The sequence below is a fragment of the Sphingomonas sp. genome, assembly GCF_036387595.1.
Classification (GTDB): Bacteria; Pseudomonadota; Alphaproteobacteria; order Sphingomonadales; family Sphingomonadaceae; genus Sphingomonas.
This window is the reverse complement of the sequence record NZ_DASVTL010000072.1, coordinates 1-56,844: the sequence shown is the minus strand read 5'-3', so window position 1 is coordinate 56,844 and position 56,844 is coordinate 1. Positions and strand designations below refer to the sequence as shown.

At 66.3% G+C, this 56,844-nt stretch carries 53 protein-coding genes, 2 tRNA genes and 1 pseudogene (1 of these 56 only partly in view); 24 read left to right on the top strand and 32 right to left on the bottom strand.

Annotated elements, in window-relative coordinates; translation table 11 throughout:
* Positions 1 to 387, bottom strand: partial view of a hypothetical protein gene (locus tag VF643_RS06210; protein ID WP_331042504.1) — the 5' portion only. 54 nt of this gene lie to the left of the window's left edge; 387 of the gene's 441 nt are visible here — the first part of the coding sequence; it begins with the start codon at positions 385 to 387; its stop codon lies off the left edge, out of view.
* Between the two features lie 38 nt (positions 388 to 425).
* Positions 426 to 2,042, bottom strand: a complete 1,617-nt coding sequence (locus VF643_RS06205) for a phosphoenolpyruvate carboxykinase (RefSeq protein WP_331042503.1) — start codon at positions 2,040 to 2,042, stop codon at positions 426 to 428.
* A gap of 127 nt (positions 2,043 to 2,169) precedes the next feature.
* Here VF643_RS06205 and VF643_RS06200 point away from each other — a divergent pair, with 127 nt between their 5' ends.
* The 7 genes from VF643_RS06200 (at position 2,170) to VF643_RS06170 (ending at position 7,352) form a co-directional block, all read left to right on the top strand.
* Positions 2,170 to 2,877, top strand: a complete 708-nt coding sequence (locus VF643_RS06200) for a response regulator transcription factor (protein ID WP_331042502.1) — start codon at positions 2,170 to 2,172, stop codon at positions 2,875 to 2,877.
* Positions 2,846 to 4,411, top strand: a complete 1,566-nt coding sequence (locus tag VF643_RS06195) for a sensor histidine kinase (protein ID WP_331042501.1) — start codon at positions 2,846 to 2,848, stop codon at positions 4,409 to 4,411. The genes VF643_RS06200 and VF643_RS06195 overlap by 32 nt, the downstream gene beginning before the upstream one ends.
* 13 nt (positions 4,412 to 4,424) lie before the next feature.
* On the top strand, positions 4,425 to 4,859 hold the full coding sequence (locus tag VF643_RS06190) for an aldolase (protein ID WP_331042500.1): 435 nt from the start codon (positions 4,425 to 4,427) through the stop codon (positions 4,857 to 4,859).
* On the top strand, positions 4,856 to 5,779 hold the full coding sequence (gene rapZ, locus VF643_RS06185) for an RNase adapter RapZ (RefSeq protein ID WP_331042499.1): 924 nt from the start codon (positions 4,856 to 4,858) through the stop codon (positions 5,777 to 5,779). The genes VF643_RS06190 and rapZ overlap by 4 nt, the downstream gene beginning before the upstream one ends.
* Positions 5,780 to 5,798: 19 nt before the next feature.
* Positions 5,799 to 6,206: a PTS sugar transporter subunit IIA gene (locus VF643_RS06180; protein WP_331042498.1), complete on the top strand. Its 408-nt coding sequence runs from the start codon at positions 5,799 to 5,801 to the stop codon at positions 6,204 to 6,206.
* Positions 6,203 to 6,475 carry an HPr family phosphocarrier protein gene (locus VF643_RS06175; protein WP_331042497.1) on the top strand — a complete coding sequence of 91 codons (273 nt, stop codon included), beginning with the start codon at positions 6,203 to 6,205 and terminating at the stop codon, positions 6,473 to 6,475. The genes VF643_RS06180 and VF643_RS06175 overlap by 4 nt, the downstream gene beginning before the upstream one ends.
* Positions 6,476 to 6,551: 76 nt before the next feature.
* Complete coding sequence (locus VF643_RS06170; protein WP_331042496.1) at positions 6,552 to 7,352, top strand: RNA methyltransferase; 801 nt, start codon at positions 6,552 to 6,554, stop codon at positions 7,350 to 7,352.
* Positions 7,353 to 7,487: 135 nt separating this feature from the next.
* On the opposite strand, the gene VF643_RS06165 is transcribed toward VF643_RS06170, so the two are convergent.
* The 4 genes from VF643_RS06165 to recR form a co-directional block, all read right to left on the bottom strand.
* Positions 7,488 to 7,712, bottom strand: a complete 225-nt coding sequence (locus VF643_RS06165; RefSeq protein ID WP_331042495.1) for a hypothetical protein — start codon at positions 7,710 to 7,712, stop codon at positions 7,488 to 7,490.
* Between the two features lie 11 nt (positions 7,713 to 7,723).
* On the bottom strand, positions 7,724 to 9,076 hold the full coding sequence (rmuC, locus tag VF643_RS06160; RefSeq protein ID WP_331042494.1) for a DNA recombination protein RmuC: 1,353 nt from the start codon (positions 9,074 to 9,076) through the stop codon (positions 7,724 to 7,726).
* Between the two features lie 68 nt (positions 9,077 to 9,144).
* On the bottom strand, positions 9,145 to 9,669 hold the full coding sequence (gene def / locus VF643_RS06155; protein ID WP_331042493.1) for a peptide deformylase: 525 nt from the start codon (positions 9,667 to 9,669) through the stop codon (positions 9,145 to 9,147).
* Positions 9,670 to 9,729: 60 nt separating this feature from the next.
* Positions 9,730 to 10,326, bottom strand: coding sequence for a recombination mediator RecR (recR, locus tag VF643_RS06150; protein WP_331042492.1), 597 nt, complete (start codon positions 10,324 to 10,326; stop codon positions 9,730 to 9,732).
* Between the two features lie 53 nt (positions 10,327 to 10,379).
* Between recR and fmt the strand changes: the two genes are divergently transcribed.
* Both fmt and truA read left to right on the top strand, forming a co-directional pair.
* A complete protein-coding gene (gene fmt / locus VF643_RS06145) occupies positions 10,380 to 11,291 on the top strand; it encodes a methionyl-tRNA formyltransferase (protein ID WP_331042491.1) in 912 nt (303 codons plus the stop codon).
* The gene (truA, locus tag VF643_RS06140) at positions 11,288 to 12,025 is read left to right on the top strand and encodes a tRNA pseudouridine(38-40) synthase TruA (protein ID WP_331042490.1); all 738 of its coding nucleotides are present in this window, start codon (positions 11,288 to 11,290) and stop codon (positions 12,023 to 12,025) included. The genes fmt and truA overlap by 4 nt, the downstream gene beginning before the upstream one ends.
* On the opposite strand, the gene VF643_RS06135 is transcribed toward truA, so the two are convergent.
* The 11 genes from VF643_RS06135 to dapA form a co-directional block, all read right to left on the bottom strand.
* Positions 12,015 to 13,184, bottom strand: a complete 1,170-nt coding sequence (locus tag VF643_RS06135) for a class I SAM-dependent RNA methyltransferase (RefSeq protein WP_331042489.1) — start codon at positions 13,182 to 13,184, stop codon at positions 12,015 to 12,017. The two genes, truA and VF643_RS06135, sit on opposite strands and share 11 nt — an antisense overlap.
* Positions 13,175 to 14,551 (bottom strand): NAD(P)H-hydrate epimerase, encoded by a 1,377-nt coding sequence (locus tag VF643_RS06130; RefSeq protein ID WP_331042488.1) that lies wholly within the window; start codon positions 14,549 to 14,551, stop codon positions 13,175 to 13,177. Before VF643_RS06130 ends, VF643_RS06135 begins: the two co-directional genes overlap by 10 nt.
* Positions 14,548 to 14,742 carry a hypothetical protein gene (locus tag VF643_RS06125; RefSeq protein WP_331042487.1) on the bottom strand — a complete coding sequence of 65 codons (195 nt, stop codon included), beginning with the start codon at positions 14,740 to 14,742 and terminating at the stop codon, positions 14,548 to 14,550. Before VF643_RS06125 ends, VF643_RS06130 begins: the two co-directional genes overlap by 4 nt.
* A 133-nt stretch (positions 14,743 to 14,875) precedes the next feature.
* Positions 14,876 to 16,597, bottom strand: coding sequence for a dihydroxy-acid dehydratase (gene ilvD, locus VF643_RS06120; RefSeq protein ID WP_331042486.1), 1,722 nt, complete (start codon positions 16,595 to 16,597; stop codon positions 14,876 to 14,878).
* Positions 16,598 to 16,646: 49 nt separating this feature from the next.
* Complete coding sequence (locus VF643_RS06115) at positions 16,647 to 16,994, bottom strand: response regulator (RefSeq protein WP_331042485.1); 348 nt, start codon at positions 16,992 to 16,994, stop codon at positions 16,647 to 16,649.
* A gap of 48 nt (positions 16,995 to 17,042) precedes the next feature.
* Entirely contained in the window at positions 17,043 to 19,442 is a 2,400-nt protein-coding gene (locus VF643_RS06110) for a hybrid sensor histidine kinase/response regulator (RefSeq protein ID WP_331042484.1), read from the bottom strand.
* A 74-nt stretch (positions 19,443 to 19,516) separates the two neighbouring features.
* Positions 19,517 to 21,580 carry a M13 family metallopeptidase gene (locus tag VF643_RS06105; RefSeq protein ID WP_331042483.1) on the bottom strand — a complete coding sequence of 688 codons (2,064 nt, stop codon included), beginning with the start codon at positions 21,578 to 21,580 and terminating at the stop codon, positions 19,517 to 19,519.
* 56 nt (positions 21,581 to 21,636) lie between these two features.
* Positions 21,637 to 22,167 carry a DUF2062 domain-containing protein gene (locus VF643_RS06100; RefSeq protein WP_414713807.1) on the bottom strand — a complete coding sequence of 177 codons (531 nt, stop codon included), beginning with the start codon at positions 22,165 to 22,167 and terminating at the stop codon, positions 21,637 to 21,639.
* A 20-nt stretch (positions 22,168 to 22,187) separates the two neighbouring features.
* Complete coding sequence (gene smpB, locus VF643_RS06095) at positions 22,188 to 22,670, bottom strand: SsrA-binding protein SmpB (protein ID WP_331042482.1); 483 nt, start codon at positions 22,668 to 22,670, stop codon at positions 22,188 to 22,190.
* A 48-nt stretch (positions 22,671 to 22,718) separates the two neighbouring features.
* Positions 22,719 to 23,195 (bottom strand): hypothetical protein, encoded by a 477-nt coding sequence (locus VF643_RS06090; RefSeq protein WP_331042481.1) that lies wholly within the window; start codon positions 23,193 to 23,195, stop codon positions 22,719 to 22,721.
* Positions 23,192 to 24,091 (bottom strand): 4-hydroxy-tetrahydrodipicolinate synthase, encoded by a 900-nt coding sequence (gene dapA / locus VF643_RS06085; protein ID WP_331042480.1) that lies wholly within the window; start codon positions 24,089 to 24,091, stop codon positions 23,192 to 23,194. The genes VF643_RS06090 and dapA overlap by 4 nt, the downstream gene beginning before the upstream one ends.
* Positions 24,092 to 24,170: 79 nt before the next feature.
* Between dapA and VF643_RS06080 the strand changes: the two genes are divergently transcribed.
* From VF643_RS06080 to VF643_RS06060, 5 genes are read left to right on the top strand one after another with little or no spacing between them, the layout of a single operon-like run.
* Positions 24,171 to 26,162: a lytic transglycosylase domain-containing protein gene (locus VF643_RS06080; protein WP_331042479.1), complete on the top strand. Its 1,992-nt coding sequence runs from the start codon at positions 24,171 to 24,173 to the stop codon at positions 26,160 to 26,162.
* A 4-nt stretch (positions 26,163 to 26,166) separates the two neighbouring features.
* The gene (locus tag VF643_RS06075; protein WP_331042478.1) at positions 26,167 to 26,649 is read left to right on the top strand and encodes a GreA/GreB family elongation factor; all 483 of its coding nucleotides are present in this window, start codon (positions 26,167 to 26,169) and stop codon (positions 26,647 to 26,649) included.
* 58 nt (positions 26,650 to 26,707) lie between these two features.
* Entirely contained in the window at positions 26,708 to 26,971 is a 264-nt protein-coding gene (locus VF643_RS06070) for a hypothetical protein (RefSeq protein ID WP_331042477.1), read from the top strand.
* A 41-nt stretch (positions 26,972 to 27,012) separates the two neighbouring features.
* Entirely contained in the window at positions 27,013 to 27,858 is an 846-nt protein-coding gene (locus tag VF643_RS06065) for an NYN domain-containing protein (RefSeq protein WP_331042476.1), read from the top strand.
* 36 nt (positions 27,859 to 27,894) lie between these two features.
* Complete coding sequence (locus VF643_RS06060) at positions 27,895 to 29,916, top strand: acyltransferase family protein (protein ID WP_331042475.1); 2,022 nt, start codon at positions 27,895 to 27,897, stop codon at positions 29,914 to 29,916.
* Between the two features lie 21 nt (positions 29,917 to 29,937).
* On the opposite strand, the gene VF643_RS06055 is transcribed toward VF643_RS06060, so the two are convergent.
* On the bottom strand, positions 29,938 to 30,216 hold the full coding sequence (locus VF643_RS06055; RefSeq protein ID WP_331042474.1) for a hypothetical protein: 279 nt from the start codon (positions 30,214 to 30,216) through the stop codon (positions 29,938 to 29,940).
* A gap of 495 nt (positions 30,217 to 30,711) precedes the next feature.
* Entirely contained in the window at positions 30,712 to 32,391 is a 1,680-nt protein-coding gene (gene ettA, locus VF643_RS06050) for an energy-dependent translational throttle protein EttA (RefSeq protein ID WP_331042473.1), read from the bottom strand.
* A gap of 142 nt (positions 32,392 to 32,533) precedes the next feature.
* On the opposite strand from ettA, the gene VF643_RS06045 reads away from it, so the two are divergent.
* The 6 genes from VF643_RS06045 (at position 32,534) to VF643_RS06020 (ending at position 39,280) form a co-directional block, all read left to right on the top strand.
* A complete protein-coding gene (locus VF643_RS06045) occupies positions 32,534 to 33,979 on the top strand; it encodes a M28 family peptidase (RefSeq protein ID WP_331042472.1) in 1,446 nt (481 codons plus the stop codon).
* Between the two features lie 151 nt (positions 33,980 to 34,130).
* On the top strand, positions 34,131 to 34,397 hold the full coding sequence (locus VF643_RS06040; protein ID WP_331042471.1) for a hypothetical protein: 267 nt from the start codon (positions 34,131 to 34,133) through the stop codon (positions 34,395 to 34,397).
* Positions 34,398 to 34,508: 111 nt separating this feature from the next.
* A tRNA-Ile gene (locus VF643_RS06035) sits at positions 34,509 to 34,584 on the top strand.
* Between the two features lie 133 nt (positions 34,585 to 34,717).
* Positions 34,718 to 34,794: transfer RNA gene (locus tag VF643_RS06030), tRNA-Pro, on the top strand.
* 323 nt (positions 34,795 to 35,117) lie between these two features.
* Entirely contained in the window at positions 35,118 to 36,170 is a 1,053-nt protein-coding gene (locus VF643_RS06025) for a N(4)-(beta-N-acetylglucosaminyl)-L-asparaginase (RefSeq protein WP_331042470.1), read from the top strand.
* A 50-nt stretch (positions 36,171 to 36,220) separates the two neighbouring features.
* Complete coding sequence (locus VF643_RS06020) at positions 36,221 to 39,280, top strand: TonB-dependent receptor domain-containing protein (RefSeq protein WP_331042469.1); 3,060 nt, start codon at positions 36,221 to 36,223, stop codon at positions 39,278 to 39,280.
* A gap of 195 nt (positions 39,281 to 39,475) precedes the next feature.
* Here the strand turns inward: VF643_RS06020 and VF643_RS06015 are convergent, their stop codons facing one another.
* The 7 genes from VF643_RS06015 to VF643_RS05985 all read right to left on the bottom strand — a co-directional run bounded on the left by VF643_RS06015 (position 39,476) and on the right by VF643_RS05985 (position 45,037).
* On the bottom strand, positions 39,476 to 40,498 hold the full coding sequence (locus VF643_RS06015; RefSeq protein ID WP_331042468.1) for a hypothetical protein: 1,023 nt from the start codon (positions 40,496 to 40,498) through the stop codon (positions 39,476 to 39,478).
* Complete coding sequence (locus VF643_RS06010; RefSeq protein ID WP_331042467.1) at positions 40,495 to 41,073, bottom strand: hypothetical protein; 579 nt, start codon at positions 41,071 to 41,073, stop codon at positions 40,495 to 40,497. Before VF643_RS06010 ends, VF643_RS06015 begins: the two co-directional genes overlap by 4 nt.
* A complete protein-coding gene (locus VF643_RS06005) occupies positions 41,070 to 41,504 on the bottom strand; it encodes a c-type cytochrome (RefSeq protein ID WP_331042466.1) in 435 nt (144 codons plus the stop codon). Before VF643_RS06005 ends, VF643_RS06010 begins: the two co-directional genes overlap by 4 nt.
* Before the next feature lie 20 nt (positions 41,505 to 41,524).
* Positions 41,525 to 41,863, bottom strand: a complete 339-nt coding sequence (locus tag VF643_RS06000; protein ID WP_331042465.1) for a hypothetical protein — start codon at positions 41,861 to 41,863, stop codon at positions 41,525 to 41,527.
* The gene (locus VF643_RS05995) at positions 41,860 to 42,666 is read right to left on the bottom strand and encodes a quinoprotein dehydrogenase-associated putative ABC transporter substrate-binding protein (protein WP_331042464.1); all 807 of its coding nucleotides are present in this window, start codon (positions 42,664 to 42,666) and stop codon (positions 41,860 to 41,862) included. Before VF643_RS05995 ends, VF643_RS06000 begins: the two co-directional genes overlap by 4 nt.
* A 7-nt stretch (positions 42,667 to 42,673) precedes the next feature.
* Positions 42,674 to 43,153 carry a c-type cytochrome gene (locus tag VF643_RS05990; protein WP_331042463.1) on the bottom strand — a complete coding sequence of 160 codons (480 nt, stop codon included), beginning with the start codon at positions 43,151 to 43,153 and terminating at the stop codon, positions 42,674 to 42,676.
* Between the two features lie 69 nt (positions 43,154 to 43,222).
* Positions 43,223 to 45,037 (bottom strand): methanol/ethanol family PQQ-dependent dehydrogenase, encoded by a 1,815-nt coding sequence (locus VF643_RS05985; RefSeq protein ID WP_331042462.1) that lies wholly within the window; start codon positions 45,035 to 45,037, stop codon positions 43,223 to 43,225.
* A 403-nt stretch (positions 45,038 to 45,440) separates the two neighbouring features.
* On the opposite strand from VF643_RS05985, the gene VF643_RS05980 reads away from it, so the two are divergent.
* Genes VF643_RS05980 through fghA form a run of 3 tightly spaced genes read left to right on the top strand, consistent with a single transcriptional unit; the run spans position 45,441 to position 47,834 of the window.
* Positions 45,441 to 46,550: an S-(hydroxymethyl)glutathione dehydrogenase/class III alcohol dehydrogenase gene (locus VF643_RS05980; RefSeq protein ID WP_331042461.1), complete on the top strand. Its 1,110-nt coding sequence runs from the start codon at positions 45,441 to 45,443 to the stop codon at positions 46,548 to 46,550.
* A 40-nt stretch (positions 46,551 to 46,590) separates the two neighbouring features.
* Complete coding sequence (locus VF643_RS05975) at positions 46,591 to 46,983, top strand: VOC family protein (protein ID WP_414713806.1); 393 nt, start codon at positions 46,591 to 46,593, stop codon at positions 46,981 to 46,983.
* A gap of 14 nt (positions 46,984 to 46,997) precedes the next feature.
* Positions 46,998 to 47,834 carry an S-formylglutathione hydrolase gene (fghA, locus tag VF643_RS05970; protein ID WP_331042555.1) on the top strand — a complete coding sequence of 279 codons (837 nt, stop codon included), beginning with the start codon at positions 46,998 to 47,000 and terminating at the stop codon, positions 47,832 to 47,834.
* On the opposite strand, the gene VF643_RS05965 is transcribed toward fghA, so the two are convergent.
* From VF643_RS05965 to VF643_RS05945, 5 genes are all read right to left on the bottom strand, one after another.
* A complete protein-coding gene (locus VF643_RS05965) occupies positions 47,791 to 48,336 on the bottom strand; it encodes a rhodanese-like domain-containing protein (RefSeq protein ID WP_331042459.1) in 546 nt (181 codons plus the stop codon). The genes fghA and VF643_RS05965 overlap by 44 nt on opposite strands.
* Positions 48,333 to 49,127, bottom strand: a complete 795-nt coding sequence (locus VF643_RS05960; RefSeq protein WP_331042458.1) for a quinoprotein dehydrogenase-associated SoxYZ-like carrier — start codon at positions 49,125 to 49,127, stop codon at positions 48,333 to 48,335. Before VF643_RS05960 ends, VF643_RS05965 begins: the two co-directional genes overlap by 4 nt.
* Entirely contained in the window at positions 49,118 to 50,065 is a 948-nt protein-coding gene (locus VF643_RS05955) for a quinoprotein relay system zinc metallohydrolase 2 (protein WP_331042457.1), read from the bottom strand. The genes VF643_RS05960 and VF643_RS05955 overlap by 10 nt, the downstream gene beginning before the upstream one ends.
* Complete coding sequence (locus VF643_RS05950) at positions 50,046 to 51,464, bottom strand: porin (RefSeq protein WP_331042554.1); 1,419 nt, start codon at positions 51,462 to 51,464, stop codon at positions 50,046 to 50,048. Before VF643_RS05950 ends, VF643_RS05955 begins: the two co-directional genes overlap by 20 nt.
* Before the next feature lie 89 nt (positions 51,465 to 51,553).
* The gene (locus tag VF643_RS05945) at positions 51,554 to 54,058 is read right to left on the bottom strand and encodes a TonB-dependent receptor (protein WP_331042456.1); all 2,505 of its coding nucleotides are present in this window, start codon (positions 54,056 to 54,058) and stop codon (positions 51,554 to 51,556) included.
* 230 nt (positions 54,059 to 54,288) lie between these two features.
* Between VF643_RS05945 and VF643_RS05940 the strand changes: the two genes are divergently transcribed.
* Entirely contained in the window at positions 54,289 to 56,709 is a 2,421-nt protein-coding gene (locus VF643_RS05940) for an HPP family protein (RefSeq protein WP_331042553.1), read from the top strand.
* 29 nt (positions 56,710 to 56,738) lie between these two features.
* Here VF643_RS05940 and VF643_RS05935 read toward each other — a convergent pair.
* Positions 56,739 to 56,844: pseudogene (locus tag VF643_RS05935) on the bottom strand (IS5/IS1182 family transposase); the annotation flags it as partial.

Here is a 56,844-nt window from a genome sequence, read left to right as displayed (position 1 = left end):
GAACAGCCGCTTGCCGCTGTAGAAGCGCAGCGGCCAATCGCGCGCCCCGGCGGGCGTGGTCAGCAGCGCGTTGACACTGTCGACCAGCGGCTCACCATTCGGGCGGCCGGCGAAATGCGCACGTGCCCCCGCCAGAAAGCAGCGGGTGATCGTGTCGTGATAGCCATGATGGTCGTCGTTCACGCCGCCGGCCGCGAGATTGTAGCCGCTGATGATCCCGGCGATCTCGGCGTCCGCATCGATATCCGGCCGCATACGGAGCAGCCAGCACGTCGCGGCGAGATGGGCTTCGTGCGTCCATTTCGCGCGCGGCAATGTGCGGGCGAGCAGGCCCTCGCCAACATGCGCAATTTCGGCATCGTCGGCGAAGAAGCGGGGGGTGGACATGATCGGGCTTTCGAAAAGGCCCGATCATGTCGGGCAGGTCAGGCGGGCTGAGTGACGCGCGAGGATTTGGGTGCCGATTGTCGGACACCCTCGTCCACCGCGCTCTCGAATTGCGCGAAGTTCTCGACGAACAGGTCGACCAACTTTGCCGCGGCCGCGTCATAATCCGCCTTGTCGGCCCAGGTCTCGCGCGGATCGAGGATGGCGCTGTCCACACCGGCCACGCTGACTGGCACCTTGAACCCGAAATTGGGATCGGTGCGGAACTCGACATCGTTCAGGCTGCCGTCGAGTGCGGCGTTGAGCAATGCCCGGGTCGCCTTGATCGGCATGCGGTTGCCGACGCCATATTTGCCGCCGGTCCAGCCGGTGTTGACCAGCCAGCAATCGACCCCGCCTCGCGCGATCCGCTCCTTGAGCAGATTGCCATAGACCGACGGATGCCGCGGCATGAACGGCGCGCCGAAGCAGGTGGAGAAGGTCGCGTCGGGTTCGGTCACGCCCATCTCGGTGCCGGCGACTCGTGCGGTATAACCCGAGAGGAAATGATACATCGCCTGGTCGGGCGTCAGCTTGGCGATCGGCGGCATGATCCCGTAAGCGTCCGCGGTCAGCATAACGATGTTCCGGGGCACCCCGCCCATATTGTCATCCGACGCGTTGGGGATAAAGTCGATCGGATACGCGCCACGGCTGTTCTCGGCCAGGCTGTTGTCGTGCAGATCGAGCCGGCGGGTGACCGGATCCATGACCACGTTTTCCAGCACGGTGCCGAAACGCTTGCTGGTGGCGAAGATTTCCGGCTCTGCCTCGGCCGATAGGCGGATCATCTTGGCGTAGCAGCCGCCCTCGAAATTGAAGACTGCGGTGTCGGACCAGCCGTGTTCGTCGTCCCCGATCAGCGTGCGGCTGGCGTCGGCCGAGAGCGTCGTCTTGCCGGTGCCCGAAAGACCGAAGAATACCGCTGTCGATCCATCCGCCCCCATGTTGGCCGAACAGTGCATCGGCATCACGCCGGTGGGCGGAAGCAGATAGTTGAGCAGGCCGAAGACCGACTTCTTCATCTCACCGGCATAGCGCGTCCCGCCGATGAGGATCAGCTTCTCGGTGAAGTTCACCGCGATCACTGTTTCGCTGCGGCAGCCGTGGCGTGCCGGATCGGCCCGGAAGCTGGGAAGGTCGACGATCGTATATTCGGCGTCGAAGCCGCGCAGTTCATGCTCCTCCGGGCGGACGAGCATCGTGCGGATGAACAGATTGTGCCACGCCAGTTCGGTGACGACACGCACGCGGACACGATGCTCGGGCTGCGAACCGCCGTAGAGATCCTGGACGAACAAGTCTTCCTTGGCATGCAGCATCGCAAAGAGATCGGCCTTGAGCGCGGCGAAATGCGCGGGCTCCATTGCCTTGTTGGATTTGCCCCACCAGACCGATTGCTCAGTCTCGGTATCGCGGACGATGAACTTGTCCTGCGCGGATCGGCCGGTGTGCTGACCCGTCTCGACGACCAGAGGACCGTCGGCAGACAGCTTGCCCTCGCCGCGCGCGACCGCGGTTTCGATCAGACGTGCGGTGACCAGATTCCAGTGCAGTGTCGCACGCGTTTCGATGCCCTGTTCGGCCAGGCCGCGCTCCGGGATTCGTTCGTTCATGATGATGTCCCCATAATCTCACGACTCTTGTGGCCGCATACGTATGCGCAATCGCATAAGGTGCTGTCCGGATAGCGTCAAACACGCCCGGTTGAGCCTGTCCCAACTTTGGATTAGTCCCCGTGGCATGACCGCCTCGATCGCGCTCGTCGATGACGACCGCAACATCCTGACCTCGGTGTCGATCGCGCTGCAGACCGAAGGCTTCGCCACGCGCGTGTACTCGGATGGCGAGGCAGCGTTAAAGGCACTGATCGACAATCCGCCCGATCTGGCGATCTTCGACATCAAGATGCCGCAGATGGACGGGTTGGAGCTGCTGCGTCGGCTGCGCGAGAAGAGCCAGGTGCCGGTGATCTTCCTGACCAGCAAGGACGACGAACTGGACGAGGCCCTCGGCCTGGCGATGGGCGCGGACGATTACATCGCCAAGCCGTTCAGCCAACGGCTGCTCATCGCTCGCATCCGCGCGATCCTGCGCCGGGCTGAAGCGGTACAAGCAGCCGGCGGGGACAGTCCCGATAGTGCCGCCGGATCGCTCCAACGCGGGCGCCTGACGATGGACCCGGCCCGGCATCGGACCAGCTGGGCCGGTGCGCCGGTCACGCTGACCGTCACCGAATTCATGATCCTGGAAACGCTTGCACAGCGGCCGGGCATCGTGAAGACGCGCAACCAGCTGATGGACGCGGCCTATCAGGACGACATCTACGTCGACGATCGTACGATCGACAGCCATATCAAGCGACTGCGACGCAAATTCCGCGCCGTCGATCCGGAATTCGACGCAATCGAGACCTTGTATGGCGCCGGATACCGATATTCCGAGGATTGAGGAACGCGACCTCACGCTACGCTGGTCGGGGCGGGTGTCGCTCACCCGGCGGATCCTGGCGGTCAACGTGTTCGCCCTGCTGCTGCTGGCTGGCGGGTTCTTCTATCTTGATTCCTACCGCAGCCGCATCGTCGATGGGCGGCGGGAGCAGGCCTCTCGCGAGACCCGGCTGATCGCGGAGGCAATCGCGTCGGTCGAGCCGGGAATGCGCAACCCGCTGCTGCTGCGGCTGGCGGAGGACACCGGATCGCGAATCCGCGTCTTCGAACGCGACGGAGCGCAGACATTCGACACCCGTGCCGAGGGCTTGCGCAATTTCGTGCTGGTGGATCCGGATCGCCAAGGGTGGAATCAGGCCATCGCGCGCTGGCTGGATGCCGGGATCGACATCGTCGTCGCGGCGCCCCGCCCCCCCCTGTACCGCGAGCGTCGCGATGGCGGGCAGTGGCCCGACGTCCGTGCGGCCGCGGCACGTTCTGTCGTGGCGACCACGGTCTGGCGGGCGCCGGACCGCACGCCGGTCATCACTGCGGCAGCGCCACTGCCGGGCGGCAACATTGTGATGACCACGTTGAACGCGCGGGACATCACCCAGACGGTGCGGATAGAACGCTTTCGGCTCGGCATCGTGCTGGCGGTGGTGACGATCGTTTCGGTGCTGCTATCGCTTTTCCTGGCGCGGACGATCGTGCGCCCGCTCCGCCGGCTGGCGCGGGCGGCGGTGCGCGTGCGACTGGGGCGTGCGCGCGAGGTGGTGGTGCCGCGGTTGCCCGACCGCCGCGACGAACTCGGCCTGCTCGCGCGGGCGCTGTCGGACATGAGCCTGGCGTTGCGCGCACGGATCGACGCGACCGAGGCGTTTGCCGCGGACGTCACGCACGAGATGAAGAACCCGCTGGCGTCGCTGCGTTCGGCGGTCGAGGGGCTGGAACGGGTGAGCGACCCGGCGCTGCGCCAAAAGCTGCTGGCGATCGTTCGCGACGACGTGCTGCGGCTCGACCGGCTTATCACCGACATCTCCGAAGCGTCGCGCCTGGACGCGCAACTGAGCCGGGCGAAATTCGAGCCTGTCGACGTTGCCGCGATGATCGCGGCGCTGCTCGCCCAGCGCGAGACACGCGGCGTCGAGCGCGGCCTCCGACTGCGCTTCGACCGCCTTTGGCACGGGGATGCGATCGTTCTGGGCGAAGGCGCTCGGCTGGAGCGCGTGGTGGAAAACCTGATCGACAATGCTTTGTCCTTCTCACCCGACGGCGGCATGGTCGCAATCGCGGTGCGGAACGAGGGAGACACGCTCGTCATCCAGATCGACGACGATGGCCCCGGCGTCCCCGAGGATGCGCGCGAGGCAGTGTTCCGACGGTTCCAATCGGTCCGCCCGGCCAGCGAAGCCTTCGGCCAACATTCGGGTCTCGGCCTGGCCATTGCGCGTACCATCGTGGAGGCGCATCAGGGGCGGATAACCGCCGAATCGCGCGACGGCAGCCTGGCCGGCGCTCGTTTCGTCGTCCGCCTGCCCCTGGCCGATCAATAGGAACCGCCCCGCCGTGGCCGTCGTCAGTTCCGAAACGCTTCATGCCACGACAGTTGCGATCGACGGCCTTGCGGTCGTGATCGAGGGCCATGCCGGCGCGGGCAAATCCGACCTGGCGCTCAGACTGATCGATCGCGGCGCGATGCTGGTCAGCGATGATCGTACCCTGGTGGTGCGTACCGGCGCCGGGTTGCTCGCGCGTGCGCCGCACCTGATGGCGGGTCGAATCGAGGTACGCGGCGTCGGCATTGCCAGCATGCCGCACTTGGACGAAGCACCGGTCGCCCTGCTGATCCGTCTCGATTCCGAACAGCCCCGGATGCCCGAACGGCGCCGGCGCATGATCGCAGGAGTCGAGGTGCGGATGCTGACGATCGACCCTCGCGCCAATGCAGCGCCGATCGCGATCGAGATCGCACTGCGCCAGCCCGAAGCGACGCCGGCATGATAGAGCGGCCGCCAAGCCAGCCGATCCTACTCGTCACCGGCCTGTCTGGCGCGGGCAAATCGACGGTGCTGAAGACGCTGGAGGATCTGGGCTGGGAGGTGGTCGACAACCTGCCGCTGGTCCTCCTTGACCGGTTGCTCGACGCGCCGCTGCCCGCGGGGGCCGGCGAAGGATCGCAGCCGCTGGCGATCGGCATCGGTGCGCGTACCCGCGATTTCGATCCCGACCACATCGTGCGCCGCATCACCGATCTGCGCGAACGCCATGGTCTTGACGTGGGAACGCTGTTTCTCGACTGTTCAGGTGCCGAACTCGAACGACGCTATTCCGAGACGCGGCGGCGGCACCCGCTGGCCCTCGATCGACCGGCGAACGACGGCATCGCCCGCGAGCGCGAATTGCTCCAGCCGTTGCGCGATTTCGCGAACCGGCTGATCGACACCACCGATCTGACCGCCAATGCGCTGGCGCAGCAGGTGCGCGATCTGTTCGCGCGCGAGACGCCGGGCGAGCCGACGCTGGCGGTGATGTCGTTCGGCTTTTCGCGCGGGCTGCCGCGCGGCGCCGATCTGGTCTTCGACATGCGCTTCCTGCGCAATCCGCACTGGGTTCCCACGCTCCGGCCCGGCACCGGACTCGACCCCGATGTCGCCGCTTATGTCGCGAGCGATCCTGCCTATGACGAGGCGCTGGAGCGGATCGAAGGACTGCTCCTCCTTTTGCTGCCTCGCTACCGTGCGGAGGGTAAAAGCTACGTCACCGTGGCAATCGGCTGTACCGGAGGAAGACATCGGTCCGTCCACGTCGCTCAACGGATCGCGACCCGGTTGCAGAGCGCAGGTTTTTCGCCCACGGTCTTTCACCGTGATCTGGGCGCCGCCCCCCAGGATTCACTCGTAGGAAAGCCGGCCGGCGCGTGAGCATGGAAACGCAATCGAGATGATCGGCCTGGTTCTGGTGACGCACGGACGCCTCGCCGAGGAATTCGTGACCGCGATGGTTCACGTCGTCGGTCCGCAGGAGCGCGTCGCGACGATCGCGATCGGCCCGGACGACGACATGGAGGGCCGCCGCGCCGACATCGCCGCCGCGATCCAGGCGGTAGATGCGGGCAAGGGCGTGATCGTACTGACCGACCTGTTCGGCGGCACACCGTCGAACCTGGCGATCTCGCTGATGCGGCGCGGCCAGGTCGAGGTGATCGCGGGGATGAACCTGCCCATGCTGATCCGGCTCGGCTCGGCGCGCAAGGCAATGAAAGTCGTCGATGCGGTCGCCGCGGCGCGCGAGGCGGGGCGCAAATACATATCGGTCGCCTCCGAAGTGCTCGGCGAGGCAGCGGCGTGAGCGTCGTTCGACGGGTGCTGATCGCCAATCGCCGCGGCTTGCACGCGCGCGCCAGTGCCAAGTTCGTGACGCTGGCCTCCACCCAGCCGTGCGAGGTGCAGGTGGAGAAGGAGGCGGGGTCGGCGGTGACCGGCACGTCGATCATGGGGCTGATGATGCTGGGTGCGGCGATGGGCGACACGATCACGATCAGCGCGCAAGGCGACGGCGCGGAGGCTGCGGTGGGAGCGCTGTGCGACCTGGTTGAGGCCAAGTTCGGTGAAGATTGATCGGCTGGAGCCGCGGCAAAGCCGCGCCGGCAGGGCGTGTCTGGTTCGCCTTGCGCAACCCTTCGTCTGACGCCCAATGCCCCGCGAGATCACCGCTTTCTCCAATCCGCTCGTCAAATACGCCCGCGACCTGCGCGACAAGCGCCACCGCAAGGTGTCTCGCCAGTTCCTGGCCGAGGGCCTGCGTATCCTGACCGAGGCGCGCGAGACGAGGCGTTTGCCCAGGATATTGTTCTACGCCGCCGCCAGCGCCAATCACCCTTTGGTCTATGCGCTGTCGTTCGACGTCGAGGCGGCGGGTGGCGAATCGATCCAGACGACGCCCGACATCCTCGCCAAGCTGTCGGGCAAGGACAATCCGCAGGCGGTGGTCGGCATCTTCGACGAGTTCGATGCCGATCTGGCGTCGCTCGATCGCACCGAAGCGGGCGTCTGGCTAGTCGCCGAGCGGCTGCGCGATCCGGGCAATCTGGGGACCATCCTGCGCACCGGCGATGCGGTGGGCGCGGGCGGGCTGATCCTGATCGGCGAGTGCGTGGATCCCTTCTCGGTCGAGGCGGTGCGCGCGAGCATGGGGGCGCTGTTCACGGTGCCGGTGGTGCGCAGCGAATGGGCGCCTTTCCTGGCGTGGCTGCGCGCGGGGCCGGGGCAGTTGGTCGGGCTGAGCCTGGATGCCGACACGGATTACCGGACGGCGGCCTATGCCGCGCCGGCATTCCTGCTGACCGGCAACGAGGCGCAGGGGATGCCGCCGGAGATGGCAGAGGCGTGCGACATGCTGGTGAAGATCCCGATGCGGGGGAAGGCGGACAGCCTCAATGCCGCGGTCGCCACCGCGGTGATGGCATATGAAGTGCTGGCGCGGCAGGCGGGCTGAAGCGGTCCGCTTGATCCAACTTCGCTTGATCCATCTTCCGTTCGTGCTGAGCGCAGTCGAAGGGCACATGCCTGGCCATCTGCCCTTCGACTGCGCTCAGGGCGAACGGCGAGGATGGGCTGACCCGGCCAAAGTTTATCCTAGCCGCTGCGGTTGGCGACCATGCCCGTCGCCGATTACCCGGCCTGCGATCATGCCCGAGACGACCGCCTGCCCGCCCGGTTCGACCACGACATCGCCCGAGACCATCGCCGAGATCGACGCGCGGACGCCGCTCTTCACGATCACGTCGCCTGCGATCATGCCCGTAACGGACTGATCCCGGTCGATCACCAACGGTCCTTTGAACATCCCGTTCATCCGCAGTCCCTTCATTCGGCCGCGTCGATGAGGCGCGGTACGTCCTCGGCATAACGCGCCAGCGCCTCGACCGGGGGCACTTCCTCGATCTCGCGCGCGCCGGTTTCGATGTTGAGGTCGCGGAACTTGCGTGCCGTCACCAGCGCGCGGCTCTCGAAGCTGCTGACGAAGCTGTTGTAATTGTTGACCGCCGAGGTCAGCCCGCCGCCGACCTTGCGCAAATCGCCCGCCGCCTTGGCCAGCCGGTCGTAAAGCTCCTTGCCCAATTCGCCGATCCGGCGTGCCTCGTCGGCGAGCTTCTCCTGCCGCCACACCGCCGACACCGTCCGCGCGATCGCGATCAGATTGGTCGGGGTCGCGAGCAGCACCCGCTTTTCGAACGCGAAATCCCACAGCGTCGGATCATGTTCGAGCGCCGCAGACAGGAAATGCTCGCCGGGAACGAACATGATCACATAATCGGGCGCGTCCTTGAACTGGCTCCAATACGCCTTGTTGCCGAGGCCGTTGACGTGCGCGCGCATCGACGTCGCGTGCAGCGCCAGACCGCGCAGCCGCTCGCCCTCGTCCACCGCGCCGAACGCGTCCTGATAGGCGTTGAGCGACACTTTGGCGTCGATCACCAGCGCACGGCCGCCGGGCACGCGGATGATCGCGTCGGGGCGCAGCCGCCCGCCCTCGTCTCCCCCTGAGATGCTGACCTCGGTCTGGAAATCGGTGTGTTCGCTCAGCCCGCAGGTCTCCAGCACGTTCTTCAGCTGCTGCTCGCCCCAGCGGCCACGCGACTTGGGGGCGTTGCGCAGCGAATTGACCAGCTTGGCGGCTTCGGTGCTGACCTTTTCCTGGCCGAGGCGCATCTGTTCGATCTGGCCCTTCAGCTCGCTAAACGCGCCCTTGCGCTCGGTCTCGACCTTGTCGACCGCCTCTTCATAGCGTTGCAGGCGGTCGCTGACGGGTTGCAGCATCGACTTGAGGTTCTGCCCCGCGGTCTCCTCGGACTGGCGGAAGCGGGCGTCGGCGCGTTCGAGGAACTGGGTCTGCGCCGTCTCCAGCGCCCTGGCCGCCGCATCGCCGAATTGCGCGGTCATCGCGTCGCGCGCCTGCTTCAACTCGTCGAGCGTCGCCTGATGCGCCGTCCGCCGTTCATCGGCCTGGGCGCGCAATGCGGCGAGTTCCTGATGCGCGGCGTTGCGTTCGGCCTCCACCGCATCGCGCGCGGCGCGGATCAGCTCCATGTCGGCCGCGCGGGTCTTCGCCACCGCCAGTTCGCCGGCGATCGCGCCATTCTTGCGCGCGGCGACCAGCCAGCCGATCAGCAGCCCCGCCGCCACCGCCAGCACCGCCACCAGGATCAACTCGGCCATCTTGCTTCCCACATGATTCGGGCAGGAACATAGATCGAACGCGGCCGGAAGGTTAGTCGAAAGTTACCTCATCCCGCTTTTCGCTGCTTGGCGAGCTTGCGCAGCAGCATCTCGCGCTTGAGGCGCGAGACGTGGTCGATGAAGAGGATGCCGTCGCAATGGTCGATCTCGTGCTGCATGCACGTCGCGAGCAGGCCGTCGAGTTCCTCCTCATGGCGCGCGCCGCCGGTATCGAGCCAGCGCACGCGGCAGCGCGCCGGGCGTTCGACCTCGGCATATTGTTCGGGGATCGACAGGCAACCCTCGTTATAGACCGACAGCTCGTCGCTGACCGAGACGATCTCGGGATTGATATAGGCTTGCGGCACGCGGACGGGCTTGCCCTCGGCATCCTCCTCCGCCTGCAGGTCGATCACGACGACGCGCTTCTCGACGCCGACCTGGATCGCCGCCAGGCCGATACCGTGCGCGGCGTACATCGTGTCGGTCATGTCGGCGACGAGGCGCCGGACGTCGTCGTCCACCGCCTCGACCGGGGTGGAGACCGCGCGCAGGCGCGGATCGGGGACTTCGACGATGGGGAGGACGGCCATGCGCGCCAGCTACGCAAGCGAGTCCGACAATTCAAGCCGGGTCAAGCCGGGCAGCCAACATCACGAAACCGGACGACGCGCGCGCAGCGCCTGCGCCAGCGTCCCCTCGTCCAGATAATCGAGTTCGCCGCCGACCGGCAGGCCGTGAGCGAGCTGGGTGACACGCACCGGAAAGCGTTCGATCCGCTCCGCCAGATAATGCGCGGTCGTCTGCCCCTCCAGCGTCGCGTTCATCGCCAGCACGACCTCGTCGATGCCGCCAGCCTCGACCCGGCGGACGAGCGAATCGATCGCGAGGTCTTCGGGACGTATTCCCTCCAGTGCCGAAAGACGCCCGCCAAGCACATGAAACCGGCCGGGAAACAGCCGCGAGCGTTCGAGCGCCCACAGATCCGCGACCTCCTCGACCACGCACAGCGCGCGGGCATCGCGGCGCGGATCGGCGCAGACCGCGCACGGGTTCGCGGTATCGACGTTGCCGCAGGTCGCGCACGTCTCCAGCCGTTCCTCGACCGCGGTCAGCGCCGACAGCAGCGGGCCGAGCGCCGCCTCGCGCTTCTTGAGCAGGTGCAGAACCGCGCGCCGCGCCGAACGCGGTCCCAGCCCCGGCAGGCGCGCCAGCGCCTGGGTCAGCGCCTCGATCTCGGGGGATGCCATGCGGCGGGAGATAGGGGGTTGCGCGGCGCCGCGCCAGCGGGGAGACGGCGGCGATGCGGATCGTCTTCATGGGAACCCCCGACTTCGCGGTGCCGACGCTCGACGCGCTGGTAGAAGCCGGGCACGAAATCGTCGCCGCCTATAGCCAGCCGCCGCGGCCGGGCGGGCGGCGCGGGCGCGAACCGGTGCCCTCGCCCGTGCAACGGCGGGCGGAGGCGCTGGGCATCGCGGTGCCGACGCCGGTGTCGTTGAAGACGCCCGAGGCTCAGGCCGATTTCGCCGCGCTCGATGCCGATGTTGGCGTGGTCGCGGCCTATGGGCTGATCCTGCCGCGCGCGGTGCTGGAGGCGCCGCGCCGCGGCTGCCTGAACGTCCACGGCTCGCTGCTGCCGCGGTGGCGCGGGGCGGCACCTGTGCAGCGCGCGATCCTGGCGGGGGATGCCGAGACCGGGGTCGGCATCATGCGGATGGAGACGGGACTCGATACCGGGCCGGTGCTGCTGGAGGCACGGACCCCGGTCGGCCGCAAGACTGCGGGCGAACTTGCCGCCGAACTCGCGCTGGCCGGTGCGCAGGCGATGGTACGTGTTCTTGCCAATATCGACGGCTATCCTCCTGTTCCGCAACCGGATGTTGGCGTCACCTATGCCGCCAAGATCGACAAGGCCGAGGCCCGGCTCGATTTTTCGGGCAGCGCGACGGCCGTCGAGCGCTGCGTGCGCGCGATGAACCCCGCCCCGGGTGCGTGGTTCGAGGTGGCGGGAGAGCGGGTGAAGGTGCTGGCCGCCGAGGTGCTGCCCTTCACCTTCCCGGGCGGCGCGGGCGAGACGGTGGACGCGCGGCTGACGATCGCGTGCGGCGACGGGGCGATCCGGCCGACGATCGTCCAGCGCGCCGGCCGCGGCGTGACCTCAGCCGAGGAATTGCTGCGCGGCTTTCCCATCCCCGCGGGAACGCGCCTTTGACGCGTTTCGCGCTGACCATCGAATATGACGGGCGGCCGTTCATGGGCTGGCAGCGGCAGACGCATGGCCCTTCGGTGCAGCAGGCGCTGGAGGAAGCGGTATTCTCGGTCACCGGGGAGCGCGCTTCGGTGCAGGCGGCGGGGCGGACCGATGCCGGCGTCCATGCGCTGGCGATGCGCGCGCATGTCGATATCGCCAAGCCGATCGCGCCGTTCCGGCTGATGGAGGCGCTGAATGCCCGCGTCCGCCCGGCCCCGGTCGCGGTGCTGGCGTGCGAGGCGGTGGCCGACGACTGGCATGCGCGCTTTTCGTGCATCGGGCGGACGTATATCTATCGGATTGTCAATCGGCGGGCGCCGCTGACCCAGACGGCGGGGTTCGCGTGGCAGATCCCTCATCCGCTAGATGCCGCGGCGATGGACGCCGCCGCGCAGGCGCTGGTCGGCCGACATGATTTTACAACCTTCCGCTCGGCGCATTGTCAGGCAGACAGCCCGGTACGGACGCTCGACCGGCTGGAGGTCGTGCGCCGAGGCGAGAACATTGCCGTCCATGCGGCGGCCCGATCGTTCCTGCATCACCAGGTCCGATCCATGGTGGGGAGCCTGGCGCTGGTCGGCATGGGCCGCTGGGCGAGCGACGACGTGACGGCGGCGCTGGCGGCGCGGGACCGGGCGCGGCTGGGGCTGAACGCACCGCCCGACGGGCTGTTCTTCGTAGGCGCTACCTACTGAAGCCCGCCGCCAGTTCGACATGGGTGGACCAGCGGAATTGGCCGACCGGCTGCACCCAGCCAAGTCGCCAGCCACCTTCGCACAAGATCTTGGCGTCACGCGCAAAACTGCTGGGATTGCACGAAACATAGGCCAGTCGCTTTGCCGTGGTGGTAGCCAGCGCAGGCATCTGATCGCGCGCGCCAGCGCGGGGCGGGTCGATGACGATCGCGTCGAAGCGATCCAGTTCGGCCACGGTGAGCGGGCGTCGATACAGATCGCGGTGTTCGGCGAATACCGGCTTGCGGGCACGGGCGGCGGCGGATTTCAACGCGGCGACGGCATCCCGCGCGCCCTCCGCTGCATAGACGCGCCCGGGGAGTGCCAGTGCGAAGGTGCCGAGGCCGGCGAAGAGATCGGCGATCGTGCCGGCGCCCTCCGTCGCCTCCCGCACCGCGGCGACGAGTGCGGCTTCGCCTTCCGCGGTCGCCTGAAGAAACGCCGCGTGGGGAAAGGGCACGGCCACGCCGCCCAGCGTGACCGTCGCGGCATCGGGTTCCCAGCGGGTTTCGGGGCCGAGGCCGTCATCGACCGCAAAGCGCGCGACGGCGTGGCGTTCGCAGAAGCCGGTAATCGCCTCGGCCGCTGCGAGTCCTTCTGCGGCAAGCCCGGTAACGAGAATGTCGGCGCCCTGATCGAGCATCACGAGATGGACGTCGGCGCGGCGTTTCAGGCCGAGCTTGGGAAGCAAGGCGCGCAGCGGTGCGACAAGCGCGAAGAGTTCGGGGATGAGGATATGGCACTCGACAATGTCGACGATCGCATGACTCTTTTCCTCCGCAAAGCCCAGCCGCCCGCCCTTTTCGGCGTGCAGCGTCGCGCGTCGGCGCGTGCGCGGGGGCGACAGCGCGACCTCGCGGATCGGTGCGGTCAGATCATGCGCGGCGAGGGCGCCGGCGATCCGGTCGCGGACAAAATCGGCATACGCCACGTCGTCCAGATGCTGGAGCTGGCAACCGCCGCAGCGCGGGAAGTGGCGACATGGCGGCGTTTGATGATGTGGGCCGGGCATGACGGCACCGTCCGGCTTCAACGTGTCCCCGGGGGCGGCATAGGCGGCGTGGCGACCGTCCTGCGCTACGCCTTCGCCGCGCGCGGCGACGCGGACGATCAAAGACATTGCGCAATGGCTCCGGATAACGCGCCGGCGAGATCGTCGGCAAGGAAGGCGGGGCCTGAACGGCGCCCGGCCTCGGCATGAAGCCACACACCAGCGCAGCCGGCGGCGAACGGATCACCACAGGCCGCCAATTGCGCGGCGATTACGCCTGCCAACGTATCGCCAGTGCCCGCAGTCGAGAGCCAGGTTGCGGGGCCGGTCGTCACGCGCGCGCGCCAGTCCGGATGCGCGATGACGGTGTCCGCGCCCTTGAAGACGATGGTCGCGCCCGAGAGGCGTGCAGCATCTTGCGCGGCAACGATCTTTCCACCCGGAGCGGCGCCGCGGAAAATCGCGGCGAATTCACCGGCGTGAGGGGTGAGGACGGCGGGTGCCTTACGCCCGCTCAGCCGGTTGACGTCGAGCAGGTGCAGCGCGTCGCCGTCGATCACGAGCGGGTGTGCGGAGGCGAGCGCGTCGTCTAGCTTCGCCCGCGCCAGATCGTCTCGACCCAGGCCGGCGCCGATGAGCAGTGCGCCGATGCGCGGGTCGTCCAGTGCCTCGACCGTGTAGCGCCGACGGAGGATCGCATGGGGCAGGCGATCGGTGGCGCTGCCGAGCAGGAGGACATACCCCGCCCCGCCCTGCGCAGCGGCGATCGCGGCGAGGGCTGCGGCGCCGGGCATACGGCCCGCGACGATGGCGACCATGCCGCGGCTGTATTTGTGCGCGTCCGCGGCCGGTGCTTGCAGATGCGGCCTGGCGAGCACGGCGACCTCGCTCGCCGCCTTCACCCCGATATCGAGCAATCGGACCGCGCGCGCACGCGCCGCCGCCGGGTAGAGGACATGCGCAGGCTTCAACGCACCGAGCGCCAGCGTCAGATCGTACCGGGGTATTTCCGACAGGCAGGCGCCGTCGTCGGTGCCGACTCCCGCGGGAAGATCGACCGCGATCGACAGCTGCGCGCCGCCGTGAAGGCGATGGAGGTCCGCGACGATATGCTTGTCCAGGGGACGGTTCAGGCCGGTGCCGAACACGGCTTCGACGAAGACGGGTGCGGGGTCGGCCGCGACAAGCGCTTCGACCGGCCCGTGCCATGCCGATCGTGCGCGCCGACCCGCATCGCTGGCGCAGTCGGCGGACGCGGCGACCCGGACGGCAAGCCCCGCGCGCGCGAGGATCGCGGCGGCAATATAGCCGTCTCCCCCGTTATTGCCGGGGCCGCATGCGACGAGCACCTCTGCGCCCCCCGCCAGGCGCCGGACCTGCTCGGCGAGCGCCGCTCCTGCGCGCTCCATCAGTTCCACGCTGCTCGCGCCGCTCGCGGCTTCGGCATCCCGCACGCCTTGCGCGGTGAGGATCATCTGGCCGTCGATCGGGATCATGGCGCGGCGTTGGCACCGCGAGCGGTTGCGGGCAACCGGTAGCGATTGTTGCCGAGGGTGACATCGATCGTGTTCGCGTCGACGATATGGACGCGTGCAGCCTCTGCTCCGTCGGCGGCAACGACCCCGCGGCCGTCGTCGGTGACGCGCAGGCGGCGGAAGCCGCCATCTTCGGCGTGGATCGTGAGCACCCCGCCGCGACGGTCGCGCTCGACCGTGCAGGACCGTGTCAGCGGCGCTGACCCCCGTGCGCACAGGATGCGGCCGTTGTCCGTGGCATCTGTCCGGCCGTTTCCGCACGCTCCCAAGGCGAGAAGCAGTAGACTATATATCCGCGTAGACATGGCGTTCGGCCGCCGCGCCGGGGTGGGTAATCGCACCTTGCCATGCCGGCCCAACGTTGCGCGCGTAGCGCCAGAGTGCGCCGGACTGATAATCGTTGGTGCGCGGCACCCATGCGGCGCGACGGGCGGTCAGAACATCCTCGGACACGAGGAGGTCGATGGTGCCCGCCTCTGCGTCAATGCGGATCGTGTCGCCGTTTTCGACGAGCGCGATCGGGCCGCCGTCTGCGGCTTCGGGACCGACATGGCCGATGCAGAAGCCGCGCGTGGCGCCGGAGAACCGCCCATCGGTGATGAGCGCCACCTTCTCGCCCATCCCCAGACCATAAAGCGCGGCGGTGGTCGACAGCATCTCGCGCATGCCCGGACCGCCCTTTGGCCCTTCATATCGGATGACGATCACTTCGCCTTCGACGATGCTCCGCGCCTCGACCGCGGCGAAAGTGTCCTCCTCGCAATCGAAGACGCGCGCAGGCCCTTCGAAGTGAAGCCGGTGCATACCTGCCACCTTCACGATCGCGCCATCGGGGGCGAGGGTGCCGCGCAGGCCGACCACCCCCCCGGTGGGGGAGATCGGCGTCTTCACATCGTAGATGACCTTCTGATCGGGGTTCCAGGTGACCTGGTCGATGTTCTCGCCCAGCGTGCGGCCGGTCACCGTCAGGCAATTGCCGTCGAGGAAGCCGCCCGACAGCATCGTCTTCATCAGCATGTACACGCCGCCCGCTTCGTACATGTCCTTGGCAACATATTGGCCCCCTGGCTTCAGGTCGGCGATGTAGGGCGTGGACTTGAAGGCTTCAGCGACGTCGAACAGGTCGAACTCGATCCCCGCCTCGCTCGCCATCGCTGGGAGATGAAGCGCGGCGTTGGTCGATCCGCCGGTCGCGGCGACGACGCGCGCGGCGTTGATGAAGGCTTCGCGGGTGCAGATGTCGCGCGGGCGGATGTTGCGCTCGAGCAATTCCATGACCTGATGCCCCGCCGCAATGGCGATCTGCTCGCGGGTCGAATAGGGCGCGGGGACCATGTTGCTGTTGGGCAGGGACAGGCCGATCGCCTCGCCCACGCACGCCATCGTGTTGGCCGTAAACTGCCCCCCGCACGCGCCGTGGCCGGGACAGGCGACTTTTTCCATCGCATGCAGTTCGCTGATCGGGCAGGCTCCGGCGGCAAAGCGGCCGACCACTTCGAACACGTCGACGACGGTGATGTCCTTGTCCTGGAACCGGCCCGGCAGGATCGAGCCGCCATAGACGAAGATCGACGGCACGTTCAGCCGCAGCATCGCCATCATCATCCCGGGCAGCGATTTGTCGCAGCCTGCAAAGCCCACGAGCGCGTCATAGCAATGGCCGCGCACGCTGAGTTCAACCGAATCCGCGATGACCTCGCGGCTGACCAGCGAGGACTTCATTCCCTGATGACCCATGGCGATGCCGTCGGTGACGGTTATCGTATTGAAACGCCGGGGCATCCCGCCGTTCTGGATCACGCCTGCCCTCGCCGCATCGGCCTGGACATCGAGCAAGGTGTTGCAGGGCGCACTGTCGTTGCCCGCGCTGGCGAGTGCCACGAACGGCCGGGCGATATCCTCTTCGGTAAGACCCATCGCATAATAATAACTGCGGTGCGGCGCCCGCTCCGGACCGACGGACACATGCCGGCTGGGAAGGCGAGACTTGTCGAAACGGTTGCTCATAGGCGCGCGCTATGTCGCCAACTGCGTCACCGGCGCAAGTAAATTTCGTTCAGAGCTCGTCCAGCGCCTTTGCGACGCCGTCCATCGTGAATGGCTTCTGCAATCGCGGCCGATCGCGAAAGCGCACATCCACGCCGTCATCGCCGCCACCGGTCGCAAAGATAAACGGCAAGCCCCGCTGAGCGAGCGCCTCGGCAACCGCCGTGCTGTTCTCACCGCCGCGGAGATTGACGTCGAGGATCGCTGCATCGACCCCCCCGCCTGCGATCGCACGCAGCGCCGTTTCGCAGCTGTCGGCTACACCGGCGATCGTGTGATCGAGAACCTCCAGAAAGTCCTCCAGCATCATTGCTATCAGGGGTTCGTCCTCGACGATCAGGATATTCTGTGCAGCCATCGTCCCCTTCTTAGAAGAGGTTTCGCATCCGTTCCAGTCCCCTACGTGCTAATGTCGCGCAAGGGCATCCCGCGCGGCTTCGGCCAGTTGCTGCACCGAGAAAGGCTTGGGCAGGAAGGCGACGTCGTCGATGTCGATCGACTTGCGCAACTGTTCCTCTGCATAGCCCGACATGAACAGCACCGGCAGACCGGGATATTTTTCGCGCGCGTGGCGCACCATCGTGGGGCCGTCCATCGTGGGCATCACCACGTCGGATATGAGCAGGTCCGGCCGGCCGGACCTGGTGAGCACATCCAGCGCGACTTCGCCGTTCTCGGCGGTGAGCACCTGATACCCCTGGCGGGTCAGCGCGCGCTCGGCGACCGCGCGTACCATCTCCTCGTCCTCCACCAGCAGGATAGTGCCGGTGCCCCAGATTTCGGCGGGCTTGGCTGCGGCGCGTGCCGGCGCCCGGATCGGCGCGGCGGCCGAGGCGGCATGGACCGGAAAGAAGATCGAGAAGACCGCCCCCTCACCCGGCTTCGAATCCGCAAAGATATAGCCGCCCGACTGTTTGACGATGCCGTAGACGGTCGAAAGACCCAGGCCGGTGCCCTTGCCCACCTCCTTGGTGGTGAAGAACGGCTCAAATATCTTCGGCAGCACTTCAGGCGGTATGCCGGTGCCGGTGTCGCTGACGAACAGGCCGGTATAGTCCGCCACCGGCAGGATGTCCGACGCCATCCGGCGAACCTCGTGCGCCGAGACGCTGCGCGTCTGAATCTTCAGCGTGCCGCCCCCGCGCGGGTTGGCGGAAATCATCGCATCGCGCGCGTTGACCGCCAGATTGACCACGACCTGTTCCAGCTGTCCGGGATCGGCGCGGATCGGTCCCAGATCGCGCCCGTGAGCAACGTCGAGACGAACCGTCTCGCCCATCAGCCGCTTGAGCAGATTGGATACTTCGGAGACGACGTCGGGGAGCTGGAGCACCTGCGGGCGCAACGTCTGCTGGCGCGAGAAGGCGAGCAGTTGGCGCGTTAGCCCGGCGGCGCGATTGGAGTTCGTGCGGATTTGCTGGATGTCGTCATAGTCGCTGTCGCCGGGCGAATGACGCATCAGCATCAGATCGCAATGCCCGATGATCGCGGTCAGGATATTGTTGAAATCGTGGGCGACACCGCCCGCGAGCTGACCGACCGCCTGCATCTTCGTCGCCTGCGCCACCTCGCGCTTCAGCCGGCTTTCCTCGCTATTGTCCTTGAGGCTGAGCAGCACCGCGGCATCGCCCAGGCCACGCGCGCCGGCAATGGTGAGCGCGACCGGCTCCTCGGGATGGTCCTTCAGCCGCACGGCCATGTCGGTGCTGTGGGTGGCACCCGTAGCAAAGCGGCGGATCGCATCGGCCACCGCGCCCTTGTCCTCGCGGACCACCAGGTCGCCGGGATACAGGGGCGGTGCCGCGGCATCGACGGACGCGGCGCGCATGAAGGCTTCGTTCATCTGCAAGAAGCGACCGTCGCGGTCGACCAGCGCCATGCCGAACGGCATCAGGCTGACCAGGCTGCGGACGTGTGCGGAGGCCGATGCGCCGATCGCGGGCGTGTCGTCTTCATCGTCCACCAGCGCGACCAGCACGCCCGCATCGTCGTCGGCGGCGAACGGCACCTGAAGGATTCGTAGCGGCATGCCGCCCAGCCCTTCACGCTCGAAGCGCACCAGGCCGCGACTGTCGGTGATGAGGAAACGCGTGAAATCGCGGCCGACCAGCGCCTGCGCGTCTGCGCTGTCGTCATGGCCCACCGCGCGAAGTCGCAGCACGCGGTTGGCGGCGCGGATGCGGCCGTCCGGCGAAAGAAGGGCCGCCATGATCCCGCTCTGCCCGAGCCGTTCTCCCGTATCGGTTTCCAGCAGTCGCGCAACCGTCGCCGCGGCGTCGTGCGCCGCGGCGATTGCAAAACGCCAGACGAGCATGTCGCCTTCATCGCCGGATCGCACGATCTCCGCCGACAGCGCCGTGCCCCGCGCAACGAGATTGCGAGCCTGGCCGCTGCCGTCGCGCCACGCGGCGCGGCCGGCGCTGCCCAGGACCGTCACGCCGTCCGCGTCGAGCGGCAGGCCGGGCGGTGTCGGAAGTCCGTCGAACAGCGCCTGATAGCGGTCGTTGGCGCAGACCAGCCGCCCTGCACGGTCGGTCACCGCCACGGCGTCGCTGCTCGCCTCCGCCAGGGCCCGCGCCATGCTCCAATCGACCGCCGAGACGCTCGCCGGGGCGGGGGCGGCAAGCAACCGCCAGACGATCGCGCCACCGCCGACGATCAGCCCGGCCGCCAAGAATCCGCCCGCGACGACGGAATTGCCGGCCACGAAGAAGATGAGAATTGCGGCCGCGAGCGCCGCGCCGCCCGCGACGAATGCGGCGGCGCGGATCGGCGCGAGTTTGGGGGCGATTGGGAGCGATGCCATCGATATTCGTCATCCGCCGCGGGACGGTATCGGGTCAAGCAATCCTTGCCCTTCCCCGCGGGAAGGGCCGGAGTCTACCAGACCTTGATGCGCTCGGCGGGCGCCAGATAGTATTTCTGGCCCGGCTTGACCCCGAACGCGGCGTACCACGGATCGAGGTTGCGCACGACATAGGCGCGCCAGTTTCCCGGCGTATGCGGATCGGTGGTCAGCTGCTGGCGCACCGCCGCTTCGCGCGCCTTGGTCTGCCATACCTGGCCGAAACCCAGGAAGAAGCGCTGATCGCCGGTATAGCCGCCGATCACCGGCGCAGGCTTGCCGCCCAGCGAGATCTTGTATGCATCATAAGCGACCGTCGCGCCCGCCAGGTCGGCGATGTTCTCGCCCAGCGTCAGCTCGCCGTTGACCTTGGCCCCCGGGATCGGCTCGTAGGCGCCGTATTGGGCCACGACCTTGTCGGTATAGACCTTGAACCGGGCGACATCCTGCGGCGTCCACCATTCGGAAAAATTGCCCTTGGGGTCGAATTTGCGGCCCTGGTCGTCGAAATGGTGGCTGATCTCGTGCCCGATCACCGCGCCGATCGCGCCGTAGTTCACCGCCGGATCGGCATTGGGATCGAAGAACGGCGGCTGGAGGATGGCGGCCGGAAAGACGACCTCGTTCATCAGCGGGTTGGCATAGGCGTTGACCGTCTGCGGCGTCATGAACCATTCGGAGCGATCGACGGGCTTGCCGATCTTGGCGAGCTGGCGGTTGTATTCGAACTCCGCCACGCGATCGGCGTTGCCGAGCACGTCGCCGGGAACGACCCGCAGCGCGGTGTAATCGCGGAACTTGTCGGGATAGCCGATCTTCGGCGTGAACGCGGCCAGCTTGGCGCGCGCTTTGACCCGCGTTTCGGGTGCCATCCACTCCAGCTTGGACAGGCGGATATCCATCGCGGCGATGAGGTTCTTGACCAGCGCGTCCATCTTGGCCTTGGATTCGGGCGGGAAATACTTCTCGACGTAGATCTGGCCGACGGCCTCGCCCATGCTGCCGTTGACGAGATCGACGCCGCGCTTCCACCGCTCCTTCAGCTGCGGCGTGCCCGACAAGGTCGTGCCGTAGAAGGCGAACCGCTCGTTCACGAAGGCATCCGATAGCAGAGGCGCCTTATCGGATATCGTGTGGAAGGCGAGATATTCGCGCCAGGTGGACATCGGAGTGGCCGCGATGATCCGCGCCGTGCCGGTCAGTGCCGACGGCTGGGTGACGATCACGCGGGTCTGATTCGCAAAGCCCTGATCCGTCAGCAGCGTCCGCCAATCAAACCCGGGCATCCGCGCCGCCAATTCGGCGACGGGAACGGGATTATACGCCTTTTCGACCTGGCGCTGCTCGGCGCGAGTCCAGTGGACCTGGGCGATCTGCTTCTCCAGATCGAAGATGCGCTGCGCCGCGCCTGCCGGATCGGCAACGCCCCCTAGCCGAAGCATCGTGGCTATATGGGCGACGTATTTCGTGCGCGCTTCGGCGAACTTGGGGTTGTCGACCAGGTAATAGTCGCGGTCGGGAAGGTCTAGGCCGCCCTGCCCCGCGTAGACAGCATAGACGCTATTGTCCTTCAGATCCTGTTCGACACCCAGTCCGATGGGCACGTCGATCCCGTGGCGATTCGCATCGGCAAAGGCGACGGCCAAGTCCTTGGGCGTCTTCACCGCCGCGATCCGCGCGAGATAGGGCTTGAGCGGCGCGGCACCGGCAGCCTCGATCTTCGCGGTGTCCATAAAGCTGGCGTAGGTGACGCCGATCTTCTCCCCCACGCTGCCGGGCGCGTGCTGCGCCTTGGCCGATTCCTCGATCACCGCGCGCGTCCGCTGGTCCGAAAGGTCGCGCAGGATGCCGAAGCCGCCCCAGCTTGCCTTGTCGGCAGGGATCTCGGTCTTTGCCTGCCACGCGCCGTTGACGAACATGTAGAAATCGTCGCCGGGTGCGACGGATGTGTCCATGTTCGCGGTCTCGACCCCGAAGGTGCCGAGTTGGGGCTTGCCCGAAGCGGCCGACACCGGTGCGGTCGGCGAGACGGTCTGGGCATAGATCGCGGTGGAGGCGACGCCGCCGAGCAACATGGCAGCGATAACGGTCTTGCGCATCAAGCATCCTTCTTGGAGTCGGGATGCGACGTGTTGTAGCTGACTAGGACGCTTCGTCAAACATGGTTTCGATTGCGACGGTTATGCCACTTCCGTGCGATCCAAAGGCGCCATCCGAACGCCGCCAGCGCATAGCCGACGATGGCGAAGATGATGCTGAGCACGAGCAGCCCGGTGGCCGTCGCCGGTCCGGCTTCCATGAACCATTGCAGCCACCCGGTCGCCTGCTGCACCGGCTGACCGGCGACATGCACGTCCAGGCGCAGCACCCATCGGCCGATCCAATAGGCCAGCACCCACAGGGGCGGCGTGGTGAACGGGTTGGTGAGGAAGGTGGTCAGCGCGGCAACGGGGATGTTGGCCCGGAACGGCAAGGCGCCGACTGCCGCGACCGCGACCTGACCGAAGGGCACCATGATGCCGGCGACGACCCCGAGCGCCACGCCGCGGGGAACCGAGCGGCGGGTGAAGCGCCACAATTCCGGCGCCAGCACACGGTGCGCTACCGGGCGCAGAGCGCGGTTCGATTCCATCGATTCGCGAGTCGGCAGATTGCGCCGGCACCAGGCGATGGAGCGTTGCCACAAGGTCGGCGGCACCGTCGCCACTAGCCGCGATCGCGCATGACGCGGGCCGATTCGCGCTTCCACTCGCGCTCCTTGATCGCCTCGCGCTTATCGTGGTCCTTGCGCCCCTTGGCCAATGCCAATTCCACCTTCGCGCGCCCCTGCGTGTTGAAATAGACCGACAGCGGCACAAGGGTCATCCCCTCGCGCGCCACCGCACCGTGGAGCTTGTTGATCTCACGCTCGTGAAGAAGCAGTTTACGCGGGCGCTTGGGCTCGTGATTGAAGCGGTTGCCGTGGCTGAATTCGGGCACGTTGCTGTTGACCAGCCACACCTGGCTATCCTTTACCTCGGCATAGCTCTCCGCGATCGATCCGGTGCCCGAACGCAAGCTCTTCACCTCGGTGCCGGTCAGCGCTATCCCCGCCTCATACACGGTGTCGATCGTGTATTCGAACCGCGCACGGCGGTTCTCCGCGACGATCTTCTTTTTATCGAAGGCGATAGGTTTCGGGCGTGCCATGTCGCGGCGATGTAGGCGGTCGCGGCCCCTTCCGAAACCCCGCCCGCGTCAGGCCGTGGCGATCGTGCGATCCGGCAGCAACGTCCGGTGCGCGGTTTCGTAGCAATCGTCGATATGGCGGTTCCCCGTGAGCTTCATCGCGCCGAAGCTGATCGAGGCGGCGGCGGCCGAGCCAAGGAACGGCACGAACTTGGCGGCCTGCGCGCCCACCAGCCTGACGCCGATGCGGCGCAGCAGGGCCACGACGATCCGCTTGGTCACGGCGCGGCCGATGGCCGAGTTGCCGAGACTGGTGGCGACGACGAGCACCTGCTCGCCCATCCGCGGGTCCATCTTCTCGATCGCTTCGTGGTCCAGGCCGAAACGGTGGCTGATGTCGGGCAGCAACTTGGTGAGCAGCCCGACGTCGGCGACCAGGTCGATGCCGGGGATCGGAATTACCGCTGTTCCCGCGGAGACCAGCGCACGCTTGGTCACCATCGCGCGGCATTCGTCGCGGATGCGGTCGAGATCGGCCAGGGTCATGCCAGCCCCGCATGGTTCAGCGCTGCGTCCACCGTGTCGCGCGCGGCCTGCGACGGCCAGGTCATCGGCATGCGGATCCCTTCTGGAAAGCCATGACGCACCCGCGCCATCGCATATTTAACGGGGCCCGGCGACGCATCGGCGAACATCGCGTCGTGCAAGGGAAAAAGCCGGTCATGCAGTGCCAACGCACGAGCGCCATCGCCAGCCGCACAGGCGGCCTGAAATTGCGCACACAGGCTGGGGGCAACGTTGGCGGTGACCGATATGCACCCGACCCCGCCCATCGCGTTGAAGGCAAGGGCGAGATCGTCGTTCCCCGACAATTGGCAGAAGTCTGCGCCCAGCCCGGCGCGGTGCTGAGACACGCGCGGCAGGGCACCGCTGGCGTCCTTCACGCCCACGAACACGCTTGGGAAGCCCGCTACGATGCGGATAAGGGTGGCAGGCTGGATGTCGGTCATGGTTCGGCCGGGCACGTTGTACAGCACGATCGGCAACGGCGAGGTTTCGGCCAAGGTCGCAAAGTGGCGGTAGATGCCCTCCTGGCTCGGGCGATTGTAATAAGGTGGCACCATCAGCGCCGCGTCCGCGCCCGCATCGGCGGCGGCGCGCAAATTCTCGGCGGCCACCAGCGTATCGTTGGATCCCGCCCCAGCGATGACCGGAACCCGGCCTTTGGCCTGGTCCACACAAATGCGGACGACGCGGAAATGCTCTTCCTTGGGCATCGTCGCAGCCTCGCCGGTGGTGCCGCACGCCACGAGTCCCGTCGAGCCCTCTTCGATCTGCCAATCGACAAGCGCGCGAAACGCGTCTTCGTCGAACGCACCGCCGACGTGATCGCCCGAGTCCGCAAAGGGCGTGACGAGCGCCGGGATCGATCCTGAAAACATGATTTTACGGACTCCCCGCGCGGCAGAATCGCGCATTTTGTTCAGGACAGATAAAAGCGCACACCCTATCCTGTCCACCATGGCAGCAGCGCTTCTCAAGTCTCTCATGGTCGTGGCAGCGGCCGGGGCCTCGATCTCGGCCGATGGGCAGGATCAGCTCGACCGATATCGCACCCAGATGGCGAACATGCGGCCGCAAACCGCGATACCTGCGCCTAACGATGCGGCGATCGCGTCCGCCGTCGCGCAGTGGACCGCAGTGCGCCAGACGGATGCCCTGCCGTTCGACAGCTATGCGTCTTTCCTGATGGCGCATCCCGGCTGGCCGGGCGAGACCGCAAACCGCAGCGCCGCCGAGCGCGCGGCGGCGACGGGCGATCCGTCGCGGGTGATAGCGTATTTCCGCCGCTTTCCGCCGCAATCGGCGATTGGTGCGGTGAACCAGGCGCGGGCGCTGAGCGCGACCGGGGCTTTTGCGGAAGCGAATGCGGCGGCGCGGCGTGCATGGCGGATGGGTGCGCTGGCACCGGCGGACGAGATCTTCATCCTCGCGCTGCCCGGTGCGCTTGCGCCTGCCGATCACGACGCGCGCATGGACATGCTGCTGTGGAGCGGCCAGACCAGTGCCGCAGCGCGGCAGATCGCCTATGTCTCGCCGGCTGCGCGCGCCGTCCTGGTGGCACGGCTGGCCTTGCGCACGAACGGCCCCGATGCAGCGCAGCTCGCGATGACGGGCGAGACGGCCTATGCCAACGATCCCGGGTTCATCGCGGACCGCGCGACGTGGCTGCGCAATTCCGGCGCGGGGCCGACGGCGCGCACCTGGCTGGCGCGGCCGCGCACGCTGACCTTTCGGCCCGGCAATGTCGAAAAATGGTATGAAGTGCTGCTTGCCAACGCGCGCGGTGCCGCGGCGGATGGCCAATGGCAGACCGCCTATGATATCGCGCGCCAGATAGATGATGCCTACCCGCCGGGCACCGACGTCTCGCTGAAACCCTATGGCGAGCGCGACGATTATACCAGCCTTGCGTGGCTGGCGGGGCAGACCGCGCTCAAGCGGCTCGGGCGTCCTGCCGACGCGATGACGCTGTTCGACCGCTACGGCCGCGGCAGCCTCGCGCCCCAGACACGGGCCAAAGGTTTCTATTGGGCAGGCCGCGCGGCCGAAGCGGCGGCGATGCCGGCCGAGGCGGCGGCGTTCTTCGCGCGGGCGGCGGGCTATCGCGACCAATTCTATGGCCAGCTTGCCGCCGAGCGCACCGGACGACCGCTGATTGCGCCGCCCGCGATCGCCGGTCACGCGATTGCGCCCGACGTGCGTGCCGCCTTCGAACAGCGCGAGATTGTGCGCGCGGCACGGCTCCTGGGCAATATCGGCGCACGGGCAGACCAGACCGCCTTCATCCGCCAGATCGCGGCGACGGCGACGACCGGCACCGATCACCTGCTCGCCGAGCAATTGTCACGCGACATCGGCCGCCCCGACCTGGCAGTGATGGTCGGGCGCAACGCTATGCAGAACGGACTGACCGACTATTCGGCAACCGGCTTTCCGACCGTGCCCGTGCCCGCGGGCTATGAGGACAAGTGGACGATCATCCACGCCATCGCGCGCCAGGAAAGTCAGTTCGATCGCACCGCGGTGAGCAGCGCAGGCGCGCGCGGGTTGTTGCAGCTGATGCCCGGCACTGCGCGCGAGCAATCGGGCAAGATGGGCTTGACCTATGACGTGGCCGCGCTGACCGCGGACCCGAACTTGTCGATCATGCTGGGATCCAGCTATTTTCAGCGGGTTTACGATCGGTTTGGCAGCTATCCGCTGGCCATCGCCGGCTACAATGCTGGCGGCGGCAACGTGAACAAGTGGATCGGCCTCTACGGCGATCCGCGCACCGGCGCGATTGACATGGTCGATTGGATCGAGATGATTCCGTTCAGCGAAACCCGCAACTACGTCCAGCGCGTGCTGGAGAATGCGGTGGTTTACGATCTGATGAACCCGGCGCGCGCCGAGAGCCAGGGTCCGGCGCGGCTCAGCTGGTATCTGGGCAAATCACGGCCGGGCTGAAGGCGTGGACCGGCCGAACTACATCACACCGAACGGTTATGCCGCCTTGCGCGCCGAATATGAGACGTTGTTCGGCAGGGAGCGGCCCGCACTGGTCGAGACGATCGCCTGGGCCGCGGGCAATGGAGATCGATCGGAGAACGGCGACTATATCTACGGCCGCAAGCGGCTACGCGAGATCGACCGCCGGCTGGGCTGGTTGTCGAAACGGATGAAGGCGGCCAAGGTGGTCGATCCGCGCGCACCCGGCGACCGCACCCGCGCCTGGTTCGGCGCGACGGTGACGATTGCCGATGAGCATGACGCCGAACGTGTGCTGACCCTCGTCGGCGACGACGAGGCCGATGCGGGCGCCGGCCGGGTCGGCTGGAACGCCCCGATCGCGCGCGCGCTGCGCGGGGCCGCTGTTGGTGACCTGCGCCGCGTCGAGTTGCCGGGAGGTGTCCGCGACTATGAGGTGACCGGCATTTCCTACCCGCCCGAATGAGGCCCAATGAGGAACGCGGGCCACGGTCCATCGTTTTTGCGGGGCAGCAAGGAGACAGATGATGGCCGAGAACCCCCGTACCGCCGCCGCCCGTGCCAATGACGATCACGAACTGATCGACGCGCTGATCGCCGATGCCGACACCGGCATCGCCGGTGGCAGTGGCGCGACCAACCTCCGCGGCGATATCGGCACGCAGAACGATCTGGTCCGCGCGATCGACGATCCCGAGGCGATGACCCGGCCGATGAAGGGCGACGATATCGCGCACAATCAGGCCTATAATCAGGCGCGTGATGCGGAGAGCGGCGGGCGCAGCTGACGCGCGTTGCTTTCGGCACCGAAACCGGCGACTGCGAAGGGATGGAAGACCCGAACCGCAACGTCGCTCTGTTGATCGACGCCGACAACGCCTCATGGCACACGATCGACCCCGTTTTGACGGTGCTCGCCGAGCTGGGCACCGTCAACGTCCGCCGCGTCTATGGCAATTGGACCAAGCCCGCCTTGAAGGGCTGGCGCGACATGACGGTCAAGCACGGCATCGAGCCGCAGCAGCAGTTCGACCTGACCAAGGGCAAGAACGCCACCGATATGAAGATGACCATCGACGCGATGGACCTGCTGTTCCGCGGCCGGGTCGGCGCGTTCGGAATCATGTCGTCGGACAGTGATTTCATGCCGCTGGCGATGCGCATCCGCCAGGACGGCGTGCCCGTCTATGGCTTCGGCAGCGCCAAGACCCCGGAAGCGTTCAAGCAGGCGTGTACCCGCTTCATCGACGTGGACGCCCTCACACGGGCCACGTCGCCGCGCCCAGCTTCTATGCCCGACGTAGCTAAGCCGAGCGCGGTCACGCCGCGACCTGCCGACAACAAGGCGGCAGAAAAGGCCGCACCCGCACCCGCACCCGCACCCGCACCGGCCGCATCCGCCCTGCCGCTCCCGCCGGCGATCGGCGGCGAACGACCCAAGCAGGCGGTCGACGAGGATCTGCTCAAGCTCCTGATCGACGCCTATGACGCCGGAAAGCGCGACGAGCGCGGGTTCGTCAGCATCTCGGCGATGGGGCAGCTGGCGGGCAACCGCTCCAGCTTCGACGCGCGCAACTACGGCTTTCGACGACTGTCGGATCTGATCCAGGCAGTGCCGAACTTCCAGACCGAACGACGCGAAGATGGGCGGCTGTTCGTGCGACGACTGCGCTAACCCTATTTCTACGCCTGTCGCAGTAGAGCCGCTGCGATGGATTCGATCGAAGCACGGACGGCGCCGGACGCCCGCTCCCTCGGCGCGCCTCCCTATCGCTCCGATATAGACGGGCTGCGCGCGATCGCGGTGACGGCGGTGGTCCTGTTCCATGCGGGCTGGCCGATGCTCGGCGGCGGCTTTGCCGGGGTGGACATCTTTTTCGTCATTTCCGGATTCCTGATTGGCGGCATCGTCGATCGCGAGGTGCGCGACGGCCGCTTTTCGTTTCGCGGCTTCTACTTGCGCCGCGCCCGGCGAATCCTCCCTGCGCTGTTCGCGGTGTCGGCGGGGACGCTGGCGCTCGGACTCGTACTGCTCTCCCCTGACGAACTGAAGCGGCTGTCGGCCAGCGTCACGGCGGCGCTGCTGGGCGTGGCCAACATCTGGTTCTGGCATGATGCCGGCTATTTCACCCCGGACGCGCGCTATTCCCCTTTCCTGATGACGTGGTCGCTGGGGGTAGAGGAGCAATTCTACCTGGCGCTCCCGCCGCTCCTACTCATGCTGCACCGATGGCGAAGGGCGGCCGTGCTGCCGGTCGTCAGCATCCTCGGTGCATTGTCGCTGGCGTTATCGATCGCGCTCACCGCACGCGAGCCGGTCGCCGCTTTCTATCTGCTGCCTACCCGAGCCTGGGAATTGGCGGTCGGCGTTGCGGCGGCGCTGTGGACCGCACCGCGCGCCCCGCTCGGCGGCAGGGTGGCCGGCACGCTGGGGATCGCTGGAGCGGTGGCGATCGCGATTGCGCTCACCTGCTTCGACGAGGGGACCGCGTTTCCAGGTTATGCCGCACTGCTGCCGACGCTTGGCACCGCGGCGTTGATCGTCGGGGGAGACGGCTGGATCAACCGACGCCTGCTAGCCACGCGCCCGCTGGTCGCAGTCGGGCTGCTCTCCTATTCCTGGTATCTCTGGCATTGGCCGTTGATGACGCTCGTGCGGATCGCGAGCGCGCAAGCGCCGTCGGTTTCGGTGCTCACCGGGGTTGCGGCGCTATCGCTGCTAATTGCCTGGGCCTCGTGGCGACGGGTCGAACAGCCGTTCCGCACCGGAACGCCCCACCCCGCGGCGCTAGGGCGCTACGCGGCCGTCCTGACGGCGGCGGCGTGCGTAGCCGCTGCCTTGTGGACCAGCGGCGGCTTGCCCTCGCGGGTGAGCGAAGATGCGCGCGCCGCGGCGGCAGTGATTCGCGAGGGACACGGTGGACCGTGTCTTGCGGGCTATGGGGCGGACGCACCCAACACCGCCGCCGCATGCGTCGGTCGCGGCGCTGCGCCGAAGATCGCGCTTCTCGGCGACAGCCACGCTAACGCGCTGGGCGCTGCGCTGCGCGAGGCTGCCTTTGCCCATGGTTGGGGCTTCGTGCAAATGACCAAAGCGTCCTGCCCGCCACTGCTCGGCGGCACGCGTGTGATGGCCGGTCAGCTTGGCCACGCCGCCGCCTGCCTACGCTATAACGACGCCGCATTTGCCGCCGTGCTCGCCGATCCGACTATCCGTACCGTCGTGCTCACCGCATTCTGGCAGGCGCCGTTCGACGGTCGTGCAGTCGCGCTCGGCGAAGGCTATCGCGACCGATCCGCCCCAGCGGCCTCCGGCGAACCCGCGCTGATCGCCCCCCTCGCCCGGGCCGGGCTGGTGTTGCAGCGCGTGGGCAAGCGCGTCGTCATACTGGGCGATGTTCCCGGCTTCCGCTTCGACCCGGCTCGCTGGCGCAACGTCCGCGACCTGCCCGCGCGTGCATGGCTGCGCTGGGTGGTCGAACCCGGCTTTGCTGCCTCGGACGGTTTTGCGGCCATGGATCTGGTTTCTCCCCTTGCAGACAGTGGCGCCCGTGCCAGCGCCGCCGCGGCCCGCGTGTCCGGTGCTTCCTACGCGCCGCTGGCGGACGCGTTCTGCGACCGGCGAGGTTGCCGTTTCGAGCAAGGCTCGACGCCCTGGTTCATCGATCCCCAACATCTGTCATCGCCCGGCGCCCGACACGCGGTGCGGGTGCTCGATCCGGTGTTGTGGTGAAAACGCGTTTTTTTGAGCCACCTAAATCCGAAAGGCAGTTACGACTTTACGCTCAGCAACGAAATGGTAATTGATGGAGCCATGAGCGTCCAACACCGCGTCCTGCCCGGCAAGTACAAGCTGACGGTCAACGACTTTATCCAGCTCGACCAGACCGGTGCGTTCGGGGACGGCCGGACCGAGCTGCTGGACGGAGACATCATCATAATGAATGCCGAGTATCGCCCGCACGCTCGGATCGCGGGAGAGCTTGGGTATTGCATTCGTCGGGTTCTGGAAACGATCGGCGGCGATCTTCATGCATTGACTGCCTTCATGCATTGACTGCCAGCGTTGCTCTATCTGACCACGACATGCCCCTGCCCGATATCGTCCTGACCCGAGAGCCGCACGGAGATGGCCCTATTCCGCTACGATCGGTGGCATTGATCGTCGAAATATCGTCGTCCACGCTTCGGCGGGACGTGACGGACACGGCAGCTATTTATGCGAAACGGACACGGCAGCTATTTATGCGAAGGCCGGAGTCCCCGAATATTGGGTTGCCGACATAAACACGCGCGTGATCTATCAGATGTGGAGCCCGGAGGACGATGGGTATGGGAGCCACCGTACCGTCCCGTTCGGAGACGTCATTGCCGCTGTGACGATCGAGGATCTGGCGATCGTAACGAAAGCACTCTGAAGCGGGCTTTCAGATGCTGCGTCCGTGCGGCCGGATCGTTCCCTCCCCGACCGCACTGTCTCACTTACCGCAGTCCAATGAATAGCGTCGGCAAAAACAGGCGCTGATGGTCACCGCGTCAGCTTCTTGTACGCCAACCGCGTAGGTCGATCCGCGGCATCGCCCATGCGGCGACGCTTGTCCTCCTCATAACTCTCGTAATTACCCTCGAACCATTCGACGTGGCTGTCGCCCTCGAACGCCAGGATGTGTGTGCACAGCCGGTCGAGGAAGAAGCGGTCGTGGCTGATGACCACCGCGCAGCCCGCGAAGGTCTCCAGCGCCTCCTCCAGCGCGCGCAGCGTCTCGACGTCGAGGTCGTTGGTCGGCTCGTCCAGCAGCAGGACGTTGCCGCCCTCCTTCAGCATCTTGGCCATATGGACGCGGTTGCGCTCGCCGCCCGAGAGCTGGCCGACCTTCTTCTGCTGGTCCGGCCCGCGGAAGTTGAACGCGCCGACATAGGCGCGCGTGCCCAGTTCCTGCTTGCCGAAGCGGAACACCTCAAGTTCGTCGGAGATTTCCTGCCAGACGTTCTTGTTGGGATCGAGGTCGTCGCGGCTCTGATCGACATAGCCCAGCTTCACGGTGGAGCCGACCTCGATCGTGCCGCTGTCGGGCTGTTCCTGCCCGGTGATGAGCTTGAACAACGTCGATTTGCCCGCGCCGTTCGGCCCGATCACCCCGACGATCCCGCCCGGCGGCAGCGTGAAGTCGAGTCCGTCGAACAGCAGTTTGTCGCCATAAGCCTTGGTCAGTCCCTTGGCCTCGATCACCTTGCCGCCCAGGCGCTCGGGCAGCTGGATCAGGATCGCGGCCTTGCCGGCGACGCGATTCTCCTGCTTTTCCATCAATTCGTCAAAGGCGCGGATGCGCGCCTTAGACTTGGTCTGGCGCGCCTTGGGGGTCTGGCGCATCCACGCCAGTTCGTCGGCGATCGCGCGCTGCTTGCCCTGTTCCTCGCGCTCCTCCTGCTCCAGCCGCTTGGCCTTTTTCTCCAGATAGCCCGAATAATTGCTCTCATAGGTGTAATACCGGCCGCGATCGAGTTCGAGCACCCAGTTGACGACGTTATCGAGGAAATAGCGATCGTGGGTGACGAGGATGACGTTGCCCGCATATTCCTTCAGGTAATTCTCCAGCCACGCGACGCTTTCGGCATCGAGGTGGTTGGTCGGCTCGTCCAGCAGCAGGATGTCGGGCTTTTCCAGCAGCAGCTTGCACAGCGCCACGCGGCGCTTCTCGCCGCCCGACAGCTTCGATACGTCGGCGTCGCCCGGCGGGCAGCGCAACGCCTCCATCGCCTGTTCAAGCTGGCTGTCGAGCGCCCAGCCGTCGACCGCGTCGATCTTGCCCTGAAGCTCGCCCATCTCCTCCATCAGCGCGTCGAAATCGGTGTCGTCCTCGGGATCGCCCATCTCCGCCGAGATCGCGTTGAAGCGATCGACCAGATCGGCGATCGGGCGTACGCCGTCCTTGACGTTGCCCATCACGTCCTTGGTCGCATCGAGCTGCGGCTCCTGCGCCAGGTAGCCGACCTTGATCCCGTCCGCGGCCCAGGCCTCGCCCACGAAATCGGGGTCTATCCCTGCCATGATCTTCATCAGCGTTGATTTTCCCGACCCGTTCGGGCCGATGATCGCGATCTTGGCAGACGGAATGAACTGCAGATGGATGTTGTTGAGAACGGGCTTGTTCGCGCCGGGAAAGGTCTTGGTCAGACCCTTCATGACATAGGTATATTGGACGGCCATGTTGGGCTCGCGCTCCGTGCTGGATATGCGGAAATATGCTGCACGCGCGATAGCGGCGGCGGCACGGATTGGCAACGCGGACGGCTGGCCGTAGATGTCGCCCGCGCTGAGGCCGGTTGGCCTGCATCAATGAGGACTGCCGATGATCCTGGATCGACCTTTCGTCTCGGCTGCGCTGCTGGTGCTGACTACCCCCTCGCTGGCCCAGCAACTCCCGCCCTCCGTGACGCAACCTGCGGTCGCGCGCCCACGTCCTACGCCGATCGGCATACCGATCGACCCGCAGGTCGCCGCGCTGCGCGACAAGGCGCTGACGGACGATACCGCTTACGCGATCGTGGAGGGGCTGACGACAGAGATCGGCCCCCGCCCCCCGGGTTCGACGCAGCAGGCGCGTGCGCGCGAATGGGCCGTGGCGCGACTGAAGAAAATGGGTTTTCGCAACGTGCGGATCGAACCCTATGCGCTCGATAATATATGGGAACGCGGCGTCGAGACGGCCGAAGTCGTGTCCCCTTATCCGCAGCCGCTGCGGCTTGCCGCCCTGGGCAACTCCGCCGCGACGCCGGCCGAGGGGTTGACGCTCCCGATCGCCTATTTCGCCAGTTTCAACGATCTCGCACTGGCGCCGGCGGGCAGCCTCAAAGGGAAGATCGCCTTTGTCTCCAATCAGATGCAGCCCACGCAGGATGGGTCGAGCTATGGCAGCGCCGGCGCGGCGCGCTTCGTCGGTCCCAATGTCGCGGCCAAGAAGGGCGCCGAGGCGATCGTCATCCGCTCGATCGGCACCGACCATGGCCGCGGGCCGCATGCGGGCGGCACTAATTTCGCAGCAGGGGTGACCCCGATCCCCGCAGCGGCGCTTTCGGTCTCGGACGCGGAAAACCTCGAGCGCATGATGAAGCTCGGCGGCACGGTCACGCTCCACCTCGTGCTCACCCCGCGCAATGTGGGCACACGCCAGTCCGGCAACGTCGTCGCGGAGGTGCCGGGCAGCGATCCGGCGGCGGGCATCGTGCTGATCGGCGGGCATCTGGACAGCTGGGATTTGGGCACGGGGGCGATCGACGACGCCAGCGGCATCGCGATCACCACCGCGGCCGCCAAGCTGGTGATGGCAGCCGGACGCCCGAGGCGCACGATACGCGTCGTGTGGTTCGGCGATGAGGAGACCGGCGGCTGGGGCGGGCTGGCTTATGCCAGGCGCCATGCGGGGGAACGGCATGCCGTCGCCAGCGAAAGCGACTTCGGCGCCGACCGGGTATGGCGGGTGGAGACCAATCTCCCGCCCAGCGCGTCTGCGGTGAGCGATCGGCTCGCGACGGCGCTCGCTCCGCTTGGCATCGTGCGCGGCGCGGGCACGGCGGGTGACGGCACCGACATCGCGCCGGTGATCCGCACCGGCGTGGCCGGCATCGACCTCAATCAATCCGGCCTGCGCTATTTCGACTGGCATCATACGCCCGAAGATACGCTGGAACGGATCGACCCCGAGCAGCTTCGCCAGAACGTTGCGGCGTGGACGACGATGCTGGCGATCGTTGCCAATGCGCCAGAGGAGATCGGCTCGGCCGCCCGGAAACCGTGACGATCCACACTCAGCCTGCCTTGAAAAAGCCGCATACATTGCGGGTATATGAATTTTGTACGTTGACGGTGGGGCGTCCTGCGCTATCTGGTGGTGTTTCGCGACGGCGATCGGGTCGGCCGCGAATATCGTTATGCTTGGGAGCAATCGAATGAAGAAGATCGCCTTTGTTCTCGCTGCCGCCGGCCTGATGTCCGTGGCCGCGTGCAACAAGTCGCCGGCCGCCGAAGCCGTCGAAAACAATGCCGAGATGGTTTCCGACAACCTGGAAGCGCAGTCCGACAACCTGGAGGCACTCGCCGACAACGCGACGACGACCGCTTCCGAGCAGGCGTTGGAGAATGCTTCGGACAACCTCGAAGATGCGGCGGAGAATGTTCGCGACGCAGCCGACGAGAAGACCGACAACATGAACTGATCCGCCTCGGGCTCAGGCCTGATGCGTATCGCGGCAAAGGGCGTCCCCGCAGGGGCGCCCTTTTTCGTTGCGCTGAGCGAAGCGGCTCCGCTAATCGGCGGGGCGCGGGTGGGGCCTGTAGCTCAATGGTTAGAGCTGGCCGCTCATAACGGCTAGGTTGCGGGTTCGAGTCCTGCCGGGCCCACCACGCGTATCGGCGACCGCACGTTCCGCCCTCCAATGTGGGCGGAGGGTGCACCAACGCGGCAAAGCGGCCCTGTCGCTATCGCGTTCAACCGGTTGCACCCGCCGATCAGCTGCGCTAAGCGCCTCTCCACGGGCGGGGAGTGGCGCAGTCCGGTAGCGCGCCTGCTTTGGGAGCAGGATGTCGCAGGTTCGAATCCTGTCTCCCCGACCACTTTATCGCCATTTATGCGGTTCTCTTATTATGCGATTTACAGGGCAGCGCAGCTTTGCCCCCAGCACAGGCGAGAGCCGCCGCGTCAGCGTGGCCTGCGGGGTGTCAGCTGACACATCGGTTTTCTGATAACGGCTGGCAGCGGGAACGTCCGCGCCCTTACCTCCATGACATCGACGACGTGGCGTGATCGTTCGCGGGACAAACACACGCGCGCGCGCGCCAGACAGCTGTTTCTCTCCTGAAACTCGATTTTGCGGTTGAAACCGGCGTGGGAAGATGCAGTGTTTAGAGACAGCTAGCTGCTTTGGGGACTGGTGGGCGTGTCGATCAAGGAACTCTGCCAGGCCGATGGTCACAGTCGACTGCAGCCGGCCCGCATTGATCGCAGGACGCTGTTCGCGGTGGGATCCGTCGTCGCCCTCGCGCCCGGTTTCGCGCTCGGCCAGGTCGCGCGTTCGTCTGGTTCCATCATGGTCTCGACATGGGATTTCGGTGCGGCAGCCAATGCTGCGGCCTTGGCGCGCCTGAACTCGGGCGGCAGCCTGCTCGATGCGATCGAGGCCGGCGCGCGTGTCCCCGAGGCCGATCCGAGCAACCATTCGGTGGGATATGGTGGCTATCCCGATCGCGATGGGCGGGTGACGCTTGATGCCGTCATCATGGACGACGCCGGCAATGTCGGGGCGGTCGCCGCGCTGGAAGATGTGGTGCACGCCGTGTCGGTCGCGCGCGCGGTGATGGACAAGACCCCGCACACCTTCCTGGTGGGCGAAGGCGCCACCCGCTTCGCCCTGGCAAACGGCTTCTCCAAACGCGCACTCCTGACCCCGCCGGCCCGCAAGGCCTGGCAGGATTGGCTGAAGACATCGCGATACCGGCCGGAAGCCAATATCGAAAACCGCATCGGCGGCACGGGGCTGCGCGGCGATGCGCGCGATCACGACACGATCGGCATCATCGGGCGCGGCGCCGATGGCCGTTTTGCGGGCGCCTGCACGACATCGGGCATGGCGTTCAAGATGCAGGGTCGCGTCGGTGACTCGCCGCAGGTCGGGTCCGGCCTGTTCGTGGAGGCCCGCGTCGGCGCCGCCACCGCAACCGGTGTGGGCGAGGAGGTGACGCGCGTTGCTGGTACGGCCCGGGTCGTGGCGACGATGCGGGCGGGCGCTACCCCGGAGGCAGCGTGCCGCGAAGCCGTCGAACATATCGCGAGGCTGCGGGGCGATGCCGTGCGCGATGCCCAGGTCGGCTTCATCGCAATCGACCGCCACGGCGCGGTCGGCGGCTTCGCGCTCCAACCAGGCTTTACCTACGCCGTTACCGCGGCCGGAAAGACGACGATCGTTCCGGCACCAAGCCTGCGGGGCAGATAAAACGAGATCAGGAACGGTGCCGAAGAGCACCAGAAAGAAAGGGGTCCGACATGATGACGAAACAGACATTGAAGCACCTTCTGCTGTCGACGGCGTTCGTTGCAGCAGTGGCATCTCCGGCAGCGGCGCAGGTGGTCGAGCCTCAGGCCGAGGCGGGTGATCCGGTCGCGGACGCCAAGATCGCGATCGACGAGGACAAGCCCGAACTCCAGCCAGTCAGCGCCAACGACGTCGTGGTCACCGGCACGCGCATCATTCGTCCCAACAACCGTTCGGCCGCGCCGATCGTCACGACGACCTCCGCGGACATCGCAGCCCAAGGCGCGCTGACCATCGAGGAAGTGCTGAACCGCCTGCCGCAGGTTCAGGCGAACGGCGAGCAGAATTTTGCCGATTCCGAAGGCCGCCAGCGCGTCAAACTGCGCAACCTGGGGTTCGAACGCACGCTGACGCTGGTCGATGGATTGCGCCTGGGTATCCAGAACGGGCAGGACGTCAGCATCATTCCGACGGCACTCGTCGAGCGTATCGACGTGCTCTCGGGCGGCGCATCGTCGGTCTATGGTTCCGACGCGATCTCCGGCGTCATCAACTACATCCTGAAGAAGAATTTCGACGGCATCTCGCTGTCCGCCAATTACAGCTTCTATAATCACGACAACCGCGCCAATGCGGTCACGGAGGCCGCGGGGCGCGCCTTCTTTCCCGCGCAGACCGGCATGGCAAACGACGGTGGACGCATCGACGCATCGCTGGCGGCGGGCAAGACGCTGTTCGACGGTGCGCTCAACATCACCGGCTTCGTCAATTATCGCGCGTCCGAGCAGGTCAATCTGGCCGACCGGTCCTCTGCGGCATGCGAGGTGACCCAGCCCACACGCGACGGGCCGCTGACCTGCACCCGCAGCACGTACACCACCACCGGGACCATCCTGCCGCAGGGTGGGCCGAGCGCCGGTCGCGCCTTCGTCAACAATCCCGACGGATCGGGCACCTTCGTCAACTACAATTCGGGGCCTGGCACCGCCGCCAATCCGTTCGACGGGTTGGGCTTCCAGCGTAAGTTCAACCGCCTGAACGCCGGCGGCTTCGTGACGCTGAAGCTGGCCGACGCGCTGGAGCTGTATTCGACGACCTTGTGGTATCGCGACCGCTCGCAGAACCCCCTGCCCAACCGCGTCTTCTCGTTCACGGCCTATGGCGGGACGCCGTTTCAGGTGAACTGCAACAACCCGTTCCTCTCCGCGGCGCAGGCACAGTCGCTGTGCGGCGCTCAGGCGGGGACGGCGGTGACCATCCCGATCGACGTGCGCTATCGCTTCGACGGACTGCCGTCGGTCCAGAACAAGTTCGAGAACACGGGCGTGCGCGTGACGGGGGGAGTGCGCGGTGCACTGTTCGACAATGTCTGGCGTTACGACCTATCCGGCGTCTATGCACGCAACAAGGGCACGACGATCTTCCCCGCCTTCCCCGATTTCGACCGCGTCAGCCGGTCGCTCAACGTCGTAAGCGTGGGCGGCGTACCGACATGTGCCGCAAGGGTCAGCGGCGTCGACGCGGCCTGCGTCCCGTTCAATGCCTTTATACCCAACAACAACGACGCCACGCTGAACAACTATCTGTTCACCAACGTCGATGGGACGCAGACCATCATCCCGACGTTATGGCAGGGTGTCGCGTCGATCACCGGTGACCTGGGCAAATACGGCGTCACCTCCCCGCTCGCTGAACAGGGCATCGCAATCGCGATCGGCGGTGAATATCGTGCCGAAAAGTTCGTCAGCACGGCCGATGCGCTCTTCCGCCAGACGAATGGCGGCACCGACCAGCGCTACACCCAGAACGTCAAGGAGGCCAACGTCGAGATCCAGGTGCCGCTGGTCGAGCACAAGCCGTGGACCGACCTGCTGCAGGTCAACGGTGGCTATCGTGTCTCCAAATACAATCGGCTGGAGAGCACGTTCGACACGTACAAGGTCGAAGGGCTCTGGGCGCCGGTCGCGGACGTCACCTTTCGCGGATCGTTCAACAAGGCGCAGCGCGCACCGACCGTCATTGAGGCGGTGCAGGCCAGCGACATCAACTACACGACGATAGGATCGCGCAACGATCCGTGCGCCACCATCCCCGACCCGCAGAATCCAGGGCGTACCCTCGGCCCCACCGCGACCTTGGCGCAATGCCAGGCGACCGGGCTTCCCGCCAATCTCTATGGCAGCGCCACGCTCAGCTGCCCGGATCAGTCGTGCACGATCCGCAACGGCGGCTTCGGGCTGACGCCGGAGACCGCGTTCACCAAGACCTTTGGCGTCATCGTCCGTCCGCGCTTCCTGCCCGGCCTGACGGTGTCGGTCGATCGTTTCCTGATCGATCTCAACGATTCAATCGGATACCGACCAGCCGCCGACTTCATCAACGGCTGCCTCGCAACCCTGAGCGATTATTATTGCCGCGGCATCGTCCGTAATCCCGGCACCTTCACGCTGTCGAGCCCGACCGGCAGCAACCCGACGGCGGGGTATATCGCGCAGGGCACCACCAACGGCTTCAAATCAAAATCGCACGGCTGGGATTTTCAGGGCCAGTATCTGCTCGGCCTGGGTGCCATCGGGCGGCTTGATGTCTCGTTCAACGGCACGTTGACGACGCTCGCCGGAGGCCAGGGCGCACCCGAACTGCCGCCGACCAACTGCGTCGGCTATTACGGGCCATTCTGCGGTGAGAGCCTGCCGAAATGGAAGCACCAGTTGCGGACGACCTGGCAGACCGCCGATCGCATCGCCAACATATCGCTCAACTGGCGCCACGTCGGCCCGATGACGCTCAGCTACAATGCGACCGACCCCAGCCTGGGCATCCCGGTAACCGCAGCCGATCGCCGGAACACCTACGGCGGCATCAAGGCCTATAACTACTTCGATCTCTCCGCCGCGATCGACGTCGCCAAACAGCTGTCGCTACGCCTCTCGGTGAACAACCTGTTCGACAAGGATCCGCCGCTGATCCCCGATTCGCGCAACCTGCTCGGGCTGCTGCGTAACAACACGCTGTTTGGCTATGATCTGCTCGGACGCCAGCTGGTGGCGGGGGCGACGATGCGTTTCTAATCAGACCCGCAGTCCGAAGGCTTGGGTTCGCCGTAGCGCGCGGCGAGCCCAAGCCGATTTCGAGGGCGCGCCCCTCCGCGGGTATGGTTCGGATTATCGCGCGGCAAGCGCCTCATCGGAGACCGTACCGCCTAGGAAAGAATCGAAACGGGAACGATGCGGATGCCGGAGGTCGGCAAAAAACCGGGCCTCTCGTTATCGTACGGCGACGCCCCAGGCGGCGGTGCCGACCTTCACTTTGCCGACGACCTTCATATTCGCGATATCCACCAGCGTCACGTCGTTCGACGAGCCGTTCGCCGTGAAGGCCACGCTTCGATCGGGGGCGAGGGCCACACCCCACGGACGGACGCCCACGGCCACCGCGCCAGTCACCGCATCGGCCCGTCCGGTGTCGATCCGCACCAGCCGCCCGCCGCGACCCGTCGTCATCACCAGACGCGTGCCGCCGATCACCGCGATGCCCATCGGCCGATCGGCTCTGGGAAGTTCGATCCGACGCGTCAGCCGCCCGGTGTGCAGATCGACAACGCTGAGCGACGCGTCATTCTCCCCCGGTGCAACGGCATGCGTATTGTTCAGGAATGCGGCACTGCGCGGCCTGGTGCCGACCTTCACGCGCGCGGCGACCGCGGGTGGTGCGCCACGGATGATCGCCAGGCTGCTGTCCTCCTCCGACGTTGCGAGAACCGTCGCGCCGTCCGGCGACACCGCTACCCCTTCGGGTTCGCCGCCGACCGCCAGCTGGCCGATCCGGTTGCCGTCGCGGCCGAGGATGACCAATACGCCGCTATCCTCGCTGGCCACGTACAGCCGTTCGCCATCGGGGCTGATCGCGATCTGTTCGGGGTCGGAGATACCGCGCAACGTGCGCACGACCCGGCGGGTCGCCAGGTCGACGACCGCTACGCCATCGGCAGCCCTGTCGGGTGGAGGCAGTTTCGATTCGTCCACCCCCGGCCCGGCGGCCGGCGAGCCGCTCACGGCGACGTAGAGCAATTTACCGTCCGGGCTGACGACCAGTCCGCGCGGACGCTTGCCGATCGCGATGCGGTCGATCTCGGCGCGCTTAATCGGATCGATGACGCTAACGTCGCCCGATCCTTCGTTCGTGACATAGACTAGGTACGGTGGCGCCTTTTCACCCGATTGCCGCGAACAGGCTGCGAGCAGCACCAGCGCGGCGGTGCCAAGCAAGCGCGTTGCGACGCGAGTCATCCGGATTTCAATGCCGCCAGGAGTGCCGTCAGCCGCTGTTCGAGCGCGCCCGGCTGGCGGCAGACGATTGGTAGCATGCGCTGGCGATCCTCGAAGATGCGCTGGTCCCATTTAGCCTGCTCCTCCACCGCAACGCGCCGCTCCGCGGTGATCGCGGGCACATCGAGCGCGGCATAACCCTCCTCGATCCGCTTGGCGAGTTGCCCCTGGCGAACGTTAAACCGGCGGATGCCGTCGATGATCGACTGGCGCTCGCCGTCGATGGTGCCGATCATGGCCGCCGCGAGCTTAGCGCGATCGCCCGCGGCGGGCCGTGCCTGGGCAAAGCGCCGCACTTGCACGACGGCATCCGCTTCCTCGATGCTGCGCCGCGTGACGTCGCGTGCGAGCGACGCGACCGGCGCGTCGGTGGACCAGCCGGCCGCGTCCGTTCGTTCGGCCCCTGGCCAATATGCGGCAGGCGCCGAAAGCGGCTTTGCGTCCGCATCACAAGGCCAGCCGGCGTCTTCGGTCGGCGCCGTCGCTGCCACCGCACCTAGAGACAGCAGCGCCAGTACGACCCGCCGCCGGATCATTTCGCCGCCGCGGGATTGCTCAGATAGGCAATCACGGCCGCGCGATCGGCCGGTTGCGGCAGACCGGCGAAGATCATCTTCGTGCCGGGCACGGTCTGGCGCGGATTTGTCAGATACAGGTCCAGTTGTGTCGGCGTCCACGGCTTGGCATTGGCCTTCATCGCGGGCGAATAGTTGAAGCCCGGTACGGAGGCCGGCTTGCGGCCGACCGCTCCGGCCAAGGTAGGGCCGAGCTTGTTCTTGCCGGGTTCGACGGCGTGGCAGATCGCGCATTTGGCGAATACGACCTTGCCCCGCGTGGCATCGGCGGCGGCCTGAGGCGGCGCTGCGATCGCCGGTGCTGCACCGACCAGTACCGCGCCCCCCATCATCCCGGATACGGCGACCATCGCGGCGCCCGCGGCCACCCGGCGGCTAAGCAATTTCAACACGCATTTTCTCCCTAAGCAATTCAGAAGCAGCGAAAGTCCGCCTCGACCTGCGCCGCACGGAAACGATCAACGACGTTGCGCAGCACCTGTACGTCGCGAAACAGGCTGGCGGTCTCGCCCGTCATCCCCCGCATCCGCATTACCGTTTCGGCGCGCTCGTAATCGCGGTACGGCATGACCGCCGCGATGGCATCGATGCTGCACGCGCACCGTCGCATGGTATCCTGCGTCTGGCCGTTTGCCGCCATGCAGCCGATCACGTAATCCGCCCTGGCCTCGGTCGGAAAGTCGTTCGCGCTGGCCGGCGACGCCGCAATCGCGGCGATCGAAACCGCGACCAGGGGCAGAAGGCGCGTCATGCGCCCGGCTCCGCCAGCGGCAGTTGCGGCACATGCGCCGCCGTCAATATGTTCTTGATCGTTGCACGGTTCGTGCGGATCAACGTGTCGACCTGTGCCCGCCATCGCGGCTCGCCGTTACGAACGGCCATCGCGATGTCGAAGGCGAGCGGGATGTCCTTTTTGCCGGTCAACGGCGTCACGCGAAACCTGCCCGGCTTCAGGGCCGCGAAAGGACCGCCCACCGGCCCCCAGACGACCGCCGCGTCGATCCGCCCGGCCCCCACATCGTCCACCAGCCGGCGTCCAACCGAGTCGAGCCGATTGTCGACCATCAGATCATAGGACCGCATCGTATCGAGCAACCCCGCACGCGCCATCAATTGCGCCGCCGGCGTTCCCGCCTGCACACCGATCGTGCGGCCGCGCAGCGACGGGTCGTCCAGCCGTGTCGCCGTAACCGCATCCTTTATGCGCGTGACCAGCACATAGCTCGACCGGTAATAGGGAATCGTGGTCTGCGCGATGTCGTTGCCCGCCACCGTGCCGATCACCAGATCGCATCGGCGCAGGTTCAGCGTCATGCGATAGAAGCCGATGCCGCTGGGAAACCAGGTATAGCGCACGGGCACGCCGAGCGTCTTGGCCAAGGCCGTCGCGATCTGGTTCTCGAAGCCCTTGCCGTCCTGCGACGACAGCGGCACCGCACCGGGATCGGCGCAGACCCGCAATGCGCTGCGATCCACCGCCTCGGCGCGCTGGGCATGCGAGGCGTGCGGCGTCGCCAACGCCAGCGTCACGCCGATCAAACCACGTCCGATCACCACGACCTCACGAGCCCATGCAGGCGTTTTCTGCCTCGGCCACGTCGGCTGGACGGGTCGGCTGGGGCGCGGGACGGCCGCGCGGCACGGCGCCATCGGAACGCGCCTTCAGATAGGTATAAATGTCTTCGATATAGCACATCACGTTCGGATCCGCGCCGAACTCCGGCATGGCGAGCTGGGCATTGGCCTTCCCATTCACCACAATTTCGAGAAATTGGTCATGGTCCATCGTCTTCAGCGATGTCGCCAGTGCGGGCGCGAACGTCCCGCCCAGGCCATCGGGACCGTGACAGGTCGAGCAATTGCCGTGATACCGTTTGTAGCCGCTGAAGACCGCCCACGGCACCGCCGCCCCGGCCGCGGCCACTGCCGGCGTGGCGGCCGGCGGCGTCGCAGGCGTGGATTGCGCCGGGGCGATGCTGATACCCATCGTCAGGGCTGCCAGCCCGAGTGCAACCCTTGATCCGTTACGCAACGACATCATGCAGCGATCCTACCCATTTAACTACCGAGCGAGGGGAGCCATCGGCCCCCCTCGCCCGCACACTTCCTATCAGCGAGAAGCGACTGCCGTCCCGCCCGGTACTTCGAAGACGGTCAGCGCGCCGCCGAGGTTGGTGTATTGGGACAGGCCGCGATACGCCCCGACCGCACCCAGACCATCCTGGTCGCCGGTCAATCCGGCCGCCATGCCGATCGCGGCCCAGCCGCCGACGCCCGAGAGGACGGCGATATACTGCTTGCCCTGATAGGTGTAGGTGTTGATGTTGCCGATTATCCCCGACGGGGTCTTGAAGCTGTACAGTTCCTTGCCCGACTTGGCATCGACCGCCTTCAGATAGCCCTCCATCGTGCCGTAGAACACGACGTCGCCAGCAGTGGCCAGCGCGCCCGACCAGACCGAGAACGGCTCCTTGATTTCCCATGCCGCCTTGCCGGTCATCGCGTCATAAGCGACGAACCGACCCAGGTTCTGCTCGCCCTTGGGCGGGTACATGCTGAGGTTGGCACCGACATAGGGCGAACCCGCGACATAGGCGACCTTGGTTGGCTCGTAATCCATGCAGACGTGGTTTGCAGGGATGTAGAACAGGCCGGTCTTCGGGCTGTAGGCCGCAGGCTGCTGATCCTTGGAACCGAGTGCCGCTGGGCACACGTCCTTGGTCACGACATCCTCGCCATTGCCTTCGGTCGAATATTTCGCGACCCGCTGCGGCAGGCCGGTCTTAAGATCGACACCGGTCGCCCAGTTGACCGCCGGATCATACTTTTCCGCGACCAGCAGCTCGCCCGACACGCGATCGAGCGTGTAGGAAAAACCGTTGCGGTCGAAGTGGGTGAGGAGCTTCCGGTCCTTGCCCTTGAAGGCCTTGTCGACCAGAATCATCTCGTTGACGCCGTCGTAATCCCACTCGTCGTGGGGCGTCATCTGATAGATCCACTTGGCCTTGCCCGTGTCGGCGTCGCGCGCCCAGATCGACATCGACCAGCGATTGTTGCCCGGCCGCTGCGCAGGGTTCCAGGCACCCGGATTGCCCGATCCGTAATAGATCAGGTTGGTCGCGGGATCATAGCTGGTCCAGCCCCAGGTGGTGCCGCCGCCCAGCTTCCACTGATCGCCCTTCCAGCCTGCAAGTCCGGAGTCCTTGCCGACAGCCTTGCCCATCGACGTGGTCTTGACGGGATCGATCAGCGTGTCGCTGTCCGGACCCGAAGAATAGGCGCGCCACGCCACCTTGCCGGTCGCGATGTCATAAGCGGTCATCATGCCGCGGACGCCGAATTCGCCGCCCGAATTGCCGATCAGAACCTTGTTGCCGACGACCGTCGGCGCTGCCGTGCCGGTTTCGCCCTTGGTGGCATCGCCGTTCTTGGCGGACCACACGACCTTGCCGGTCTTGGCATCGAGTGCGACGAGCGTCGTATCCGCCTGATGCAGGAAGACCTTGCCATCGGCATAGGCGACGCCGCGGTTGACGGTGTCGCAGCACATCACCGCGATCGTCTTGTTGTCCTGCTTGGGCTCATATTGCCACGCGATCGCACCGTTGCGCGACAGATCGAGCGCGAACACCTTGTTAGGGAACGGGGTGTGCACGTACATCATGTTGCCGATGACGAGCGGACCGCCCTCATGCCCGCGCAGCACGCCGGTGGAGAAGCTCCAGGCGACCTTCAGGTCTTTCGCGTTCGCAGTATTGATCTGAGCCAGTTCGCTGTAGCGCGTGCTGCTGTAATTGCCGAGCGGCATGACCCACTGATTGGGGTCTTTCTGCATCGTCGTCAGCTCTTCCCGTGCGAATGCCGGCGTCGCCGCCATGACCAGCGCGATTGCCGCGCCCGCCTGGATCATTGATGGAATACGCATAATCTTCCTCCCCTGTTTCGACCATGTTTCAGACCGGGCATCTCGAATACCGTCCGTGCATTATTGCACGTAACCACGGCTGCTTCCGCTATGGAGCGCCGAACGATCACCTTGAAGCTGACGGCTTGTCGCCGCTCTCTCTTTCGTCGCGAATAGCTAAGACATCGCAAACATCTAAAAGATTGCAAGCTATCCAGGTAAGGAGTTAACCATAAGCGCGATCATGGGACAAGAGCTATTGCACGGAGATTGTGGGTATCGCATCGAACGTCTGCACGAGCCTGGCATAACTTAAATGGCCGAGGTGCGCGTTCGGGCTGGCGAGCGTCCTACATATAGCCCTGCGGTGCGACGGACGACACCATGGCGCCTAAGCCGTTCAAATCCTGGGGAGGGAAAATCAATGAAGACCCGTGCTGCCGTAGCCTTCGAAGCCAAGAAGCCGCTGGAGATCGTCGAACTCGAACTCGAAGGGCCGAAGGCGGGCGAGGTTCTGATCGAGATCATGGCGACCGGCATCTGCCATACCGATGCCTACACGCTCGACGGCCTCGACAGCGAGGGGCTCTTTCCCAGCGTACTCGGCCATGAAGGCGCCGGCATCGTGCGCGAAGTGGGCGCAGGCGTCACCAGCGTTGTTCCCGGCGACCACGTCATCCCGCTTTACACGCCGGAATGTCGCCAGTGTAAGTCGTGCCTCAGCGGCAAGACCAACCTTTGCACAGCGATCCGCGCCACCCAGGGCAAGGGGCTGATGCCCGACGGCACGACTCGCTTCAGCTACAAGGGTCAGCCGATCTTCCATTATATGGGCTGCTCGACCTTCTCGAACTTCACCGTCGTGCCCGAAATCGCGGTCGCCAAGATCCGCGAAGACGCACCGTTCAAGACCAGCTGCTACGTCGGCTGCGGCGTGACGACCGGGGTCGGCGCCGTGGTCAACACCGCCAAGGTGCAGGTCGGCGAAAACGTCGTCGTGTTCGGCCTGGGCGGCATCGGCCTCAACGTCATCCAGGGCGCCCGGCTGGCTGGCGCGGGCATGATAATCGGCGTCGATATCAACCCCGATCGCGAGGAATGGGGCCGCAAGTTCGGCATGACGCATTTCGTCAATCCCAAGACGATCGACGGCGACATCGTGGCGCATCTGGTGGCGCTTACCGATGGCGGTGCGGATTACAGCTTCGACGCGACCGGCAACACCACCGTGATGCGCCAGGCGCTGGAATGCTGCCACCGCGGATGGGGCACGTCGATCGTCATCGGCGTGGCGGAAGCCGGCAAGGAAATCTCGACCCGCCCATTCCAGCTGGTCACCGGCCGCAACTGGCGCGGTACCGCGTTCGGTGGTGCAAAGGGTCGTACCGACGTGCCGAAGATCGTCGACTGGTACATGAACGGCAAAATCCAGATCGACCCGATGATTACCCATGTCCTCAAGCTCGACGAGATCAACAAAGGTTTCGACCTGATGCACGCCGGCGAAAGCATCCGCAGCGTGGTCGTGTTCTAAGAAAAGCGTTGGCAGATAGAACAACCAAGGGAGACGGATGATGACGGTGATTTCAGGTGACGGCGTATTTTCGCACGTGGCGCTCGGCGCCAGCGATCTTGTGGCCTCGGCGGCCTTCTATGACGCGGCGCTGGCACCGCTCGGGGTGAAGAACATGGGTCCGTTCGGCGACTCCGCCATCCTCTACGGCAAGGACAAGCCGGCATTGCTGGTGCTGAAGCCCGGTAATGGCGAAGCGCCCTCCGGCAACGGCGTAACCGTCGGTTTCGCCGCCGCCAGCCCGTCCGATGTCGACGCCTTCCATGCCGCCGGTCTGGCTGCTGGCGGCACCGATGAGGGGGCGCCGGGCGATCGCGGCCATCTGCCGGGCGCCTATGCCGGGTATCTGCGCGACCCCGCGGGCAACAAGATCTGCTCGTACACGTTCGTTTAATTGAGGAAATGATGATGGAGAAGGTCGGCGCGAACCACAGCTTCGGTGGCACGCAAGGGGTTTATAAGCACTGCTCATCAGTGACCGGAACCGACATGACCTTCTCCGTCTTCATGCCCCCACATGCCGAAGGCGCCAAGCTGCCGGTGGTGTGGTATCTGTCGGGGCTGACCTGCACCTATGCCAACGTCACCGATAAGGGCGAGTTTCGCGCCGCATGCGCCGAACTGGGGCTGATCTTCGTCGCGCCGGACACCAGCCCGCGCGGAGATGGCGTCGCCGACGATGCCAACGGCGCCTATGATTTCGGGCTTGGCGCCGGATTCTACGTCGATGCGACCGAGGCACCGTTCGCATCCCATTACAAGATGTGGTCCTATGTCACCGAAGAACTGCCCGCGCTGATCGCGGCGGAGTTCCCGGCTGACATGGAACGCCAATCGATCATGGGCCATTCGATGGGCGGCCACGGCGCGCTGACGATAGGCTTGTCGCATCCGGACCGGTTCAAGGCGATTTCCGCCTTCGCGCCCATCGTAGCACCCGGTCAGGTGCCGTGGGGCCACAAGGCGCTTGGCGGCTATCTGGGGGAGGATCGCGCCGCCTGGCGCCGCCACGATGCGGTGGCGCTGATCGAGGACGGCGCCCGCGCGCCCGCGCTGCTCGTCGATCAGGGCGAGGCCGACCAGTTCCTGGCCGAACAGCTGCGTCCCGAACTGCTGCAAGCGGCCTGCGACAAGGCTGGAATCCCGCTGACGCTTCGTATGCAGCCGGGATACGACCACAGCTATTACTTCATCTCGACCTTCATGGCCGATCACCTGCGCTGGCACGCGGCGCGGCTGGGCTGACGGCCGCGGACGCGGCCCACGCGGAGTCCGGCTGGACGACCGCGGTGGCGTGGCGCTCCTGCCAGCCTTCGATTCCGGCGGCATACCAGAACACGCGGGGATGACCGGCGCGGACCAGGCGCTTGGCGGCATTCCAGCTGGCCCAGCACCGCGGATGGCAGAAGATCACGACCGCACGGTTGCGCACGGCGATCGTCGTCAGCAGCGTGACGCGGGAAGGCGCGAGCACCCCCTCCCCAGCCCCGGGCAGCCAGCGGCTGTCCGGGATCGACCGGTGCAAGGGCAGCCACGGCCGGTTTCCCGGCGGTCGCGGCTCCTCGGGCGACACGTCGATCAGCACCGGCCGCTCATCGGCGATCAGCCGGTCGAGCGCGGCATCGTCGATCACCCTCGCACCGGCCAGCGCCCACGGCACGTCGCCGCGCATCGCGCCGGTCCAATAACCCTCCGGCTCCGCCACCTGAACCGCGCCGACCAGCGCGAGCGCGATTACCAGGCTCATGATGCCGCGGTCGGCACGGTGAACCGCTGCTCCCAGCGCGCGCCGGCGCTGTCGGTCGCCACGACCGTCACCTCGTCGCCGGGCTTGCCCGCGAAAGCGAAGCCGATCGCGGGATTGGCAGAAAGAGAGATGTCGCCGTCGAGCGCGAAAATGCTGCGGCCCGCGATCGTGACTTCCAGCCGCTCGATATAACGCGGCGGGGTCGTCAGGCGAGTCACTTGGTTCATCTGCATACCGGTGAAATTGGGGTGCCGGATCATCACCAGCGCATCGACCCGCCCGTACTTCGCGGCCGGCGCGAAAGTCATGCGGATCGCTCCCATGCCAGCCATTGCTTCCTCGTCGCTGACCTCGATGGGCGCCGAACAGCCACCGGACGCCTTGACGAAGCGTGACACCGCGGCCAGCCGGCCGTCCGCATGTTCGGCGACCGCGTGCATCGTCGTATAACCGTTCACCCGCACCCGGAACGCAACTCCGTCGCGCACCGCCGCCGGACCGAAGCGCAGGTGCGCGGCATAAGGCGATGGGTTTTCGTCGATCACCAGGTGAACGGCGGCGACCGCGGGATCGGTGATGGCCAGCGTGACGGGCACCAGTGCCGCATCCTGCGCGCGCAAGGGTGCGTCGATTGCGATGCCGCGCGTCGCGACCGCGACCGCGCGCTCGCCGAAGATGGCGCGGCGGACCTCGGACCAGCGAGCCTCGCGGGCGGCGGGATCGTCCAATTGCGCGGCGGCCGGCGCGGCAGTGGCCAGGCAGATGGTGGCAGCAAGGCGGATCATTCCCATTCCAGCTCCTTATACGCTTTGATGACGTTACCCGGATGATAGGCGTCGAACAGCCGCCAGTTCGCACGCGCAGATTGCCCCAAGGTGCGCGCCGCGACGTCGATCGGCACGCCGCGCGCGATCGCAGCGCGCGTCTGGTCGCGCAGCATGACGAGGTAGGCCCGCAACTTTGCGACGGCGGGGGCGCGATCGACCAGAACCGGCCCGTGCCCCGGTATCACGCGCGTGGCGTTGAATCGGTCCAGCACCGCGATCCATCCGGTCAGGCTGCCGTCTAGCGAAGGTATGCGCTCGACGAAGAGCAAGTCGCCCGCGAACAGGATGCCGGTTGCATCGTCGATCAGGGAAAGGTCGCACCGGGTATGCGCCGGCGAATGCGCGGTGAAGGTGAGTCGGCGCATGCCCAGATCCACGGTAAGCTGATCCCGAACGATCGCGTTCGGCAGGGTCCACGGTCCCGCCGCCTCGGCGCCGATCAGCGCGGAGAGCCGCTGCCGGTCATAGTCGCCGCGGGAAGCGAGCGATGCCGCGAGCCGGTGATGGCCGACGATCGCGGGACCGTCCCGTACAAACGCCGCGGCGCCGAATACATGGTCGGGATGGCCGTGTCCGAGCACGACATGAGTAATCGGCCGATCGGTTCGTGCCCTGATCGCGCTGCGCAGCGCGGCACCGTCCGCCATGCTCCCGCCCGGATCGGTGACGCACACCGCGTCACGCCCGATCACGAAACCGGCGTTGCCGATCGCCGCGGCGTTGGCGCGCGTCGCCTCGGTATCAGCACCACGGCGCACGAAGATGCCGGGCGCGATCTCCCGCAGTTCGGTGGAGGCACCGGCCGCCGGCGCGGATCGTGCGAAAGCGGACGCGGCGGCGGCGATGATCGCCGTCCGCCGCGTGACGATGGTGCTCAGCGGGTCAGAAGAACAGGATCGCACCCGCCGCGATCGCGTCGGACTCGGCCTCGTTCGGCCCCTGCGCTTCGGCTTTGGTGTGGACATACTCGCCCACCAGCGTGACCCACGACGTCAACCCATAGCGCGCCTGCCCTACCCAGCTGCTGTTGCGGCGGAGCAAGGTGGGGTTGATCTCGCCCTGCACCAGGTCGAGCACGCTGGCGCCGTAGCTTGCGCCGAGCGTCAGCTTGCCGATCCCATAGGTGCCCTGCAGATAGTAACCATGGCTGTCGCGCTTGCGGCCGTTGGCAGCGGTGGACAGGATGAACAGGCCCGTCGTACCGACCCCGCTGCCGCCGTAGTAATAACCGGTGACCGCCGCCGGCCCCACGCCGACCTTGGCACCCACATCGAAGGCGCGCCCGGTATAGCTGGGCGAACCCAGAATGCCGTCATGCTTCTGGATGATGCCCGATGCCCACAGATGGCCGGTCACGCTGTCGGCGGTGAAGTCGTAGCTGACCTTGCCCTGGAAGCCCGGCGTGCCGTTGACCTCGTCGTTGCCGATCGTGACCAGCGGCTGGAACGCGCCGACCGAAGCCTGGAACCCGCCGAACTTGGGGGTGGTGTAGGTGATCTGCGGCTGGAAATCGGTATAGATATACCCCAGCCCGATCCGCCCCAGCGACGTGTTCGACGGCGCCGCATTGCCCGCTGCGCTGCCCACCGACAGCAGCGTGATGTCGTTCAGGATCGCGTCGGATGCGAACAGGCCGATGTCGCGACCGATCTTGACCTCGCCGAAGCCAGGCTTGCCGAAGGTCAGATAGGTCTGGCGAAAGTCGATGCCCGAGGTCGCGAGCGCCTGCGGCGTTCCCGCGGAATTGGCGCCGCCCACGCCGGATACGCTGTCTATGCCAGGATACATCCCGAAATGCGCACCGACATCCCAGCCGCCCTGATTCGTGGTCACATCCACCTTCAGGAAACCCGGCAGCAGGCCGTTGCGGATCGACGAGCTTTTGGGACCGACCGAGGCCAGTCCACCGGCGACCGCGGTGTTGGCAGTGGCCGCGTCGCTATTGTCATGCACGTAGAAGCCGTTGACCGATCCGGAGAACTTCAGCGTGACGCCGGCCATTTCGAAGCCGACGCCGCTCTCGGTCATGCGGATCGCGCGCTTGTCGTCCAGCGCGGCGGCGGCGGCCTGCTGCGGTGGCTGCGCCTGTGCCGTCGTGACCTGAACCGGCTCGCTTGTCGCAGGCGCTGGCTCCACGGGCTGGCGCGCCGACAGCTGGTCGTATTCCGCCTGCGTCAATATGCCCTTGGCCAGCAGCGTACGAAGCAATGCATCGGTGGTGTCGGCGTAAGCCGGAACCGCGCCGGCACACATGTACGCGGCCGCAGCAGCGGACGCGAGAAAATGCCTCGTGTTCTTCATCATTTGCCCCTCCCCTTTATCGGATATGGTTCCGATTATAGGGGAGTATAGCCTAGTTTAGTTAACGGCGCGATCCTCAAAGAAGAGCCTCAGAATGTTACGCGCGCGCCGATCCGCGCCGAACGCGGCGATCCTGGCGCGTAGAAGGTCGAATGCCGCAACGGCCGCTCGCCGTCCATCACGGGCGTGGCAAAGGGGCGGGCGACAAACGCTCCGGCGGCGGTGAACCCGGTCGCGCCGAGTTGCGCGGCATTTTCATATTCGGCATCGAACAGATTGTTGATCTGCACGAAGATGGTCAGCGCCTTTGCCGGGCGATAGTCCATGCCCGCGTTGAAGATCGCATAGGCCTCCGTCTTTCCCTCGCCTAGATGATAGAGGCCGTCGGGCTCATGCTCGCCATTCTCGTTGCCGCGCGCGATCACGCCGGACAAGGCGATCATGTCGGCACTCAGCGCCAGCTGCGGCGCCACGTCCCAGGTCGCCCCTGCCTTGAAGATGTGACTCGGGATCAGCGGGATACGGTCGCCGCGCTCGATGTCGATCTCGCCTTCGAACCCCGGCGCGTCGCCTTCGTTGCTGCTGTTGGCCTCACCGTTGACGGTTTCCGGGCTGCGGAACGTGGCGTCGAGATAGGTATAGTCGAGATGCAGCCCGAGCGGACCCAGCCGGCCGCGCACGCCCGCCTCGATGCCCTGCCGCCGGGTACGTCCGAAATTCCGGAAAAAGCCGAAACCCGCCTGATCGTCCGCGACGAACAATATGTCATCGCGTGCGTCGCTGCGGAACGCAGTCAGCGTCCACGTCGTGCCGGCGCCCAGGGCACCGCTCGCCCCGGCCTCGAACGTGCGGACGACGACCTGGTCTAGCGGGGGATCGCCGGCTAGCGCATTGGGCAGGCGGCACGGCGCGTCGGGATCGGCGCAGCCGAGTTCGATCGCCGAGGGCGCACGGCTCGTCTCCGCGACGCTGGCGCGCAGCGTCAACGCCGGCGATGTGGTCCACGCGATCGACGCCGCGGGGTTGACGCGGTTGTAATGCGCGTCGCCGTCCAGCGAACCGGTGCCGCCGCCGGGGTTTAGCGCATCGCGATTGTGGACGACGGTACGGTCATACCGCGCCGATGCGGTCAGCAGCAGCGTGCGCGACAGGTCGATCGCGTCGCTCGCATAGGCGCTGAGCGTGTAGGTGCGCCCGGTCAGCTCGACACGCGCATCCGCAGGCTCTTCCGAATCCTGCGTGCCGTCGGCGAAAGCACCCGGTCCCGCCATGACCGCGACGTCACGATCGGGTGTGAGATAGCCGAACTGGCTCGACTGGGTGAAATCGGCCTTGCTGCGCAGATAGGCGCCCCCGATGGTCAGCCGGTTGCTGCCCCCGGCCGCCGGCGTCACCCACGTCGCCTGCCCACTCGCACCCCATTCGTCCTGATCCGTCGCGGTGCGATTGAGCAGCCCGTTGCACCGCTCGTTGGGCTCGCTGTTGAGCAGGATGCTCGCGATGCAGCGAAAGCGTGGAAACGGCGTATTCAGCGCAGTCTCGCCTGCCGTGGGAAAGTCGGTGATGCCGGCAGCGGTCAGCGCCGCACGCTCGGCGGCGTTCGGCTGATAGACGTTCTCGCCGAGCGACTCTTCGTTGATGTCGCCGTTCAGCGTCCTGGTGCGGATGGTGCGCCAATAGGCGTTGCCCGACAGATGAAGCGAATCCGAAAGTTCGCGTTCCACGATCAGGTTAATCAGGCCGGCGCGGTTCTTCGTCTGGTCGGGCTTGGTATAGATGCTCGAGCGGTCGCGATCGAGCAATTGCTCGTCCTGCAATCCATTGCCGATCAGGTTAGTATCGGCAAAGCTGCCCGAAAGGAACACTTCGGTCGCGGCATCGGTAAAGCCCAACTTGCCGAACACCTGCGTCGCCTTTGACGGAGAGGCGTCGCGCCAGCCGTCCTCGGCGAAATGGTTGGCGGTCGCATACCAGTTCAGCCCGCTCTGCTCGATGCCGCCGGCCTCCGCCTGAAAGGTCCGGCGACCGAACGAGCCATAGCTCGCCTCGGCCGCCAGCGCAGGCGCGGAGCGGCCATCCTTGGTCCGGATCGACAGTGCACCGCCCAGGCTGTTGCGCCCGAACAGCGGGTTCGTGCCCGGTACCAAAGTGATCTGCGCGATGGCGGCGCGTGGGATCAGATCCCAGCTGACGACATCGCCGAACGGCTGGTTCAGCCGCACGCCATCCAGGAAGACGGACAGGCCCTGCGGCGTGCCGAGCAGCGGGGAGGCGGTATAGCCGCGGTAATTGACGTCGGGCTGTAGGGGGTTGTTCTGGATGTCGTTCACGTAAACACCGGCCGTTGCGCGGGTCAGATATTCGGTCAGGTCCAGCGCATGCGAACGGTCGATGTCGGCGGCCTTCGCGGTGGCGGCATAGACGTCATCGGAATCGGTGAGCGGGGTGATCCCGACGACGACGATGTCCCGGTCCTGCGCGGTCGACGGCGCGGGCTGCACCGGCGACGATGCCGACGTGGTCTGCGCCTGCACGGCCTGCGCTGCGATCAGCGCTATGGACGCGACCGCCGTAAGATAAACCTTCTTCTGCACACATGCTCCCCCGGTCGCATGTCCCGTTGCCCGAAACATGGCCGGGCTATGCCCAAAAGAGTGGGACAGGCAAAGCCTGAACCAACGTAAATCATGGTAGAATGCTATTGCGTGCCAGTTTCATCACAGTCCGTACGCCGCGTGGTTCGAGCATGCGCGAACCGCCGAGCCGCGCTCCATCCTATGATTAGCGCATATTCACCACACTTTGGGGGCGCGATCGCGTGCAGATGCAGAACTTGCCGCTGACGGCCGCGTCCGCGGCGGTTTCCGCGGCCCCTAAGATCGGATGGCTCGGGCCGAACTCCGGCCAGCGGCTGATCGCCGGCCTCGCCGCGCTTGCGGGCGTGTTGCTGACCGGCCTGACATGCAGCCTGCTGCCGGCCCCGGCGGCTGGCCTGCCCTTGCTTATGGGTGCGGTGGGCAGTGTCAGCGTGTTGCTGTTCGTGGTGCCCGCAAGCCCGTTCGCTCAGCCCTGGGCGATCATTGGCGGCAATGTCATATCCGCCCTGGTCGGCGTCGCCTGTGCGCAATTGATCCCGAACCCGGTATTCGCCGCCGCTATCGCGGTGTCCGGCGCGATCCTCATCATGTCGCTGTGTCGCTGCCTGCATCCCCCCGGTGGCGCGTCCGCGCTTGCCGGTGTGATGGGAGGACCAGCGCTTGCAGCCGCCGGATGGATATACCCGGCGGTGCTGTTCGTCGATTGCGTCATCCTGGTGCTCTGCGGACTCGTCATCCATGCGCTGCTCGGCAACCGCTATCCCCAGCCTGCTGCCGCGGCGCCTGCACCAGCGCGCCCTGCCCCGGCACTGCCGCCGGTGCTCGATCCGGCGGTACTCGAACGGCTTGCACGCGCGGCCGTCCCCGTCTCTGCTCCTGCGACTGCCGCCCCGGGCGGCCGGCTGGACACCTGGCTGCTGTCGAGCAAGATCACGCTGCTGACCGCGCTATCGCTCGTTGCGCTGTCGCTCATCACCTTCGGCGCCACCCGCTACATCATGATCTCCGGCGGGGAGGAACGCGCGGTCGAGCGGCAAGAGGCGAACATGCGCGTCGCCTGGGACGCGTTGCGGCAATATGGCACGGCCTTTTCGACCCAAGGCGATCGCCTGCTGGTCGGCAACCGCGTGCTCAACGATTTCTTCGCGCCGGTCGATCGGGTCGAGGCGCTGGTCGGCGGCACCGCGACCATCTTCCTGGGCGATCGCCGCATCAGCACGAACGTCCTGGAGGCGAACGGCGCCCGTGCCATCGGCACGACGCTGACCTCGGACGAGGTGCGCAGCGTCGTGCTGGAGCAAGGGCGGCCGTACCGCGGCCGTGCGGACATCCTCGGGCGATCGTTCTTCACCGCTTATGATCCGATCAAGGATCGCTCGGGCCGCGTCATCGGCATGCTTTATGTCGGCGTGCCGGCCGCGGACTTCCTCGCGGACATCGGCACCGCCACCTGGCAGATCGCGCTCGTCGGCATGCTGGTCACGCTTGGAGCGGCGTGGCTGTGCCGCCGCCAGATGCGCCGCATGTTCGCGCCGTTGACCCGGATGTGCGGCGTCATGGGCGAGCTGGCGCAGGGCAACAACGCGGTTCCGATCGACGGACTGGAACGCCCGGACGAAATCGGCACGATCGCCCGATCGGTTGCGGTATTCCGCGACGTGGCGATTGCCAAGGCGGACGCGGACGCAGTTCAGCAAGCGGTGGTCGCCGATCTGGCGCGCCGGCTGCACCATCTGGCCGCGCGTGACCTGACCGCGCGCATCGACGATGATTATCCGCGAGAATATGCGCAACTGCGCACCGACTTCAACGCCGCCGTCGGCAATCTGGATGAGGCGATCGGCGCCGTCGGCCAGCACAGCACGGGCATTCGCCGAGCCGTCGCGGGCCTCGCCGAAGCGTCGGACGATCTTGCACGCAAGACCGAACGCAATGCCGCGACGCTTAATCAGACCAGCGCGGGCCTGGGACAGGTGACCGGCCAGGTGCAGCGCAACGCCGAACTCGCTGGCGACGCCAACGGTGCGGTGCGCACGATCAACGGAGAGGCCATCGCCGGCGGCGAGATCCTGCGTGATGCGATCAACGCGATGCGCGGCATCCAGGATTCGACGGCGCAGATCGCCCAGGTCACCGGACTGATCGACGGCCTGGCCTTCCAGACCAATCTCCTGGCGCTCAATGCCGCGATCGAGGCCGGCCACGCCGGCGAAGCGGGCCGGGGATTTGCGGTCATCGCAGGCGAGGTGCGCGGGCTGGCCCAGCGTTCCGCCAGGGCGGCGGAGGAGATCAAGAGCCTGGTCACCGCCAGCACGGCGCAGGTCGATGCCGGCGCACTGCTCGTCGAAAAGACCGGCGGCGCGTTCAACCGGATCACGACCCAGGTCGAAGCGATAGGCGGCGTGGTCGGTACGATCGCCGCATCCGCTGGTCAGCAGGCCGTCGAACTGCGCAGCGTCACCGCAACGATTGCCGAACTCGCAGAGGCAACCCAGCGCAACGGTGCCGACGTGGAGACGCATCATGCCGTGACGCTCGACCTGTCGGGTCGCGCGGCCACGCTCGATCAGCTGGTCGCCGGCTTCCGCACCGCACATCATGAACCCGCAGAGGGTGCCAAGATGCGACGCCGACGTGAACGCGTCTAAGAGTCTGAATCGTAAAGTTGATCGATAATTCAGTGCCTTGCAAGGCGTCGGGTGAGGAGGCGGATGTTGGCGACGAGGATCCATGCCTCTGCGGAAGCGATGGTGCGCTCGAAATCCTTGGCCAGTCGGCGGCAT

Bases quoted from the DNA above. Each gene is read 5' to 3' on its own strand.
- VF643_RS06205 (WP_331042503.1), bottom strand. From the start codon at position 2,042: ATGAACGAACGAATCCCGGAGCGCGGCCTGGCCGAACAGGGCATCGAA.
- VF643_RS06200 (WP_331042502.1), top strand. From the start codon at position 2,170: ATGACCGCCTCGATCGCGCTCGTCGATGACGACCGCAACATCCTGACC.
- VF643_RS06195 (WP_331042501.1), top strand. From the start codon at position 2,846: ATGGCGCCGGATACCGATATTCCGAGGATTGAGGAACGCGACCTCACG.
- rapZ (WP_331042499.1), top strand. From the start codon at position 4,856: ATGATAGAGCGGCCGCCAAGCCAGCCGATCCTACTCGTCACCGGCCTG.
- VF643_RS06180 (WP_331042498.1), top strand. From the start codon at position 5,799: ATGATCGGCCTGGTTCTGGTGACGCACGGACGCCTCGCCGAGGAATTC.
- VF643_RS06170 (WP_331042496.1), top strand. From the start codon at position 6,552: ATGCCCCGCGAGATCACCGCTTTCTCCAATCCGCTCGTCAAATACGCC.
- VF643_RS06165 (WP_331042495.1), bottom strand. From the start codon at position 7,712: ATGAACGGGATGTTCAAAGGACCGTTGGTGATCGACCGGGATCAGTCC.
- rmuC (WP_331042494.1), bottom strand. From the start codon at position 9,076: ATGGCCGAGTTGATCCTGGTGGCGGTGCTGGCGGTGGCGGCGGGGCTG.
- def (WP_331042493.1), bottom strand. From the start codon at position 9,669: ATGGCCGTCCTCCCCATCGTCGAAGTCCCCGATCCGCGCCTGCGCGCG.
- recR (WP_331042492.1), bottom strand. From the start codon at position 10,326: ATGGCATCCCCCGAGATCGAGGCGCTGACCCAGGCGCTGGCGCGCCTG.
- fmt (WP_331042491.1), top strand. From the start codon at position 10,380: ATGCGGATCGTCTTCATGGGAACCCCCGACTTCGCGGTGCCGACGCTC.
- VF643_RS06135 (WP_331042489.1), bottom strand. From the start codon at position 13,184: ATGTCTTTGATCGTCCGCGTCGCCGCGCGCGGCGAAGGCGTAGCGCAG.
- VF643_RS06130 (WP_331042488.1), bottom strand. From the start codon at position 14,551: ATGATCCCGATCGACGGCCAGATGATCCTCACCGCGCAAGGCGTGCGG.
- ilvD (WP_331042486.1), bottom strand. From the start codon at position 16,597: ATGAGCAACCGTTTCGACAAGTCTCGCCTTCCCAGCCGGCATGTGTCC.
- VF643_RS06115 (WP_331042485.1), bottom strand. From the start codon at position 16,994: ATGGCTGCACAGAATATCCTGATCGTCGAGGACGAACCCCTGATAGCA.
- VF643_RS06110 (WP_331042484.1), bottom strand. From the start codon at position 19,442: ATGGCATCGCTCCCAATCGCCCCCAAACTCGCGCCGATCCGCGCCGCC.
- VF643_RS06105 (WP_331042483.1), bottom strand. From the start codon at position 21,580: ATGCGCAAGACCGTTATCGCTGCCATGTTGCTCGGCGGCGTCGCCTCC.
- smpB (WP_331042482.1), bottom strand. From the start codon at position 22,670: ATGGCACGCCCGAAACCTATCGCCTTCGATAAAAAGAAGATCGTCGCG.
- VF643_RS06090 (WP_331042481.1), bottom strand. From the start codon at position 23,195: ATGACCCTGGCCGATCTCGACCGCATCCGCGACGAATGCCGCGCGATG.
- dapA (WP_331042480.1), bottom strand. From the start codon at position 24,091: ATGTTTTCAGGATCGATCCCGGCGCTCGTCACGCCCTTTGCGGACTCG.
- VF643_RS06080 (WP_331042479.1), top strand. From the start codon at position 24,171: ATGGCAGCAGCGCTTCTCAAGTCTCTCATGGTCGTGGCAGCGGCCGGG.
- VF643_RS06070 (WP_331042477.1), top strand. From the start codon at position 26,708: ATGATGGCCGAGAACCCCCGTACCGCCGCCGCCCGTGCCAATGACGAT.
- VF643_RS06065 (WP_331042476.1), top strand. From the start codon at position 27,013: ATGGAAGACCCGAACCGCAACGTCGCTCTGTTGATCGACGCCGACAAC.
- VF643_RS06060 (WP_331042475.1), top strand. From the start codon at position 27,895: ATGGATTCGATCGAAGCACGGACGGCGCCGGACGCCCGCTCCCTCGGC.
- VF643_RS06055 (WP_331042474.1), bottom strand. From the start codon at position 30,216: ATGAAGATCGCCGCCGATCGTTTCCAGAACCCGACGAATGCAATACCC.
- ettA (WP_331042473.1), bottom strand. From the start codon at position 32,391: ATGGCCGTCCAATATACCTATGTCATGAAGGGTCTGACCAAGACCTTT.
- VF643_RS06045 (WP_331042472.1), top strand. From the start codon at position 32,534: ATGATCCTGGATCGACCTTTCGTCTCGGCTGCGCTGCTGGTGCTGACT.
- VF643_RS06040 (WP_331042471.1), top strand. From the start codon at position 34,131: ATGAAGAAGATCGCCTTTGTTCTCGCTGCCGCCGGCCTGATGTCCGTG.
- VF643_RS06020 (WP_331042469.1), top strand. From the start codon at position 36,221: ATGATGACGAAACAGACATTGAAGCACCTTCTGCTGTCGACGGCGTTC.
- VF643_RS06015 (WP_331042468.1), bottom strand. From the start codon at position 40,498: ATGACTCGCGTCGCAACGCGCTTGCTTGGCACCGCCGCGCTGGTGCTG.
- VF643_RS06010 (WP_331042467.1), bottom strand. From the start codon at position 41,073: ATGATCCGGCGGCGGGTCGTACTGGCGCTGCTGTCTCTAGGTGCGGTG.
- VF643_RS06000 (WP_331042465.1), bottom strand. From the start codon at position 41,863: ATGACGCGCCTTCTGCCCCTGGTCGCGGTTTCGATCGCCGCGATTGCG.
- VF643_RS05990 (WP_331042463.1), bottom strand. From the start codon at position 43,153: ATGATGTCGTTGCGTAACGGATCAAGGGTTGCACTCGGGCTGGCAGCC.
- VF643_RS05985 (WP_331042462.1), bottom strand. From the start codon at position 45,037: ATGCGTATTCCATCAATGATCCAGGCGGGCGCGGCAATCGCGCTGGTC.
- VF643_RS05980 (WP_331042461.1), top strand. From the start codon at position 45,441: ATGAAGACCCGTGCTGCCGTAGCCTTCGAAGCCAAGAAGCCGCTGGAG.
- VF643_RS05975 (WP_414713806.1), top strand. From the start codon at position 46,591: ATGACGGTGATTTCAGGTGACGGCGTATTTTCGCACGTGGCGCTCGGC.
- fghA (WP_331042555.1), top strand. From the start codon at position 46,998: ATGGAGAAGGTCGGCGCGAACCACAGCTTCGGTGGCACGCAAGGGGTT.
- VF643_RS05965 (WP_331042459.1), bottom strand. From the start codon at position 48,336: ATGAGCCTGGTAATCGCGCTCGCGCTGGTCGGCGCGGTTCAGGTGGCG.
- VF643_RS05960 (WP_331042458.1), bottom strand. From the start codon at position 49,127: ATGGGAATGATCCGCCTTGCTGCCACCATCTGCCTGGCCACTGCCGCG.
- VF643_RS05950 (WP_331042554.1), bottom strand. From the start codon at position 51,464: ATGAAGAACACGAGGCATTTTCTCGCGTCCGCTGCTGCGGCCGCGTAC.
- VF643_RS05940 (WP_331042553.1), top strand. From the start codon at position 54,289: ATGCAGAACTTGCCGCTGACGGCCGCGTCCGCGGCGGTTTCCGCGGCC.